50 protein-coding genes and 1 tRNA gene (1 of these 51 only partly in view) are annotated in these 57,671 nt (G+C 73.5%); 39 read left to right on the top strand and 12 right to left on the bottom strand.

Going from position 1 to position 57,671, the window contains the following annotated elements:
• The 3 genes in view from cydD to OEB99_RS06605 are tightly spaced (at most 14 nt apart) and all read right to left on the bottom strand, a layout consistent with a single transcriptional unit that may run on beyond the window.
• On the bottom strand, positions 1 to 1,412 hold the 5' portion of the coding sequence (gene cydD, locus OEB99_RS06615; RefSeq protein ID WP_263509159.1) for a thiol reductant ABC exporter subunit CydD. It extends 259 nt beyond the left edge of the window; 1,412 of the gene's 1,671 nt are visible here — the first part of the coding sequence; it begins with the start codon at positions 1,410 to 1,412; its stop codon lies off the left edge, out of view.
• Positions 1,409 to 2,428, bottom strand: a complete 1,020-nt coding sequence (gene cydB / locus OEB99_RS06610; RefSeq protein ID WP_263509158.1) for a cytochrome d ubiquinol oxidase subunit II — start codon at positions 2,426 to 2,428, stop codon at positions 1,409 to 1,411. Before cydB ends, cydD begins: the two co-directional genes overlap by 4 nt.
• 14 nt (positions 2,429 to 2,442) lie before the next feature.
• A complete protein-coding gene (locus tag OEB99_RS06605; RefSeq protein ID WP_263509157.1) occupies positions 2,443 to 3,948 on the bottom strand; it encodes a cytochrome ubiquinol oxidase subunit I in 1,506 nt (501 codons plus the stop codon).
• Positions 3,949 to 4,515: 567 nt separating this feature from the next.
• Between OEB99_RS06605 and OEB99_RS06600 the strand changes: the two genes are divergently transcribed.
• The 6 genes from OEB99_RS06600 (at position 4,516) to OEB99_RS06575 (ending at position 13,396) form a co-directional block, all read left to right on the top strand.
• Positions 4,516 to 7,359 (top strand): Rne/Rng family ribonuclease, encoded by a 2,844-nt coding sequence (locus OEB99_RS06600; protein WP_263509156.1) that lies wholly within the window; start codon positions 4,516 to 4,518, stop codon positions 7,357 to 7,359.
• A gap of 180 nt (positions 7,360 to 7,539) precedes the next feature.
• Positions 7,540 to 7,848, top strand: a complete 309-nt coding sequence (rplU, locus tag OEB99_RS06595; RefSeq protein WP_263509155.1) for a 50S ribosomal protein L21 — start codon at positions 7,540 to 7,542, stop codon at positions 7,846 to 7,848.
• Between the two features lie 55 nt (positions 7,849 to 7,903).
• On the top strand, positions 7,904 to 8,158 hold the full coding sequence (rpmA, locus tag OEB99_RS06590; protein ID WP_263509154.1) for a 50S ribosomal protein L27: 255 nt from the start codon (positions 7,904 to 7,906) through the stop codon (positions 8,156 to 8,158).
• 118 nt (positions 8,159 to 8,276) lie between these two features.
• Complete coding sequence (gene obgE, locus OEB99_RS06585) at positions 8,277 to 9,791, top strand: GTPase ObgE (RefSeq protein ID WP_263509153.1); 1,515 nt, start codon at positions 8,277 to 8,279, stop codon at positions 9,789 to 9,791.
• Between the two features lie 51 nt (positions 9,792 to 9,842).
• Complete coding sequence (locus tag OEB99_RS06580) at positions 9,843 to 11,837, top strand: hydantoinase/oxoprolinase family protein (RefSeq protein ID WP_263509151.1); 1,995 nt, start codon at positions 9,843 to 9,845, stop codon at positions 11,835 to 11,837.
• Positions 11,834 to 13,396: a hydantoinase B/oxoprolinase family protein gene (locus tag OEB99_RS06575; protein ID WP_263509150.1), complete on the top strand. Its 1,563-nt coding sequence runs from the start codon at positions 11,834 to 11,836 to the stop codon at positions 13,394 to 13,396. Before OEB99_RS06580 ends, OEB99_RS06575 begins: the two co-directional genes overlap by 4 nt.
• Here OEB99_RS06575 and OEB99_RS06570 read toward each other — a convergent pair.
• On the bottom strand, positions 13,393 to 14,526 hold the full coding sequence (locus OEB99_RS06570; protein ID WP_263509149.1) for a glycerate kinase: 1,134 nt from the start codon (positions 14,524 to 14,526) through the stop codon (positions 13,393 to 13,395). The two genes, OEB99_RS06575 and OEB99_RS06570, sit on opposite strands and share 4 nt — an antisense overlap.
• A gap of 136 nt (positions 14,527 to 14,662) precedes the next feature.
• Between OEB99_RS06570 and proB the strand changes: the two genes are divergently transcribed.
• From proB to OEB99_RS06530, 8 genes are all read left to right on the top strand, one after another.
• Positions 14,663 to 15,790: a glutamate 5-kinase gene (gene proB / locus OEB99_RS06565; protein ID WP_263509148.1), complete on the top strand. Its 1,128-nt coding sequence runs from the start codon at positions 14,663 to 14,665 to the stop codon at positions 15,788 to 15,790.
• Between the two features lie 43 nt (positions 15,791 to 15,833).
• Positions 15,834 to 17,135, top strand: a complete 1,302-nt coding sequence (locus OEB99_RS06560) for a glutamate-5-semialdehyde dehydrogenase (RefSeq protein WP_411910665.1) — start codon at positions 15,834 to 15,836, stop codon at positions 17,133 to 17,135.
• A gap of 81 nt (positions 17,136 to 17,216) precedes the next feature.
• Positions 17,217 to 17,408, top strand: coding sequence for a hypothetical protein (locus OEB99_RS06555; RefSeq protein ID WP_263509147.1), 192 nt, complete (start codon positions 17,217 to 17,219; stop codon positions 17,406 to 17,408).
• A 45-nt stretch (positions 17,409 to 17,453) separates the two neighbouring features.
• Entirely contained in the window at positions 17,454 to 18,056 is a 603-nt protein-coding gene (gene nadD / locus OEB99_RS06550) for a nicotinate-nucleotide adenylyltransferase (protein ID WP_263509146.1), read from the top strand.
• Between the two features lie 214 nt (positions 18,057 to 18,270).
• A complete protein-coding gene (locus tag OEB99_RS06545) occupies positions 18,271 to 19,878 on the top strand; it encodes a hypothetical protein (protein ID WP_263509144.1) in 1,608 nt (535 codons plus the stop codon).
• On the top strand, positions 19,875 to 20,258 hold the full coding sequence (rsfS, locus tag OEB99_RS06540; RefSeq protein ID WP_263509142.1) for a ribosome silencing factor: 384 nt from the start codon (positions 19,875 to 19,877) through the stop codon (positions 20,256 to 20,258). Before OEB99_RS06545 ends, rsfS begins: the two co-directional genes overlap by 4 nt.
• The gene (locus OEB99_RS06535; protein WP_263509141.1) at positions 20,255 to 20,947 is read left to right on the top strand and encodes a histidine phosphatase family protein; all 693 of its coding nucleotides are present in this window, start codon (positions 20,255 to 20,257) and stop codon (positions 20,945 to 20,947) included. Before rsfS ends, OEB99_RS06535 begins: the two co-directional genes overlap by 4 nt.
• Positions 20,948 to 21,007: 60 nt before the next feature.
• Positions 21,008 to 21,080: transfer RNA gene (locus OEB99_RS06530), tRNA-Ala, on the top strand.
• Positions 21,081 to 21,260: 180 nt separating this feature from the next.
• Here the strand turns inward: OEB99_RS06530 and OEB99_RS06525 are convergent.
• The gene (locus OEB99_RS06525; protein WP_263509140.1) at positions 21,261 to 22,136 is read right to left on the bottom strand and encodes a hypothetical protein; all 876 of its coding nucleotides are present in this window, start codon (positions 22,134 to 22,136) and stop codon (positions 21,261 to 21,263) included.
• Between the two features lie 200 nt (positions 22,137 to 22,336).
• On the opposite strand from OEB99_RS06525, the gene OEB99_RS06520 reads away from it, so the two are divergent.
• The 3 genes from OEB99_RS06520 (at position 22,337) to OEB99_RS06510 (ending at position 25,171) form a co-directional block, all read left to right on the top strand.
• A complete protein-coding gene (locus tag OEB99_RS06520) occupies positions 22,337 to 22,573 on the top strand; it encodes a hypothetical protein (RefSeq protein WP_263509139.1) in 237 nt (78 codons plus the stop codon).
• A 107-nt stretch (positions 22,574 to 22,680) separates the two neighbouring features.
• Positions 22,681 to 24,300, top strand: a complete 1,620-nt coding sequence (locus OEB99_RS06515) for a metallophosphoesterase family protein (RefSeq protein WP_263509138.1) — start codon at positions 22,681 to 22,683, stop codon at positions 24,298 to 24,300.
• A 133-nt stretch (positions 24,301 to 24,433) separates the two neighbouring features.
• Positions 24,434 to 25,171 (top strand): YceI family protein, encoded by a 738-nt coding sequence (locus OEB99_RS06510; RefSeq protein ID WP_263509435.1) that lies wholly within the window; start codon positions 24,434 to 24,436, stop codon positions 25,169 to 25,171.
• A gap of 123 nt (positions 25,172 to 25,294) precedes the next feature.
• Here the strand turns inward: OEB99_RS06510 and OEB99_RS06505 are convergent, their stop codons facing one another.
• Entirely contained in the window at positions 25,295 to 27,148 is a 1,854-nt protein-coding gene (locus tag OEB99_RS06505) for a helicase HerA-like domain-containing protein (RefSeq protein WP_263509137.1), read from the bottom strand.
• A gap of 120 nt (positions 27,149 to 27,268) precedes the next feature.
• On the opposite strand from OEB99_RS06505, the gene leuS reads away from it, so the two are divergent.
• The 5 genes from leuS (at position 27,269) to OEB99_RS06480 (ending at position 35,597) form a co-directional block, all read left to right on the top strand.
• A complete protein-coding gene (leuS, locus tag OEB99_RS06500) occupies positions 27,269 to 30,190 on the top strand; it encodes a leucine--tRNA ligase (protein ID WP_263509136.1) in 2,922 nt (973 codons plus the stop codon).
• Between the two features lie 107 nt (positions 30,191 to 30,297).
• Positions 30,298 to 31,047, top strand: coding sequence for a ComEA family DNA-binding protein (locus OEB99_RS06495; RefSeq protein WP_263509134.1), 750 nt, complete (start codon positions 30,298 to 30,300; stop codon positions 31,045 to 31,047).
• On the top strand, positions 31,040 to 32,677 hold the full coding sequence (locus OEB99_RS06490) for a ComEC/Rec2 family competence protein (protein ID WP_263509133.1): 1,638 nt from the start codon (positions 31,040 to 31,042) through the stop codon (positions 32,675 to 32,677). Before OEB99_RS06495 ends, OEB99_RS06490 begins: the two co-directional genes overlap by 8 nt.
• A gap of 25 nt (positions 32,678 to 32,702) precedes the next feature.
• Positions 32,703 to 33,680 carry a DNA polymerase III subunit delta gene (holA, locus tag OEB99_RS06485; protein WP_263509131.1) on the top strand — a complete coding sequence of 326 codons (978 nt, stop codon included), beginning with the start codon at positions 32,703 to 32,705 and terminating at the stop codon, positions 33,678 to 33,680.
• A gap of 570 nt (positions 33,681 to 34,250) precedes the next feature.
• Positions 34,251 to 35,597: a helix-turn-helix domain-containing protein gene (locus OEB99_RS06480; RefSeq protein WP_263509129.1), complete on the top strand. Its 1,347-nt coding sequence runs from the start codon at positions 34,251 to 34,253 to the stop codon at positions 35,595 to 35,597.
• 124 nt (positions 35,598 to 35,721) lie between these two features.
• Here OEB99_RS06480 and rpsT read toward each other — a convergent pair whose 3' ends face one another.
• Complete coding sequence (gene rpsT, locus OEB99_RS06475) at positions 35,722 to 35,982, bottom strand: 30S ribosomal protein S20 (protein ID WP_263509127.1); 261 nt, start codon at positions 35,980 to 35,982, stop codon at positions 35,722 to 35,724.
• Between the two features lie 144 nt (positions 35,983 to 36,126).
• Positions 36,127 to 36,669, bottom strand: a complete 543-nt coding sequence (locus OEB99_RS06470) for a type II toxin-antitoxin system PemK/MazF family toxin (RefSeq protein ID WP_263509125.1) — start codon at positions 36,667 to 36,669, stop codon at positions 36,127 to 36,129.
• A gap of 174 nt (positions 36,670 to 36,843) precedes the next feature.
• On the opposite strand from OEB99_RS06470, the gene OEB99_RS06465 reads away from it, so the two are divergent.
• The 3 genes from OEB99_RS06465 to OEB99_RS06455 are packed head-to-tail and all read left to right on the top strand — an operon-like array spanning position 36,844 to position 40,195.
• Complete coding sequence (locus OEB99_RS06465) at positions 36,844 to 38,433, top strand: circularly permuted type 2 ATP-grasp protein (RefSeq protein ID WP_263509124.1); 1,590 nt, start codon at positions 36,844 to 36,846, stop codon at positions 38,431 to 38,433.
• Positions 38,427 to 39,356, top strand: coding sequence for an alpha-E domain-containing protein (locus OEB99_RS06460; protein ID WP_263509123.1), 930 nt, complete (start codon positions 38,427 to 38,429; stop codon positions 39,354 to 39,356). Before OEB99_RS06465 ends, OEB99_RS06460 begins: the two co-directional genes overlap by 7 nt.
• Positions 39,353 to 40,195: a transglutaminase family protein gene (locus OEB99_RS06455; protein ID WP_263509122.1), complete on the top strand. Its 843-nt coding sequence runs from the start codon at positions 39,353 to 39,355 to the stop codon at positions 40,193 to 40,195. Before OEB99_RS06460 ends, OEB99_RS06455 begins: the two co-directional genes overlap by 4 nt.
• A gap of 58 nt (positions 40,196 to 40,253) precedes the next feature.
• Here OEB99_RS06455 and OEB99_RS06450 read toward each other — a convergent pair whose 3' ends face one another.
• The gene (locus tag OEB99_RS06450) at positions 40,254 to 40,967 is read right to left on the bottom strand and encodes a maleylpyruvate isomerase family mycothiol-dependent enzyme (protein ID WP_263509120.1); all 714 of its coding nucleotides are present in this window, start codon (positions 40,965 to 40,967) and stop codon (positions 40,254 to 40,256) included.
• 224 nt (positions 40,968 to 41,191) lie between these two features.
• Here OEB99_RS06450 and lepA point away from each other — a divergent pair, with 224 nt between their 5' ends.
• The 4 genes from lepA to OEB99_RS06430 are packed head-to-tail and all read left to right on the top strand — an operon-like array spanning position 41,192 to position 45,429.
• Complete coding sequence (lepA, locus tag OEB99_RS06445; protein WP_318011392.1) at positions 41,192 to 43,069, top strand: translation elongation factor 4; 1,878 nt, start codon at positions 41,192 to 41,194, stop codon at positions 43,067 to 43,069.
• 2 nt (positions 43,070 to 43,071) lie between these two features.
• On the top strand, positions 43,072 to 43,725 hold the full coding sequence (locus OEB99_RS06440) for an MOSC domain-containing protein (RefSeq protein WP_263509119.1): 654 nt from the start codon (positions 43,072 to 43,074) through the stop codon (positions 43,723 to 43,725).
• Positions 43,725 to 44,957 (top strand): radical SAM family heme chaperone HemW, encoded by a 1,233-nt coding sequence (gene hemW, locus OEB99_RS06435; RefSeq protein WP_263509117.1) that lies wholly within the window; start codon positions 43,725 to 43,727, stop codon positions 44,955 to 44,957. The genes OEB99_RS06440 and hemW overlap by 1 nt, the downstream gene beginning before the upstream one ends.
• Before the next feature lie 13 nt (positions 44,958 to 44,970).
• Complete coding sequence (locus OEB99_RS06430) at positions 44,971 to 45,429, top strand: GNAT family N-acetyltransferase (RefSeq protein WP_263509116.1); 459 nt, start codon at positions 44,971 to 44,973, stop codon at positions 45,427 to 45,429.
• 118 nt (positions 45,430 to 45,547) lie between these two features.
• Here OEB99_RS06430 and OEB99_RS06425 read toward each other — a convergent pair whose 3' ends face one another.
• From OEB99_RS06425 to OEB99_RS06415, 3 genes are all read right to left on the bottom strand, one after another.
• Positions 45,548 to 45,877, bottom strand: a complete 330-nt coding sequence (locus tag OEB99_RS06425) for a DUF4870 domain-containing protein (protein WP_263509115.1) — start codon at positions 45,875 to 45,877, stop codon at positions 45,548 to 45,550.
• 355 nt (positions 45,878 to 46,232) lie between these two features.
• A complete protein-coding gene (locus OEB99_RS06420) occupies positions 46,233 to 47,075 on the bottom strand; it encodes a DUF3097 domain-containing protein (protein WP_263509113.1) in 843 nt (280 codons plus the stop codon).
• A 66-nt stretch (positions 47,076 to 47,141) separates the two neighbouring features.
• Complete coding sequence (locus OEB99_RS06415) at positions 47,142 to 48,023, bottom strand: bifunctional helix-turn-helix transcriptional regulator/GNAT family N-acetyltransferase (RefSeq protein ID WP_263509112.1); 882 nt, start codon at positions 48,021 to 48,023, stop codon at positions 47,142 to 47,144.
• 109 nt (positions 48,024 to 48,132) lie between these two features.
• Between OEB99_RS06415 and hrcA the strand changes: the two genes are divergently transcribed.
• The 10 genes from hrcA (at position 48,133) to OEB99_RS06365 (ending at position 57,591) form a co-directional block, all read left to right on the top strand.
• Complete coding sequence (gene hrcA, locus OEB99_RS06410) at positions 48,133 to 49,152, top strand: heat-inducible transcriptional repressor HrcA (RefSeq protein ID WP_263509110.1); 1,020 nt, start codon at positions 48,133 to 48,135, stop codon at positions 49,150 to 49,152.
• A 52-nt stretch (positions 49,153 to 49,204) separates the two neighbouring features.
• Positions 49,205 to 50,341 (top strand): molecular chaperone DnaJ, encoded by a 1,137-nt coding sequence (gene dnaJ, locus OEB99_RS06405; RefSeq protein ID WP_263509108.1) that lies wholly within the window; start codon positions 49,205 to 49,207, stop codon positions 50,339 to 50,341.
• A 31-nt stretch (positions 50,342 to 50,372) separates the two neighbouring features.
• Entirely contained in the window at positions 50,373 to 51,155 is a 783-nt protein-coding gene (locus tag OEB99_RS06400; RefSeq protein ID WP_263509107.1) for a 16S rRNA (uracil(1498)-N(3))-methyltransferase, read from the top strand.
• A 9-nt stretch (positions 51,156 to 51,164) separates the two neighbouring features.
• The gene (locus OEB99_RS06395) at positions 51,165 to 51,518 is read left to right on the top strand and encodes a histidine triad nucleotide-binding protein (RefSeq protein WP_263509105.1); all 354 of its coding nucleotides are present in this window, start codon (positions 51,165 to 51,167) and stop codon (positions 51,516 to 51,518) included.
• Positions 51,519 to 51,604: 86 nt separating this feature from the next.
• On the top strand, positions 51,605 to 52,603 hold the full coding sequence (locus OEB99_RS06390) for a PhoH family protein (RefSeq protein WP_263509104.1): 999 nt from the start codon (positions 51,605 to 51,607) through the stop codon (positions 52,601 to 52,603).
• Positions 52,604 to 52,605: 2 nt separating this feature from the next.
• Entirely contained in the window at positions 52,606 to 53,058 is a 453-nt protein-coding gene (gene ybeY / locus OEB99_RS06385) for an rRNA maturation RNase YbeY (RefSeq protein WP_263509433.1), read from the top strand.
• Positions 53,055 to 54,284, top strand: coding sequence for a hemolysin family protein (locus OEB99_RS06380; protein WP_263509102.1), 1,230 nt, complete (start codon positions 53,055 to 53,057; stop codon positions 54,282 to 54,284). Before ybeY ends, OEB99_RS06380 begins: the two co-directional genes overlap by 4 nt.
• Positions 54,284 to 55,201, top strand: a complete 918-nt coding sequence (gene era / locus OEB99_RS06375) for a GTPase Era (RefSeq protein WP_263509101.1) — start codon at positions 54,284 to 54,286, stop codon at positions 55,199 to 55,201. Before OEB99_RS06380 ends, era begins: the two co-directional genes overlap by 1 nt.
• Before the next feature lie 52 nt (positions 55,202 to 55,253).
• Positions 55,254 to 56,747 carry an alpha/beta hydrolase family protein gene (locus tag OEB99_RS06370; protein ID WP_263509099.1) on the top strand — a complete coding sequence of 498 codons (1,494 nt, stop codon included), beginning with the start codon at positions 55,254 to 55,256 and terminating at the stop codon, positions 56,745 to 56,747.
• A gap of 88 nt (positions 56,748 to 56,835) precedes the next feature.
• Positions 56,836 to 57,591 (top strand): variant leucine-rich repeat-containing protein, encoded by a 756-nt coding sequence (locus OEB99_RS06365; protein WP_263509097.1) that lies wholly within the window; start codon positions 56,836 to 56,838, stop codon positions 57,589 to 57,591.
• Positions 57,592 to 57,671: the final 80 nt, after the last annotated feature.

Raw genomic sequence — 57,671 nt, 5'->3', positions numbered from 1 at the left:
CCGACCCGGGTGCGCCAGCCGTCCGGCAGCGCGGCCACGACGGCGTCGAGGCCGGTGAGCGCGGCGGCCTGGGTCAGCTGCGCGTCGTCGACGGCCGCACCCCGACCGACCGCGTCGCGGACCGTACCCGGCTCGATCACGGGTCGTTGCGGCACCCACGAGATCTGGGACCACCACCCCGACGGGTCGACCTCGGACACCGGCACGGACGCCCGTGCGGATCCGTCGCCCTGCAGCGTGACCTCGCCCCGGTCGGGGGAGAGCAGCCCGAGCAGCACCGCGACGGCGGTGGACTTGCCCGCGCCGTTCGGACCCGCGAGCGCGACGACCTCGCCCGGCGCCAGGTCGAGGTCGAGGTCCGCGGGGGCGAGGTGCGCTCGGTCCGGTGCGGCGACCGTGACGCCACGCAGCCGGACGGTGGTGCCGGTCAGGTCTGGCGCCGGGACGTTCCCGCGCTCGGGGGCGGCGGCCTCGAGCACCTCGAACGCGCGTTCCGCGGCGGCGACCCCGTCGGCCGAGGCGTGGAAGTGCGCGCCGACCTGGCGCAGCGGCAGGTACACCTCGGGAGCGAGCACCAGCACGGTGAGCCCGGTGACCAGGTCGAGGTCGCCGAACACGAGCCGGAACCCCACGCCGACGGCGACCAGCGCGACCGAGAGCGTGGTCAGCAGCTCGAGGGTCATCCCGGACAGGAACGCGACGCGCAGGGTTCCCATGGTGGCCTTGCGGTGCGCGTCGCCGAGCTCGGCGACCCGGCGCTCGGGCCCCCGCTCCCGGCCGAGGGCGCGCAGCGTCGGCAGACCGGCGAGCAGGTCCAGCACCTGGTGGCCGAGCCTGGTCATCGCGGTGAGGCGGGCGTCGGCGTACCCCTGGGTCATCCGGCCGATCAGCACCATGAAGACCGGGATGAGCGGCAGGGTGACGGCGATCGTCACGGCGGCGATGAGGTCCTGGGTGAGCACCACGGCGAGCGTTGCCGGTGTCACCGTGACCGCGAGCAGCAGCTGGGGCAGGTACCGCACGAAGTAGGGCTCGAGGGCGTCGAGGCCCCGGGTGGCGAGCGTGGTGACGCCGGGGTTCGCGGCGAGCCAGCGCGGCCCGAGGGCGACGGCGTGGGCGACGACCTGCTCGCGCAGCTCGGCGACGGCGCGGGTGGCCGAGCGGTGCGCGAAGCGCTCCTGGGCCAGGACCAGCGCCGCGCGGGCGACGACGACCACGGCGAGCCAGCCGACGGTCGGGGCGACGTCCGGCCAGTCCGCCGTCCGCAGCACCACGGGGGACAGCGCCCTCGCGAGCAGCACGGCTTGCGCGACCACCACGGCGGCCGTCAGCCCGCCGAGCCCTGCGGTGAGCAGGACGTACCGGCGGGCTGACTGGGCCCTGCGCAGGAGGCGCGGGTCGAGCGGCCTCACACCTTCGCGTAGGGCAGGCCGGTGTGCTCCGGGATCTGCTCGACGGTGATCCGCTTGCGGAACACCCAGTACGTCCAGGCCTGGTACGCGAGCACGACCGGGGTCAGCAGCACAGCCACCCAGGTCATCACGGTGAGCGTGTAGTCCGTGGACGACGCGTTGTGGACCGTGAGCGAGTTGACGCCGTTGATGTCCGGCAGGACGTCGGGATAGAGCGAGCCGAAGATCAGCACCACGGCGAACACGATCGCGACCGCGGAGGCGATGAACGCGAAGCCCTCCTTGCGCTGCCGGGTGAACAGCGCGACGCCGATCAGGGCGACCGCGGCGATCCCGGTGGCGACCCACGTCCAGCCCACGGAGTAGGCGAGCTGGAGCCAGACGGCCCAGGCACCGGCGACCACGAGCGTCGCCAGTGCGAGCTTCTCGGCGAGGGCGCCGGCGCGCTGCCGGATCTCACCGTCGGTCTTCATCGTGAGGTAGATCGCACCGTGGGTGAGGAAGATCAGCGTCGTGACGGCGCCGCCGACCAGGGCGAACGGGTTCAGCAGGTCGAAGAAGGACCCGACGTACTGGAAGCCCTCGTCGAGGGCCACACCGCGCACGATGTTGCCGAACGCGACCCCCCAGAGCACCGACGGCACCCAGGAGCCGATGACCAGGCCTCGGTCGAACCAGGCGCGCCACCGGTCGTCGTTGATCTTCCCGCGCCACTCGAAGGCGACGATCCGGGCGATCAGCGCGAGCAGGATCAGCAGCAGTGCGAGGTAGAAGCCGGAGAACAGGGTCGCGTACCACTCGGGGAACGCCGCGAAGGTGGCGCCGCCCGCGGTGAGCAGCCACACCTCGTTGCCGTCCCAGACCGGGCCGATTGTGTTGATCATCACCCGGCGCTCCTTGTCGTTGCGCCCGAGCACGGGCAGGAGCATGCCGACGCCGAAGTCGAAGCCCTCGAGGACGAGGTAGCCGGTCCACAGGACCGCGATGAGCAGGAACCAGACGGTCGAGAGTTCCACGATGACTCCAGCTCTCAGTAGGCGAAGGACATCGGACGCGAGGCGTCGGAGTCCGGGTTGGCATCGGGGGAGACGTCCGGCTCGGTGTCAGCCACGCCGTTGAGCACGTAGCGGTAGAGCAGCTTGAACCAGATCACCGCGCAGACCGCGTACAGCAGCGTGAACGAGACGAGCGAGATGATCACCGACGTCGGGCTGACGACCTGCGAGACGCCCATCACGGTGGCGAGCCAGACGCCGTCCACGCCGGCCGGGTTCGGGTTCGGCGCCACGATCCACGGCTGGCGCCCCATCTCGGTGAAGATCCAGCCGAACGAGGCTGCGAGGAACGGCATGGGCAGCGCCAGGAGGCCGAGCTTGCCGAACCACGGCTTGTCGACGATCTGGCCGCGTCGGGTGTACCAGAGGGACGCGAGGGCCAGCAGCGCGGAGAACACCGCGAAGCCGATCATCAGCCGGAACGACCAGTAGGTGACCGCCAGGTTCGGCACGAAGTCCTGGCCTTCGGGCAGTGCGGTGCCCTCGGGCAGGTCCGGGTTGGTCACGTAGTTGTCGGTGTAGGTCTGCTGCAGTGTGTTGATGCCGTCCAGCGGGGCCGAGAAGTCGCCCTTGGCGAGGAACGACGTCAGGCCGGGGATCGCGAGCAGGTGCCGGACCGAGTCGGGGTCGTTGTTCAGGTCGCCGATCGCCAGCAGCGAGAAGTCGGCCCCGTTGGGGGAGTCCTCGGTGAGCGCCTCGGCAGCGGCCATCTTCATCGGCTGCTGGTCGAACATCATCTTGGCCTGCCAGTCACCGGTCGCACCGATCCCGATGCCCGCGATGACCAGGACGATCGTCGCGAACACGAGTGCGGGGCGCCAGATGTCCTTGGCCCGGTCGGGACGTTCCTTGGCGTCCTTCACCATCCACCACGCGGCGATGCCGGCGATGAAGGTGCCCGCGGTGATCAGCGAGGTCATGATCACGTGCGGGAAGGTGGCCAGGGCCGTCGGGTTGAACAGCACGTCGCCGATGGACACCATCTCGGCGCGGCCGGTCTCCGGGTTGTAGATGGCGCCGGTCGGGTGCTGCATCCACGAGTTGGCCGCGAGGATGAAGTACGCGGACAGGTTCGTCCCGAACGCGACCAGCCAGATCATCGCGAGGTGCAGCTTCTTCGGCAGCTTGTCCCAGCCGAAGATCCACAGGCCGAGGAACGTGGACTCGATGAAGAACGCGGCGAGCGCCTCCATCGCGAGCGGCGCGCCGAAGATGTCGCCCACGAACCGGCTGTACTCCGACCAGTTCATGCCGAACTGGAACTCCTGGACGATGCCGGTCGCGACGCCGATCGCGAAGTTGATCAGCAGGAGCTTGCCGAAGAACTTCGTCAGCCGGAGCCAGCGCTGGTTGCCCGTGCGGTACCAGAACGTCTGCATGAGGGCGACGAGCGGGGACAGCCCGATCGTCAGGGGGACGAAGATGAAGTGGTAGACCGTGGTGATGCCGAACTGCCATCGGGCCAGGTCAAGTGCGTCCACGGTGTCTCCTCGGTGGGGCGCGCGGATGGAACGACGACGGGGCCGTCGGGACGACCGTAGGGAAGAGGCGCTGGCGGCCGGTTAGGACTTTCGTCCCTCTTTCCTGACGCCGCGTCATTTCCCTGCGCAAGCATGCGCGCGCTTCGGTGATGATCGATCATCTGGCCCCGGCGTGTCGGGCTGCACTCGCGTCCGATCCGCGGAACCTGCGCGTCCGCTGGGAGGGACGGGGTCGCTGTGCGATACTGACGGCGGTCACAGCTTCTGCCACACCGGAGGCTGGATCGAGGACTTCCCGCCGGGCCGGGTTCGCGACCCGCCGTGCGCCGCCTCCCGTAGCTGGGACGGCAGGCGCCGGCCGGTACCGACACGGACCTCCGACCGGTAGGCACAGACGACTTCCGTCGCGGCACCCCAGGTGCAGGCGACGACCGGACCGCCCGGCGCCGGCGAGTGTGGACGGCACCGGGCCTGGAGCACGTCGTGAGCGACGAGACCGTTGAGACCACCCCCACTCCTACCCGACGTCGCCGTCGCGCGACCGCACCGGCCGGCAGCCCTGCGCCGGTGACGCCACCTCAGGACGCCGTCCCGAGCGAGCCGGTCGACGAGCCGTCGGCCGCGGCCGACGCGAGCGCTGACGGCTCTCCGGTCGAGGCGCAGGCCGCCGATCAGCTGCAGGGCGAGGAGTCGGACGCCCAGGTCGAGGCGGACTCCGCCGCCGAGGAGGAGCCGACCGCCGACGAGGTCCCCGCTGTCGAGGAACCCGCAGAGGAACCGGCTGTCGAGGAACCCGCGGCAGACGCTGTCGCCGCCGAGGAGCCGGCGCCCCGCTCGCGTCGCCGGCGCAAGCCGTCCGCCGCGGCGGAGGAGGCGCCCGTCGCGCCCGAGGAGCCGGCCGCGGCGGAGCCCGCCGAGGCCGAGCCCGAAGCGGAGGCGGCGAAGCCCGCGAAGAAGGGCGCCAAGTCCACCAGGACGACCAAGAGCAGGAAGAAGAAGGAGGCGCCGGCTCCCGAGCCGGAGGCGGCCGGTGATGCGGAGCAGGGCGGCGAGCCCGAGCCCGAGGCGGCACCCGAGACCCCTGCGCCGCGGCGCAAGCGCAGCCGTTCCAAGGCGGCGACCGACGAGGCGGGCTCCGGGGACGCCACCGAGCTCGACGTGCTCGCGGAGCTCGGTGCCCGCTCGGCGACAGCGCTCCTGTTCCAGGCGCCCGAGCCGACCCGCTCGCGCCGTGCACAGGCCCCCGCGGGTGCGCCGACGAGTGGCGAACCGGACGACGAGGCGGCCGAGGGCGACGCGCCCGAGACCCAGGCGGACGACGAGATCGAGACCGAGGGCACCGAGGGCCAGGGCGACGAGGAGCAGACCGAGGACGGTCGCGAGGGCAGCCGCCGTCGGCGCCGCCGGCGCGGTGGTCGCGGTCGACGCCGCTCGGGTGCCGCCGACCAGGACGACCAGGGCGGGTCGGAGCCGGCCGACGAGTCGGGCGAGGCAGGCGACGACGACCAGCCCGAGTCCGACGACGAGCAGGGCGAGGAGTCGAAGGACGGCAGCCGTCGGCGTCGGCGTCGGCGTCGGTCCTCCGGCCGAGGTGAGCCGGAGCGGCGCTCGGACGAGGTCACGGCGCTCAAGGGCTCGACCCGTCTGGAGGCCAAGCGCCAGCGTCGCCGGGAGGGTCGTGACGCGGGTCGGCGTCGGGCGGTCATCACCGAGGCGGAGTTCCTCGCGCGCCGCGAGTCGGTCGAGCGGACCATGATCGTCCGCGAGGCCGGTGGCCGGGTGCAGATCGCCGTCCTCGAGGACGGGGTCCTGGTCGAGCACTTCGTGTCGAGGGCCGGTGACGGCCACAGCTCGCCGACGATGATCGGCAACGTCTACCTCGGTCGCGTGCAGAACGTGCTGCCGAGCATGGAGGCGGCCTTCGTCGACATCGGCAAGGGCCGCAACGCGGTGCTGTACGCGGGTGAGGTCAACTGGGACGCGGCGGGCCTCGAGGGGCAGCCGCGCCGGATCGAGCAGGCCCTCAAGTCCGGTGACAGCGTGCTGGTGCAGGTCACCAAGGACCCGATCGGCCACAAGGGCGCGCGGCTGACCTCGCAGGTCACGCTCGCCGGCCGCTACCTCGTGTACGTCCCGGCCGGCGGCATGACCGGGATCTCGCGCAAGCTGCCCGAGAACGAGCGTGCCCGGCTGAAGAAGCTGCTCCGCGAGATCGTCCCGGACGGCGCCGGTGTGATCGTGCGGACCGCCGCGGAAGGTGCCTCCGAGGACGAGCTGCGCCGAGACGTGAAGCGGCTCCAGGACCAGTGGGCCGCGATCGAGAAGAAGCAGGCCACGGCCTCGGCCCCGGCGCTCCTGCAGGGCGAGCCGGACCTCGCGATCCGGGTGGTCCGGGACATCTTCAACGACGACTTCAGCTCGCTCGTGGTCCAGGGCGACGGGGTCTGGCGCCTGATCCGGGAGTACGTCGACGCGATGGCGCCGGACCTGGCCGACCGGGTCAGCCGGTGGACCGCCGACGGCGACGCCTTCGCCGAGCACCGCATCGACGAGCAGCTCTCGAAGGCGATGGACCGGAAGGTCTGGCTGCCCTCCGGCGGGTCGCTGGTGATCGACCGCACCGAGGCGATGACCGTGATCGACGTCAACACGGGCAAGTTCACCGGCACCGGTGGCACGCTCGAGGAGACGGTCACCCGCAACAACCTCGAGGCCGCCGAGGAGATCGTCCGCCAGCTCCGGCTGCGCGACATCGGCGGGATCATCGTCATCGACTTCATCGACATGGTCCTGGAGTCGAACCGTGACCTGGTGCTGCGACGGCTGGTCGAGTGCCTCGGCCGGGACCGCACCAAGCACCAGGTCGCCGAGGTCACCTCGCTCGGCCTGGTGCAGATGACCCGCAAGCGGGTCGGCCAGGGCCTCGTGGAGGCCTTCAGCGAGACCTGCCAGCACTGCTCGGGCCGCGGGTACCTGATCCGCTCCGAGCCCGTCGACGGGCGCGGTGGCGAGCAGCCGGACGCCGGCGCCGAGCCCAAGCGGTCTCGTCGCGGCAAGCGGCAGCCGGCAGCGCCCAGCCCGGCCGTGCCCGTGCTCCCCGAGGCGCGCGAGGCGGTCAAGGCGACCCTCGCGACCATCGCGGCAGCGGCGGCGCACGCGCACGAGCACGATCACGAGCCCGGTGCGGACGCCGAGCCGCTCGACGTCGAGGCGCTGGAGGCGGCCGGTCTGGACGCCGAGACCCTGGACGTGGTCGAGCCGGCCGTCGACGTCGAGACCGAGGTCGTCGAGGTCGTCGAGGTCGTCGAGATCGAGCTCGACGCGGTCGACCCCGATCCGGCTCTCGCCGACGAGGCGACCCCGAGCGAGGCAGGGGAGGCCGAGGAGGTGCCCGAGCCGAGCGAGGGCTGAGACCGGGCCGGCGGGCGGCCGGTCACGCGGCACACCGCGTGGACCTCCGCGTTTGACCCGCCGCGTCTGGCTCCGTACCCTAGAACGTCGGTGCGCCGTGCGAGCGCGCCGTTCTCACGTGTCCATGGCCCCCGAGCAACGAGCGGGCTGGAGACGTCCCGAACGAGAGAGAGCAACAACGTGGTGTACGCGATCGTCAAGGCCGGTGGCCGCCAGGAGAAGGTCTCCGTGGGCGACATCGTCGTCGTGGACCGGATGCAGGCCGAGGCCGGCGAGACCGTCCAGCTGCCCGCTCTGCTCCTCGTCGACGGCTCGACCGTCACGTCCGACGCCGACGCCCTCGCGAAGGTCACTGTGACCGCCGAGGTCGTGCGTGACGAGAAGGGCCCGAAGATCACCATCCTCCGGTACAAGAACAAGACCGGCTACCGCAAGCGTCAGGGTCACCGTCAGAAGCTGACCCGCCTCAAGGTCACCGGCATCAAGTGACCAGCGCGGCCTCGGCCGCACCAGACATCCACCAGCAGTGATCAGGGAGTAAGCGATGGCTCACAAGAAGGGCGCGAGCTCCTCGCGCAACGGGCGGGACTCGAACGCCCAGCGCCTGGGCGTCAAGCGCTTCGGCGGCCAGCAGGTCAACGCCGGCGAGATCATCGTCCGCCAGCGCGGCACCCACTTCCACCCGGGCGTCAACGTCGGCCGCGGTAGCGACGACACGCTGTTCGCCCTGGAGGCCGGCGCCGTCCAGTTCGGCGTGCGGCGGGGCCGCAAGGTCGTCGACGTCGTGGCGGCCGGCTGACCGACATGCTGCGAAGGGGCGCACCGTGCGGTGCGCCCCTTCGGCATTTCCGGGCTCGACCCGCCGGCAGCGGCTCCGCCGCCCGCCCGCGTCCCACCCACCACCTCCGGAGGATCTGATGGCCAGCTTCGTCGACCGCGTCGTGCTGCACGCGCACGGCGGTGACGGCGGGCACGGCTGCGCCTCGATCCGCCGCGAGAAGTTCAAGCCGCTCGCCGGCCCGGACGGCGGCAACGGCGGGCACGGCGGCGACGTCGTCCTCGTCGTGGACCCGCAGGTCACCACGCTGCTCGATCTGCACCATGCGCCGCACCGTCGTGCCGTGTCGGGCACCGCGGGGATGGGCGACGACCGGCAGGGTGCCAACGGTGGCGACCTCGAGATCGGCGTCCCCGACGGCACCGTCGTCAAGACGCCCGACGGGGAGGTGGTCGCGGACCTCGTCGGCATCGGTACCCGGTTCGTGGTCGCGGCCGGCGGTCGCGGTGGGCTCGGGAACGCGGCGCTCGCCTCGACCAAGCGCAAGGCCCCGGGCTTCGCGCTGCTCGGCGAGCCCGGCGAGGAGGCCGACGTCGTCCTCGAGCTGAAGTCGATCGCCGACGTCGCGCTCGTCGGGTTCCCGAGCGCCGGCAAGTCGAGCCTGGTCTCGGCGATCTCCGCGGCGCGGCCCAAGGTCGCCGACTACCCCTTCACCACCCTGGTCCCGCACCTCGGCGTGGTCCAGGCGGGCGAGGCTCGCTACACGGTCGCGGACGTCCCCGGCCTGATCCCCGGTGCGAGCGAGGGCAAGGGGCTCGGCCTGGAGTTCCTCCGTCACATCGAGCGGTGCGCGGTGATCGTGCACGTGCTGGACTGCGCGACGCTCGAGCCCAACCGTGACCCGGTGACCGATCTCGACGTGCTGCTGGCCGAGCTCGCGGCCTACTCCGAGGACCTCGTCTCCGGCGGCGAGACGCCGCTCACCGAGCGCCCCGCCGTGGTCGTGCTGAACAAGATCGACGTGCCCGAGGCGCGCGAGCTCGCCGAGCTCGTGCGGCCCGATCTCGAGGCCCGCGGCTACCGGGTGTTCGAGATCTCCACCGCGAGCCACGAGGGGTTGCGTCCCTTGACGTTCGCGTTGGCCGAGCTGGTCTCCAAGGCCCGCGCCGCCGCGCCGCCGCCGCCCGAGCGGATCGTGCTGCGCCCTGCTGCGGTCGACGAGCAGACGTTCACGGTGAGCCGTCGCGAGGACGCCGGCCACGTGTGGTTCCAGGTGCGTGGCCGCAAGCCCGAGCGCTGGGTCCGCCAGACCGACTTCAGCAACGACGAGGCCGTGGGCTACCTCGCCGACCGGCTCGCGCGGCTCGGTGTCGAGGAGGAGCTGTTCACCGCAGGTGCCACGCCGGGTGCCGAGGTGGTCATCGGCGACGGCGACTCCGCGGTGGTGTTCGACTGGGAGCCGACCCTGATGACCGGGCCCGAGCTGCTCGGCGCGCGGGGCACGGACCTGCGCCTGGAGGACCACCACCGGCCGAGCCGCGCCGACAAGCGGCGCGAGCACCACGATCGGATGGACGCGAAGGCCGAGGCCCGCGCCGAGCTGTGGACCGAGCGTGAGCAGGGCCACTGGTCGGACCCCGCCGGCGAGGACTGAGCCGGTCCGCGCCGCCTAGCATGGCCCGGTGATCACGGTGCGGGAGGTCCGGTGAGCGCAGCCGGGGGACCCGACGGGCTGCGCCTCGGCGTCGACGTCGGGGGCACCTTCACCGACGTGGTCGCGGTCGCCGCGGACGGCACCGTGCGGATCGCCAAGGTGCCCTCGACCCCGCGGGACCAGTCCGAAGGGGTCCTGTCGGGGTGGGCGGCACTCGGCGCCGATCCCGCCGACGTCCTGGCCTTCGCGCACGGCACCACGGTCGCGACGAACGCCCTGCTCGAACGGCGCGGCGGCCGCACCGCGCTGGTCACGACCGAGGGCTTCCGGGACCTGATCGAGATCGGCAGGCAGGACCGCGTCGCGTTGTACGACCTGACCCGGGCGCGTCCTGCCCCGCTCGTGCCGCGCGAGCTGCGGTTCGTGGTGCGCGAGCGGATGGGGCCGGACGGGGTCGTCACACCGCTCGACCTCACCGGGCTCGACGCGGTGGTCGACGCGATCGCCGCGGCGAAGGTCGACGCGGTGGCGGTGTGCCTGCTCTTCGGCTTCCTGCACCCCGAGCACGAGCAGGCGGTCGGCGCGGCCCTGCGGGCCCGGCTCGGCATCCCGGTCTCGATGTCCCACGAGGTCCTGCCCGAGTTCCGGGAGTACGAGCGGACCTCGACCACGGTGGCCGACGCGTACCTGCGCCCACGGATGGCCGACTACCTCGAGCACCTCGAGGGCCGCGCGTCGCGCGCCGGGCTGCCCGAACCAGCCGTGATGCAGTCCTCCGGCGGCGTGCTGGACGTGTCGGTCGCCGCCCGCCATCCCGCACGATTCGTGCTGTCCGGGCCGGCCGGCGGGGTCGTCGGGGCCTCGCACGTGGCCGGGCTGTCGGGTTTCCCGGACGTGCTGACGTTCGACATGGGCGGCACGAGCACCGACGTGGCTCCGGTGGTCGCGGGCGAGGCCCAGCTCACCACCGAGTCCGTGGTCGCTGGGGTGCCGCTGCGTCTGCCGATGGTCGACGTGCACACCGTCAGCGCCGGCGGCGGCTCGGTCGCGTGGGTCGACGAGGGCGGGGCGCTGCGGGTCGGTCCGCACTCGGCGGGCGCCGACCCGGGGCCGGCGTGCTACGGGCTCGGCGGGGTCGAGGCCACCGTGACCGACGCGAACCTCGTCCTGGGCGCGCTGCCCGACGGAGCGCGGCTGGGCGGTGACGTGGTCCTTCGGCGTGATCTCGCCGAGGCGGCGCTCGCCCGTGTGGGCGCGCGGCTGAGCCTCGATGCCCGCGCCTCCGCGCTCGGGGTGGTCCGCGTCGCCGACACCGAGATGGTCCGTGCGCTGCGCCTGATCAGCGTCGAGCGCGGCCTGGACCCGCGGGACTTCGCCCTCGTCGCGTTCGGCGGGGCCGGCGGGCTGCACGCGTGCTCCCTCGCCGAGGAGCTGGGCTGCCGCACCGTCCTGGTGCCTCGGGCGGCCGGCGTGCTCTCCGCGCTCGGCCTGGCGATCTCCGACGTCCGGCACGACCACGTGCGCACGTTCGCCGCGCGCGGGGACGGCGAGCTCGAGGCGGCGTTCGCAGACCTGGCCGCCGTCGCGCTCGCGGCGCTGCCCGGAGCCACGCTCAGCAGGCAGGCCGACCTGCGCTACGCCGGGCAGTCCTTCGAGCTGACGGTCCCCGGCGAGACGCGCGGCGAGCTCGAGGCGGCGTTCGGCGAGGCGCACGAGCGCCGGTACGGCCACCGGATCGACGACGAGCCGATCGAGATCGTCAACGTCAGGGTCGTCGCGACCCGGGCCGGCGCGGTGCCCGACCTGCGGGGTGCGGAGCACGCCCTGACCGCCCCCGCCCAGCTGCCGGTGCGACGGCTGCTGCTCGACGTCGGCGAGGTCGACGCCCAGGTGCACGACCGGACGGCGATGGGCCCGGGCAGCGTCGTGACCGGGCCGGCCGTGGTGGAGATGCCCGAGGCGACCTGCCTGGTCCGCCCCGGCTGGCGGGGCGTCGTCGACGACGTGGGCACGCTGGTGCTGAGCCGAGCGGAGGAGGTGTCGTGAGCCTCGACCCGATCACCCTGTCGGTGCTGCGCAGCGCGCTCGCCGGGATCGCCGAGGAGATGGGGACCGTCCTGGTGCGGTCGGCGTACTCGTCGAACATCAAGGAGCGACGGGACTGCTCGGCAGCGGTCTTCGACGCACAGGCGCGCCTCGTGGCCCAGGCCGAGCACATCCCGGTGCACCTCGGCGCCATGCCCGAGTCCGTGGCGGCGGTGCGCGAGCGGGGCGCCCGGCCGGGGGAGACCTGGATCCTCAACGACCCGTACACCGGCGGCACCCACCTGCCCGACGTGACGCTCGTGACGCCCGTGGGCGTCGACGGTGAGGTCGTCGCCTACGCGGTGACCCGCGCGCACCACTCCGACGTCGGCGGGATGTCCCCGGGATCGATGCCTGCCGCGTCACGCGACCTGTGGCAGGAGGGCCTGGTCATCCCGCCGGTCAGGCTGACCGACGAGGTGCTCGAGCTGGTCTGCGCCAACTCCCGTACGCCGCGGCTGCGGCGGGGCGACTTCCGGGCTCAGGCCGCGGCGAACCGGACCGGTGCCCGCCGGGTCGTGCAGCTGGTCGACCGGTTCGGCCTGCCGACGTTGCTGGCCGGGTTCGACGAGGTCCTGGCGTACGCCGAGCGGCGCACCCGCGAGGCGCTGCGCGCCCTGCCGGACGGCGTCTACCGGGCCGAGACCGAGCTCGAGGGCGACGGCGTGACCGACGCCGACATCCCGATCCGGGTGGCCGTGACGATCGACGGCGACGCGGCGACGATCGACCTCGCCGGCACGTCGGACGCGGTCGAGGGCAACGTCAACTGCCCGCTCGCGGTGACCAGGTCGGCCTGCTTCTTCGCGCTGCGCGTCCTCCTGCCCGACGACGTGCCGGCCTGCGCCGGGACGTACGTGCCGCTGGAGATCCGGGCGCCCGAGGGGTCGCTGGTCAACGCGCGTCCGCCGCACGCCGTGGTGGCGGGGAACGTCGAGACCAGCCAGCGCGTGGCCGACGCGGTCCTCGCCGCGCTCGCGCAGGTCGCCGACGTCCCGGCGGGCGGCGCCGGGACGATGAACAACACGGTCATCGGCGGGCGCGGCTGGACGTACTACGAGACCGTCGCCGGGGGGCAGGGAGCCTCGAGCTCGGCGGACGGCCCGTCCGGTGTGCACGTGGGCATGACGAACACGCTGAACACGCCGATCGAGGCCCTCGAGCTCGAGTACCCGATGCGGGTGGAGCGCTACGAGCTGGCCGACGGCTCGGGAGGTCCCGGTGCGCACCGCGGCGGCGACGGTGTGATCCGGGCGATCCGGGTGCTGGAGGAGGCGAACCTGAACCTGCTCACCGACCGGCGTCGACACGCCCCGGCCGGGCTCGCGGGGGGAGCGGACGGCGCGATGGGCCGCAACCTGGTGGACGACGGCACCGGTGCGGTCGACCTGCCGCCGAAGGTGGCCACGCACCTGGGTGCCGGTGACGTGGTGACGGTGGTCACGCCGGGCGGGGGTGGTTGGGGACCGTCGTCAGGTGGCGTGACGGACGGGAGCGAGCCGGGGGAGAGCCCCGCCTAACCGGTCACGACGGCCGCCGCGGCATCGGCGAGGTCGTCCGGCCCGGTCGCGAGGGCCTCGGCGAGCGGGCGGTCGGGCCGGCCGATCGCGACCACGTCGTCGACCAGCGAGGTGACGGCCTCCCAGCCCGGCCCGAGACTGCCGGCCAGGACGACCACCCGGGCACCCGCCTCGCGGGCCCGTCGGGCCACCCCGGAGACCACCTTGCCGTGCGGCGTCTGCGCGTCCACCCGGCCCTCCCCGGTGAGCACGAGATCGGCCCCCCGCAGCGCCGCGGTGAGCCCGACCGCGTCCGCGACGAGGTCCACGCCCGGAGCGGTCGGCGCGCCCGCGGCGAGGAAGGCGGCGCCGAGGCCACCTGCGGCGCCGGCCCCGGGCCGGCCCGCGACGTCGTGCCCCGCGGCGCGCAGAGCCTCCTCGACGCGGGCCAACCGGCGCTCGAGCAGCGCCACCTGACCGGCGTCGGCACCCTTCTGCGGGGCGAACACCGCGGCCGCGCCCCGAGGGCCCAGCAGCGGGTTCGTGACGTCCACGGCCACCCGGACCCGCCCGAGCCGTTCGTCCAGGCCGGTCAGGTCGAGCCCGCCGAGCTCCGACCAGTCCTCGACCAGGACCTCCGGGCCGGGCAGCACCCGCGCACCGAGCTCGGCGAGCATCCCGACGCCTGCGTCCGTCGTCGCCGACCCGCCGAGCCCGACCAGCACGCGGTCGGCGCCCGCCCGCCAGGCCGCGTGCAACAGGTCCGCCAGACCGACGCTCGACGCGGCGACCGGGTCCCGTTCGGACGGCGCGAGCAGAGCGAGGCCGATCGCCTCCGCGCTCTCCACCACGGCCAGCCCGGTGCGCGTCAGGCCGATCCGGGCGAGGCGGGGTCGGCCGAGGGCGTCCCTCGCCCCGGTCTCGAGCATCCGGCCGCCCAGCGCGTCGACCAGGGTCGCGGCGGTGCCCTCGCCGCCGTCGGCCATCGGCGCGGCGACCACCGTGGCGTCCGGCCGGCCCCGAGCTACCCCACGGGCCATCGCGGCGACCGCCTCCGCGGCCGTCATCGACTCCTTGAAGGAGTCCGGCGCCAGCACGACCCGCACGGGGGTCAGCCTGGCACGCTCCGCGGTCGCGGCGACGACCGGCACGGCTGGAGCGTCGACCGAGCGTCGACCGAGCCTCGATCGAGCCTCGATCGAGCGAGGGCTGGGCGACGACCGATCGGGGACCGGGCGGCGACCGAGCGACGGACGCCTCGGCGCGCCGGTGCCGTGACGCGGCAGAATGCGGCGCGTGACTCGTGAGACCCTCGCCGGCGCGCACCGCGTCGTGGTGAAGGTCGGCTCGTCCTCGCTCACCGGTGCGGATGGGCGGCTCGACGTCGCCGCGGTCGAGGCGCTGTCCGACGTGCTCGCCGAGCACCGGGCGAGCGGCCAGCAGCTGGTCCTGGTCTCGTCCGGTGCGATCGCGGCGGGCCTCGGGCCGCTCGGCATGAACGGCCGCCCGCGGGACCTCGCCACCGCGCAGGCGGCCGCGAGCGTCGGCCAGGGGCTCCTGATGGCGCACTACACCGAGGCGTTCGCGCACCACGGGCAGCAGGTCGGCCAGGTGCTGCTCACCGTCGAGGACGTCGTGAGCCGAGCCCACTACCGCAACGCGCTGCGCACGCTCGACCGTCTGCTCGACCTCGGCGTGCTGCCGATCGTCAACGAGAACGACACCGTGGCCACGCACGAGATCCGGTTCGGCGACAACGACCGGCTCGCCGCGCTGGTCTCGCACCTGACCAGGGCAGATGCGCTCGTGCTGCTGTCCGACGTCGACGCCCTCTACGACGCGCCGCCGGACCACGAGGGCGCCCGCCGGATCGAGACGGTCACCGGGCCGGAGGACCTCGCCGAGGTCGAGATCGGCGGGAGCGGGAGCGACGTCGGCACCGGCGGCATGGTCACCAAGCTCGACGCCGCGTCGATCGCCACCGGTTCGGGCATCCCGGTGCTGCTCACCTCGGCGGCCAACGTCGGCGCCGCGCTCGCCGGCGAGCAGGTGGGCACCTGGTTCGCGGCGACCGGCTCGCGCAAGAACGCGCGGCGGCTGTGGGTCGCGCACGCAGCGCGGGCCGCGGGCCGCGTGGTCCTGGACGACGGGGCGGTGCGGGCCATCACGGTCGGCAAGAAGTCGCTGCTCGCGGCCGGCATCGTGGGGGTGGACGGCGACTTCGACGCCGGTGACGTGGTCGAGCTCACGGACGTCGACGGCGTGGTGGTCGCGCGTGGCGTCGTCGGGTACGCCTCGGCGGAGCTGCCGCGAGTGCTCGGGAAGTCGTCGGCGACGCTGCGCGACGAGCTCGGCCACGACCGGGAGGTCGTGCACCGCGATCACCTGGCCGTCGTCCGGCACCACCGTCGGTGAACGGTCCGGACCGCCCTCGGCCCGTGCTGTCTACCCTGGGGCCATGACCACCACGGCCGAGCCGCAGAAGACCGACGTCGAGCAGGCGGTGCGCGACGTCGCGCGGCGCGCCAAGGTGGCCGGCCGGGTGCTCGGCCGTGCGACGCGGGCCACCAAGGACGCGGCCCTGCACACGATGGCCGACGCTCTGGTCGCCGCGGCGGACGAGATCGTCGCGGCCAACGCGCTCGACCTCGAGGCCGGCCGTGCGGGCGGGATGTCCCCGGGTCTGCTGGACCGGCTCGCGCTGACCACGGCACGGGTCGGGGCCATCGCCGACGCACTGCGCGAGCTCGCGGGGCTCCCGGACCCCGTGGGAGAGGTGGTGCGCGGCTCCACGCTGCCGAACGGGATCCGCCTGCGGCAGGTGCGGGTGCCGATGGGCGTGGTCGGGATGATCTACGAGGCGCGCCCGAACGTCACCGTGGACGCCGCCGGGCTCGCGCTCAAGAGCGGCAACGCGGCGATCCTGCGCGGCGGGTCGGCCGCGCTGCACTCGAACACGGTGATCGTCGAGGTGCTCCGCGGCGCGCTGGAGAAGGTCGGGCTGCCGGCCGACGCCGTCCAGTCGATCGACGCCTTCGGCCGCCCGGGCGCCGTCGCCCTGATGCACGCCCGGGGCCTGGTGGACCTGCTGGTGCCCCGCGGCGGCGCCGACCTGATCCAGACGGTCGTGCGCGAGTCCAGCGTCCCGGTGGTCGAGACCGGCGTCGGCAACTGCCACGTGTACGTCGATGCCGGCGCGGACCCGGCGATGGCCCTGCCGATCGTGCTGAACTCCAAGACCCAGCGCGTCGGCGTGTGCAACGCTGCCGAGACGCTGCTGGTGCACGGCGACGCGGTGGACGCCTTCCTGCCCGCGGCGCTGCGCGCGCTGCACGACGCCGGCGTCACGCTGCACGTCGACGACCGCACTGCCGCCGTGGCGCGGGAGGCGGCCGGTGGCGTGCCGACGGTGCCCGCGACCGAGGAGGACTGGGCGACCGAGTACCTCTCCCTGGACCTCGCGGTGCGTGTGGTGGACAGCCTGGACGACGCGATCGAGCACATCCTGCGGTGGTCCTCGGGTCACACCGAGGCGATCGTGACGGCGGATCTCGCCTCGGCCGAGCGGTTCACGACCGAGCTCGACTCCGCCGTCGTGGCGGTGAACGCCTCGACGCGGTTCACCGACGGGGGGCAGTTCGGGCTCGGGGCGGAGATCGGCATCTCCACCCAGAAGATGCACGCCCGCGGTCCGATGGGCCTCGCGGAGCTCACCACGACGGTCTGGCACGTGCTGGGCGACGGTCACGTCCGGCCCTGACCCAGTTCGTCTCGTGTCACCCGACTGACCGAGTCGGGTGCGGTCGTCCTCGGCCCGGTCGTGAGAGACTTTCGTCTTGTCGTGCCCGCATCTGCGGGCGAGCCCCCCGACCTGGAGGTCGATGTGACGATCGCCCTGTTCGCCGCCGTCGAGTCGGAGGCCGCCGGCACAGCGGTCCTGTCGCCGGTCGGGTTCGGCCTGGTCGCCGGGGGGATCCTGCTGGGTCTGCTCGCCCTGACCTACGCGTTCCGCAACGCGGGCAACAAGCACTGAGGACACAAGCACCGACGACCACGAGAGCGGGGCAGGCGCAATCGGATGACCGAGCGACGACCCAGGGTGGGGGTGATGGGGGGCACCTTCGACCCCATTCACCACGGACACCTGGTGGCCGCGAGCGAGGTCGCCCATCGCCTCGACCTCGACGAGGTCGTGTTCGTCCCGACCGGCCGGCCGACGATGAAGGACCACCCGGTGGTCACCGAGCCGGAGCACCGCTACCTCATGGCGGTGATCGCCACCGCAGCGAACCCACGCTTCACGGTGAGCCGCGTCGACCTCGATCGTCCAGGGATCACCTACACGATCGACACACTTTCTGACCTCAGGTCGCAGCGCCCGGATGCCGACATCTACTTCATCACCGGTGCGGACGCAGTCGCGCAGATCCTTGCGTGGCGTGACGTCGAGCGCCTGTGGTCCATGGCCCACTTCGTCGCGGTCACGCGACCAGGTCACGCTCTGACGCTCGACGGCGTCCCCCCTGATGCTGTGACCGAGGTCGAGATCCCGGCGCTTGCGATCTCGTCGACGGACTGCCGTCGACGTGCGCGCGCCGGGGAACCGGTCTGGTACCTCGTGCCCGACGGTGTGGTCCAGTACATCGCGAAGCACGGTCTTTATCGAGGTCAGAATGGTTGAGGAGTTCCCCAGCGACTGGGGTGAGCGCCGACGGCGGCGTGAGGAGGAGCGGCGGCGCCTCGCGGCGCAGACAGCCGCGAGCCCCGGCACGCCCACGCCGCCGGCGAACGGCCGCACGGGCACCCACGCAGTCGAGACGGACGCGGTCCGGCCGCGTCCGCGGACGGATGACGCACGCCCGAACCCGGGCCCCCCGAGCGCGAGCCCGGCGCCGGTGAGTCGTCCGGCATCGCGACGCGAGCTTCGTCAGAAGCCCGAGCCGGACACCGGGGCGCAGCCGACGTCGCGTGCCGAGGGCACCGGCGGCCTGATCTGGTCGCAGCCCCCGCCGACCCCGCACCTGCCCACCACGCCGACCCCTCGGGTGTCGGTGAGGCCGAGCGCCGAGCTCGCACGCCCCGGCGTGCAGCAGGCACCCGCGCGTCAGCAGGCTCCCGCACCTCAGCAGACGACGGGCAACGGCCATCGCGCCGACGCCTCGCCGTCCCGGCGCGATCGTCGCACGGCGACACCGGCCATCCCGGGCAGCGCCGTCACCCCGCCGGGGGTGAGCGGCGGCGTCCGCCGGGTCGGCGCCGACGGGCGGCTCTCGGGTGTCGAGGCGCCGCCGTCCGGCGAGCTGCCGAGCGCCGAGGAGCGCGCCGCGGCCCTCCGGGCCCAGGCCGCGCGGGCCCAGGCCGAGCGCGAGCAGGTCGCGCTGGAGCGGGTCCGTGCCGCGCAGGAGCGCGCCGCGCGGGAGCGCTCCGAGCGAGAGCGGGCCGAGGTCGAGCGGCAGGAACGAGCCGCACGGGTGGCCCGCCAGGGCTCCGGCATCGGGAGTGCCCAGACCGGGCAGGGGCGTCCCGGCCAGCCTCGTCCGGGCGAGCGCGCGGCCGCGCCGGGTGGCAGCTCCGAGGCCGCCGGTGGGACGCAGCCAGGCACGGACGGCACGGCCACCGACGAGGAGCGCGCGCGGATCGCCCGGGAGCGGGCCGCCCAGATCATGCGCGAGCGCGCCGAACGCGAGCGGGTGCTCGCGGCCGAGCGTGAGCGGATCGCAGCCGAGAAGGGGCGGCCGAACCGGGGTCACCGCGTGACTCCGGGCGGGTCCGCCGACGACGGCGCCGGATCAGGCTCGTCGGAGTCCGGCGCACCGGGCGCGTCCCCGACGGCGCCTTCGGTCCGGCGGACCCCGGCCAACGCCGCCACGGCGACCACCGCGTTCGCGGCCGGTGCCGCGGCGGCTGCCGCGTCGGCGGCACGAGCGCCGGCGGCGTCTCCGCGTGCCGGTGCGGGTCCCGGGTTCGTGGCGACCATCACGCCGGAGCCGATCGCAGCGGTGCCGGCGGCCACGCCCTCGCGGCAGGCACCTCCCGTCGACACGCCCTCACGGGACGTCCCGTCCCGCGGCGCGCCCGCGAACGGTTTCGGACGTGGCGGTGCGGCGACCGATCGCGCCCGGACGGATGTCGGCTCGACCGAGCTGGGTGAGACGGAGTCGGCCGAGGAGATCGGGGTGCCGCAGTGGCCCACGCTCGACTCGGGCCGGGTCGACGAGGTCCCGGCGGCGAGGAACGGTCAGCGCCGCGACGTCGGGGGTGCGCCGCACGGCACGGTCGGCGTCGCGGGCGCGGACCCCGACCCGATGGACGACGAGGCCGACGAGGACCTCCCGCCGTCGCGGCCGTACTCGTGGCTGCACTGGGTCGCGCTCGCACTCGTGGCGTTCGTGCTCGGCGTGCTCATCGCCATGGTGGTCGACCGTGGTGGCGACGACGGCACCGACGGCAGCGTCGCCGGGGCCGGGCCGGTCGCGACGAGCGCCTGGACACCCACCTCATGACGGCATCCGGCCACGCGCTGGAGGTCGCCCATGCCGCCGCGCGAGCTGCGTCCTCGCGCAAGGCCGAGGAGATCATCGCGCTCGACGTGAGCGAACGCCTGGTGCTGACCGACGTGTTCCTGATCGCGTCCGGGACGAACGAGCGTCAGGTCGTCGCGATCGTCGACGCGGTCGAGGAGGCGCTGCACGCGATCGGCGTCAAGGCGATCCGCCGCGAGGGCGTGCGCGAGGGCCGCTGGGCGCTGCTCGACTTCGGTGACGTCGTGGTGCACGTGCAGCACGCGGAGGACCGCGTCTACTACGCGCTCGAGCGGCTGTGGGCCGACTGCCCACTCGTCACGCTCCCGGAGGACGTGCACGTCGGGGACGGGCCCGAGTGACGGCTCGGGCGGTGGTGCTCTGGCGGCACGGCAGGACCGCATACAACGCCGAGGGCCGGATGCAGGGCCAGATCGACATCCCCCTGGACGACGTGGGGCGGTGGCAGGCCGCTCAGGGCGCGCAGCACATCGCCCAGCGCCACCGCCCGGCGACGATCGTGGCGTCCGACCTCGGCAGAGCCTTCGCGACCGCCTCGGCCCTCGCCGACCTGACCGGTGCCGCCCTGCACGTCGACGCCCGCCTGCGTGAGCGGTCCTTCGGCGCCTGGGAGGGATGCACCCTCGCCGAGATCCGCGAGCGGTGGCCCGAGGACTACGCCCTCTGGCGCGGCCGTGAGGAGCCGTTGCGAACCGGGGCGGAGACCCGCACGGAGGTGGCCGACCGCGTCTCGGCGGCAGTCCGCGAGCACGCCGAGGCGCTCGGCGACGACGAGACGATCGTCGCCGTCTCGCACGGCGCTGCGATCACCCTCGGGATCGCCGGGCTGCTTGGCCTCGACGCGTCCTGGCGCGGCATGGGTGGCCTGCACAACGCGCACTGGTCGCTGCTCCGGCCGAGTGGCCGGCACCCGGGCACGTGGTACCTCGAGTCGCACAACCTCGGCCCGGCGGTCGCGGTGGACGACTGGAACTCGGGACTGCCCGGCGAGGCGTTGCCGTCGAGCACCGCCGACGCCTGGCGGGCCTGAGCGGATTGGCCCTGAGGGCCACGCGTGGCCTAGACTGGCCGCCGCCCTCCGGGGCGGAACGGGGCTGTGGCGCAGCTGGTAGCGCACCTGCATGGCATGCAGGGGGTCAGGGGTTCGAGTCCCCTCAGCTCCACCGAGAGGTCCTGAGGACTGCCCGCCTCGGGCGGGGCCAGGACTCGAAGGGCATGTGAACGGACCCGACACCGCTGAGGTGCCGGGTCCTTCGTCGTTCGGGCGGGTTTGCGCCTGTGAGATGTCGCGCTCACCTGAGCGGCGTCACCCGTGGGGCGCGGCGGCGCCCCATGGAGGTGGGTCAGCGCACCGGCCCGTGGCCGCCGCCACCGCCGCCGCCATGTCCGCCGGTGACGGTGATCTGCAGGGCGACCGAGTGCGCGAGGAAGGTCCCCGCGTCGGTCCCCGTGACGGTCACCGTGGGGATCACGAACGTGATCGTGTACGAGCCGGCGCTCGTGACCCGCAGGTTGTAGCCGTACACGACCTTGCCGGTGGCGTTGATCTCGGCGGTCGCCGCGGTGCCTTCGTGCACCACGAAGGCACCGGTCGTGTCGTTCCGGACACTGAACGTCACGCCGCCGTCGTAGACCCGCTGCTCGGTGGCCGCGAACGTGGTCGGCGTCGCCGAGAACCCGTCCTCGACGGATCCCGTCGCAAGGGTCCCGTAGTCCGACTCGCGGTCGAGTGCGCTGGGGCTCAGCTTGTCCACCGTGTAGCCGGTCATCGACGGTGCCTCACCGTCGGAGTTGAGTAGGCCCAGCTCGACGCGGATCGGGCTGTTGACCGTCAGCGCTGCGGCGCCCGTGAGGTTGTCGCCCCAGGCTGCGTCCGCCGTCGCGGTCGGCGCCGTGTAGCACTGCGCCTGCCAGCGGTTGAGCCCCTGCACGTAGAAGTACGCGGTGGGGTCGATGAGGTAGCCGGTGGACGGCTCGCCGGTCGGTGTCTCCAGGGCACCGGGTGCTGCGTCCGGGCAGCTCACGTCGGCGAACCCGCCGTCGACCATGACCGTCGGGACCGAGAGGCTGTTGGCCGCGGAGGCATCATCGCCACCGCGGCCCGACCCCGACGGCGGGCCGTTGTCTCCTTGGGCCGCACCTGCGCCCGTCATGGTTGCCGCGAGCACCAGCGTTGCGCCCGCGAGCACCCCCACCCCTCGCCACAGTGACGTCCTCATGCCGTCCTCCCCAGGACACGATCGGAGCCGATCCGCCCCCGGGAAGGTCCGCGGGGATCCCACGGCTCCTCTTTGTGGTGCACCTTCAGGCCTACGCCTGGAGGTCCGGGGACGCCAGGGTCGTTGGGCCTCGTGAGGTCCTCACGGCCGCCCGGCGTGTCCTGGTGTGTCCGGTCCGGACGCACGCCTACCGTCGGGGCATGAGCTTGCCGCACCGCCACGTGTTCTTCGCCGACGACGCCGACGGGGACGAGTGGAGCTGTGCGTGCGGGTTGGTCGCCGTGCGACAGGACGGCGAGGCCGACGGCCAGTTCGTGGTGATCGGCGCTCCCGCCTTCGCCGACCCGCTGAGCGACGCGGACGACGTGCTGCTCGCCCGGGCGCTCGAAGGGCTGGAGGCGATCGAGGAGAGCGCGGCCGGGCGCCGAAGCGCGTGACCCGTCCGGTCCGCGACCCGGCCGGGGCGGCCCGGCTTCACTGACGGCGTAACTCCTGTCCCTCGTGTGTGGCCGTCGGCGTCCCGATGCATGAGGCTGGAGGGGCGATGCACGACGACCACGACGGCGCGCCCTCGGCGCCGGTTCCCGAGGTGCGGCAGGCCAGGCCGCGCCGCGTCGTCGTCCGCCTTCTCGCCGTCGTGCTCCTGGTGGTCGCGTCGGTGACCTTCGGCGTGACCACCGCCGAGGCGCCCGGGACGCTCGGTCCGCACCTCGCTCGCTACCAGATGACGGTCGACCACGAGGTCACGATCGACCTGGGACCGCTCGGCACGCTCGTGATCGACTCGCCGTTGCCGTTCGTGCTGGGCGCGCGGGTGACCGTCGAGGAGATCCCCGCCGAGCTGAGTGCCCTCGACCAGTCCGCGACGATCGCAGCGATCTCGGGCGACCTGCAGAAGTACCTGCAGTTCTTCGGCTCGCCGCAGGTGACGCTCGAGGCGGCGGCCCGCGCGCTGCTGCTCGACGCGCTGCGGCGCACGCTCACCGCCATGGTCGTGCTGGTGGGCGCGTGGTACCTCCTGCGCCGCCTGCTCGGCCCGGTACGGCGCCACGAGCTGGCCGGGTCGGCCCGGGCACACCAGGGGGTGATCGCGGCCGGGACCGCCGCCGCGCTCCTGGTGGTGGGCACCGTGTCTGCGAGCGAGCGACGAGCGAGCGTCGCCGTCGGTGAACGGCACGCCTCGGCGGTCTTCGACGGCACACCGCTCGAAGGTGCCCGGATCACGGGCCGGCTGGCCGGCCTGATCGACACCTACGGCGGGTACGCGCTGGACCTATATCGCGAGAACGAGCAGTTCTACACCAACGCGGCCGACGCGGTGAGCCTTGCGTGGGCCGACCAGAGCCTGCGGGACGAGGCCGACGTCCTGCTGAACGGGCCGCACGCGCCGACCGCGGACACGATCGACGCGCTCGTGATCAGCGACCTGCACTGCAACGTCGGCATGGCGCGAGTGATCACCCGGGTGGCGGAGCTCGCCGAGCTGGACCTCGTGCTGAACGCGGGTGACTCCACGATCGACGGCACCGCCGTCGAGTCGTACTGCGTGCAGAGCTTCGCCCAGGCCGTGCCCGACGGCGTCGGGTACGTCGTCGCCGACGGCAACCACGACAGCGCGCTGACCTCGCAGCAGGAGGCCGCCGCCGGCGCCGTGGTGCTGTCCGGTCAGGTCGTCGAGGTCGAGGGGCTACGGATCCTGGGGGACAGCGACCCGAACGAGACGCGGATCGGCGAGGGAACGCACCCCGTCGGTGAGGAGAGTGCCGCGGACGAGAGCGCCCGGCTCGCGGACGTGGCGTGCGAGGACGGCGACGTGGACCTGCTGCTGATCCACACGCCGGTGGTCGGGACCGACGCGCTCGAACGCGGCTGCGTGCCCGCGCAGGTCTCCGGTCACCTGCACAGCCGGCAGGGGCCGTTCCCGTTCGGTGAGGGGGTGCGCTACATCTCCTCGTCGACCGCCGGAGCGCGGCTGTACGAGCCGACCGTCGGTCCGTTGGTCGGCACCGCCGAGATGACGATCCTCAGGTTCGACGCCGAGACGCACCGGATCCGGGACTACCGGCTGATCCAGGTGTTCCCGTCGGGCGAGGCGGTCGTCGGCCCTGCCCTGCGCTGGCCGTCCTCGCCCGTGGTCATGCCGCCGCTGGACGCGCCGGTCTGATCCGGCCGCGGTGACGTTCGTCACGCGACGCGCGCCACCGGGGTTCGGGAGCCCGGTCGAGGGCCGGGGCACCACGGAGTGCGGGCTACCCTTTCTCCGGCGCCGAGGACGAGGAGGTGAGGTCGTGGAAGGGATGCGGCACGGACGCGAGCAGCGTCACCCGCACCACTACCAGATCCCACCCGAGCACCGGCGGCGCTGGCTGATCACCACGATCGTCGGGCTCCTGCTCGCCGTCCTGGCGGTCACCGGTGGGCCCTGGCTGTACGCGCGGATGACCACCGGTGAACCTGCCGAGCCGCTCGAGCTGTCCACGCCCACCCCGGAGCAGACGTTCGACCCGGACGCCCCGATCGACCCGAACGGGACCTGGCAGGTCGCCGAGGGGTCGCAGGCGGGGTACCGGATCGGTGAGGTGCTCAACGGTGCGGAGGTCGAGGTCGTCGGCCGCACCGACCAGGTGACCGGCACGGTGACCATCGCCGACGGGATGCTCTCGGCGGCGGACATCACGGTGGACACCGCGTCGATCGCCACCGACCAGTCCGCGCGGGACCTGTACTTCCGGCGGGCGATCAACACGTCGGAGCACCCCGACGCGTACTTCGAGCTCGGGGCACCGGTCGACGTGTCGGCCGTCGGCACCGAGCCGGGCCCGGTCGAGCTGTCCGTGCCGGGGCGCCTGACGATCGGCGAGTCGACCGTGGACGTCACGGCTGCGCTGAGCGTGCAGCGCACGGCCGACGGTCTGGAGGTCGCGGGCACCATCCCGGTCGCGCTGTCCGACCTCGGCCTGCCCGCGCCGTCGCTCGGCTTCGTGACGGTCGACCCGGAAGGCTCGGTCGAGACGCTCCTGCTGCTGTCGCGCTGACGCAACGCACCTCCGCCGACGCAACGCACTGCTGACGCAACGCACCGCTGACGCAACGCACCGCGTACGCAAGGCACCTCCGCCGACGCAGCGCAGACAAGAGGACCGCGCGCCGAAGTCCCGTCAGCGCCGACGGGTCCCGAAGATCGTCCGCGTGATCTCGCGGCCGAGCTGCGTGCCCGCGGAGCGCAGGAACGAGTCCAGCGGGTCCGACGTGCGTGAGGACCGCGTCGTGCGCGTCGTCGAGCCCTTGCGCATCTCGCGCTCGATCCGTTCGAGCTCCTTGGCCCGGGCGGCCGCCTCCTTCTCGGCGGCCTTGGCGGCGGCTTCGGCCTCCTTGCGGGCCTGCTCGGCGGCGGCCGCGGCCTTCGCGTCGGCCTCGACCCGCGCGGCGCGCGCCGTGAGCAGCTCGTACGCGGACTCCCGGTCCACGGCGGTCGCGTACCGCGGCCGCAACGGTGACGCGGCGACCTGGGCGTTCATCGCGGCATGGTCCATCGGGTCCATCGAGGACTGCGGCGCCCGCAGCCGGGTCCAGGCGACCGGCGTCGGCGCACCCTTCTCGGACAGGACGGTCACGACCGCCTCGCCGGTGCCGAGGGTGGTCAGGAGCTCCTCGAGGTCGTAGTCGGTGTTCGGGAACGTCCGGGCGGTGGCACGCAGGGCCTTGGCGTCGTCCGGGGTGTAGGCGCGCAGGGCGTGCTGGACGCGGTTGCCGAGCTGGGCGAGCACGTCCTCGGGGACGTCCTTCGGGGTCTGGGTGACGAAGAAGACGCCGACGCCCTTGGACCGGATGAGCCGCACGGTCTGGGTGACCTGGGTCAGGAAGTCCTTGCTCGCGTCGGTGAACAGCAGGTGCGCCTCGTCGAAGAAGAACACCAGCCGGGGCTTGTCGACGTCACCGACCTCCGGAAGCTCGGAGAAGAGGTCGGCGAGCAGCCACATGAGGAACGTCGAGAAGAGCGCCGGGCGGTCCTGCACGCTCGGCAGCTCCAGCGCGGAGATGACACCTCGGCCGTCGGCCGCGGTGCGCAGCAGGTCGGCGGTCTCGAAGGCAGGTTCGCCGAAGAACACGTCCGCGCCCTGGGCCTGGAGCCCGACGATCTCGCGCAGGATCACCCCGGCGGTCGCCGCCGACAGGCCGCCGATGCCCTTGAGCTCCGCCTTGCCGTCGTCGGACACGAGGTAGGCGATCACCGCCTGGAGGTCCTTGAGGTCGAGCAGCGCGAGCCCCTGCTGGTCCGCCCAGTGGAAGATCAGTCCGAGGCTGGACTCCTGGGTGTCGTTCAGGCCGAGCACCTTCGACAGCAGCAGCGGGCCGAAGTCGGTCACGGTGGTCCGGATCGGGGTGCCGGTGCCCAGGCCGCCGAGCGTGTAGAACTCCACCGGGAACGCGGTGGCACGCCACGACTGCCCGATGCTCGTGCAGCGCGCCGCGAGCTTGGGGGAGTCGGTGCCGGGCACGGCCAGGCCGGAGAGGTCGCCCTTGACGTCCGCGACGAACACCGGCACACCGGTGGCGGACAGGCCTTCGGCCATGCCCTGGAGGGTCTTGGTCTTGCCGGTTCCGGTGGCGCCTGCGATGAGTCCGTGCCGGTTCATCATGCCCAGCGGGAGGCCGACCTGGGCCGTGGGGGACGCAGTGCCGTCCTCGACCAGTGCGCCGAGCGGGAGCGTGTGGTCGAAGGTGTAGGCCTCGGCCACCTCGCGGGCCCACCCGGAGACCTCCGTGGCGGGTGCGGCCGGCGCGTCGCTCACGGGGTCGGGGGCGGCGGCGTCCGCGGGCGTGGGGGGTGCGGCCGGGGCATCGGCGACGTCGCCGGACCCGTCGGTGGCCGCGCCGGCCGCGGCGGCGACCCGAAGGGCGTTGAGCTTCGCCTCCGCGGCCTCGGCCGCTGCCTGGGCGGCTGCGGCGCGCGCGGCTGCGGCCTCGGCCTCGGCCTGGGCGAGTGCGACGGCGGGGTCCTCGGGGCTCATGCGCCGAGAGTAGTGCGGCGCCCGCGGACCGATCATGGAGTCGGGCCGGCCGGAACGGCCGGGCGTCCGCGCGAGGGAGGGTCGGCGCGGGTGCCCGGCGTGCGCGGGTAGCCTGTGCGGGTGCCTACGCCGACGTCTCCCGAGCCAGCCTCCGACGCCGCCGCCGAGGGCGGCAACGAGGTTCCGTTCCGCTACACCGCAGCCCTGGCCGAGCAGATCGAGCTGCGCTGGCAGGACCGGTGGGACGAGCTCGGGACGTTCCACACGCCGAACCCGAGCGGCCCGCTGACCGATGGGAACGGCGCGAACGCCGACCCGGCGAAGCGTTCCTTCTTCCTCATGGACATGTTCCCGTACCCCTCGGGCGCGGGCCTGCACGTCGGTCACCCGCTGGGCTACATCGGCACCGACGTCGTGGGTCGGTACCGCCGGATGTGCGGCGACAACGTGCTGCACGCGCTGGGCTACGACGCCTTCGGCCTGCCGGCCGAGCAGTACGCGGTGCAGACCGGTCAGCACCCGCGGGTGACGACCGAGGCGAACATCGAGATCATGCGCCGCCAGCTTCGTCGGCTCGGCCTGGCGCACGACCCGCGGCGCTCGTTCGCGACGATCGACGCGGACTACGTCCGCTGGACCCAGTGGATCTTCCTGCAGATCTTCGACTCCTGGTACGACGAGGACGCGGTGCGGCCGGACGGCGGTCGCGGCCGGGCCCGCCGGATCGGTGAGCTGGTCGAGCAGTACGAGGCGGGCACCCGGTCGCTGCCGGCGGATGCGCCGGCGACCTCCTGGGCCGAGCTGGACTCGGTCGGGCGTCGTCGGGTGCTGGACGCCCACCGCCTGGCCTACGTGTCGGAGACCCCGGTCAACTGGTGCCCCGGCCTGGGCACGGTGCTGGCCAACGAGGAGGTCACCGTCGACGGCCGCTCCGAGCGCGGGAACTTCCCGGTGTTCAAGCGGAACCTGCGGCAGTGGCAGATGCGGATCACGGCGTACGCCGACCGGCTCGCGGACGACCTGGACCTGATCGACTGGCCCGAGAAGGTGCGCCTGATGCAGCGCAACTGGATCGGCCGGTCCGAGGGCGCCGAGGTGCGCTTCGAGATCATCGGCGGTGACGAGGTCACGGTCTTCACGACCCGGCCCGACACGCTGTTCGGCGCCACGTTCATGGTCGTCGCGCCCGAGCACCCGCTGCTCGACGAGGTGCCCGCGCAGTGGCCGGACGGGACGCACGGGGCATGGACCGGCGGACACGACTCGCCGCTGGCGGCCGTCGCCGCGTACCGCGCCCAGACCGCCGCGAAGTCCGCCGTCGAGCGCCAGGCCGACGCCGGTCGCAAGACCGGTGTCTTCACCGGGCACGTGGCGATCAACCCGACGAACCACGAGCTGATCCCGGTGTTCACCGCGGACTACGTGCTGATGGGCTACGGGACCGGCGCGATCATGGCGGTCCCGGCCCACGACCAGCGCGACTGGGACTTCGCGCGGGACTTCGAGCTCCCCGTCGTCCGGGTGATCGACGGACCCGGCGACATCGAGGTCGAGGCGTACACCGGCGACGGAGTCGCGATGAGCTCGTCGCACGACGACCTGTCGCTGGACGGCCTGGCGGTGACCGAGGCGAAGCGGACGATCATCGCGTGGCTCGAGGAGCACGGCATCGGCCGGGGGACCGTCACCTACCGGCTGCGGGACTGGCTGTTCAGCCGGCAGCGCTACTGGGGCGAGCCGTTCCCGGTGGTGTACGACGAGCACGACCTGCCGATCGCGCTGCCGGACGAGCTGCTCCCGGTCGAGCTGCCGGAGGTCCCGGACTACTCGCCGCGCACCTATGAGGCGGACGACGTGCACTCCGAGCCGGAGCCGCCGCTCGGGCGCAACGAGGAGTGGGTCAACGTCACGCTGGACCTGGGCGACGGCCCGAAGACCTACCGGCGCGACACGAACACGATGCCCAACTGGGCCGGCTCGTGCTGGTACTACCTGAACTACCTGGACCCGGGCCGGCGCGACGTGGTCGTCGACCCGGAGCTGGAGCGGTACTGGATGGGCGCCGGCCACGACGACCTCGCGGGCGTCTCGGGCGGCGTGGACCTGTACGTCGGCGGTGTCGAGCACGCGGTGCTCCACCTGCTGTACTCGAGGTTCTGGCACAAGGTGCTCTACGACCTGGGACGCGTCTCCGCCGTGGAGCCGTTCCGCACGTTGTTCAACCAGGGCTACATCCAGGCGTTCGCGTACCGCGACGACCGCGGGCAGCCGGTCCCGGCCGCCGAGGTGGTCGAGGACGCCGAGGCGTCGACCGGCTTCACCTGGCAGGGGCAACCGGTCACGCAGGAGTACGGCAAGATCGGCAAGTCGCTGAAGAACATGGTGACCCCGGACGAGATGTACGCCGCCTACGGCGCGGACACCTTCCGGCTCTACGAGATGTCGATGGGCCCGCTGGACCTGTCACGGCCGTGGGACACGCGTGCCGTGGTCGGGTCGCAGCGGTTCCTGCAGCGGCTGTGGCGCAACGTCGTGGACGAGACGACCGGCGAGGTGACCGTCGTCGACGTCGAGCCGGACCAGGAGACGCTCCGGGCGCTGCACCGCGCGATCGACGAGGTGCGCACCGAGATGGACGGCATGCGGTTCAACACCGCGATCGCGCGCCTCATCGTGCTCAACAACCACCTGACCGGGCTCGCCGAGGTCCCGCGGTCGGTCGCGGCGACCGCGGTGCTGCTCGCGGCACCGTTCGCGCCGCACATCGCCGAGGAGCTGTGGTCGCGCCTGGGGCACGAGCAGAGCCTCGCGTACGAGTCGTACCCGGTGGCCGACCCCGCGTACCTGGTCGAGGAGACCGTGACCTGCGTCGTGCAGGTGCAGGGCAAGGTCCGCGACCGGATCGAGGTGGCGCCGGGGATCGCCGAGGACGAGCTGGTGGCCCTCGCGCTGGCCAGCGCCGGTGCCCAGCGCGCGATGGACGGCAAGCCGGCCCGGCGGGTGATCGCCCGGCCGCCCGGTCTGGTGAACATCGTCGTCTGAGCGCTCCCGCGGCGTACGGGACGTCCACAAGGCCGCCACCCGCGGAACCGTGCACAGCGGGTGCGGGCGGACGGGTCGCTCGGTGCCCGCGCGCCTAGCGTCGCGGCGTGACACCCGAGGCGACGGACCGGCTCGCGTCCCTCGCGGTGCGCGACGGTACCGGGGCGGACCCCGTGGGCGAGCCGGAGCTCCTGACCGGCGCACGGCTGCGCACCCAGGAGGCGCTGGCGGCGGCGGCACGGCGGTCCTCGGTGCCCGCCGCCAGGCGTCGTCGCTCGCTGCGGTGGTCCGTGCGTCCGAGGGCCGCCGGCGCGGCCGCCGCGCTGCTCGCGGTCGCCGCGTTGGTCCTGTGGTGGCAGCTCCGCCCGGCCGGGCAACCCGTCGTCGTGTCACTCGCCTCGTCGAGCTCGTCGGCCGCGGCGGGCGGCGGCCCGGCAGATCCCGCTGCTGACGCCGGCAGCGAGCTCGTGGTGCACGTGGTGGGCGAGGTGCGCGAGCCCGGAGTCGTCCGGCTGGCGACGGGTGCGCGGGTCACGGACGCGATCGATGCCGCCGGGGGCCCGACCGAGGAGGCCGACCTCGCCGCGGTGAACCTCGCCCGCGTGCTGAGCGACGGTGAGCAGATCGTCGTGCCGGGGCCGCAGACCGCCGACGACGTCGGGCCGTCGACACTCGACCTCAACTCGGCGACCGCCGAGGAGCTCGACGCGCTGCCTGGGATCGGCCCGGTCCTCGCGGCGCGGATCGTCGCCTGGCGTGACGAGCACGGCAGGTTCAGCACCGTCGACGAGCTCGCCGAGGTCAGTGGCATCGGCCCGTCGCTGCTGTCCGGGCTCCGTGAGCTGGTCCGTGTCTGAGCGTCCCGTCGACCTGCGGCTGCTGCCCGCCGCCGTCGGCTCCTGGTGCGCGGCAGGGCTCGGGGTTCACGCTCAGGGCGCGGCCGGGCCGACACCGGCTCTGCTCGCGGTGATCGTCGTCCTCGGGATGATCGCCCTGGCGCTCGTCGTGGTCTGCGCACGTCGCCCGTCGGCGGGCGGCGTCGGTCGCGGTGCTCGGCGCGCTGCCGGTTCCCGGGACGAGCTCCGGCGGAGCCGTCGGCCGCGTCCGCGCCACCGTAGGCCCGCACCGGTCAGGGATGTCGCGGGGGCCACGCTGGTGGCCGTGGCGGCGGTGACGGCCGTCCTGGTGTCCTGCGCCGCGCACCTCGAGGCCCGTGCCGACGGGCCCCTGCTGGAGGCCGCCGAGCAGCGGGCCACCGCGGTCGTGGAGGGCGTCGTCGTCGGCGAGGCGGCTCCCGCCCCGGTGGCGTGGGACCGCGAACGGGTCAGTGCCGTGGTCCTGGTCGACCAGGTCGCCGCTCGGGGGCGCACGGGACGCGCCGCGGCCGAGGTCCTCGTCACGGGGGACGCCGCGTGGCTGGACGTCCCGCTCGGCGCTCGGGTCAGCGTCCTCGGACGGCTCGCACCGCTCGACGGACGGCGGCCCGCGGTGCTCGCGACCGGTGCGTTCGAGGTGCTCGCCGCGCCGGGTGCCGCGCTCGGTGCCGTGGCCCGGCTGCGCTCCGGGCTGCGCACCGCGACGGCGTCGCTCGATGGTGACGCGGCCGCGCTCGTGCCCGGCGTCGCGATCGGCGACGTCTCCCGCGTGACCCCCGAGCTCACCCAGGCCATGCGGGTCGCGGGTCTGAGCCACCTGGTGGCGGTGTCCGGTCAGCATGTCGCGATCGTGCTGCTCGCGGTGATGGCGCTGGCCGGCGCGGCGCGCGCGCCGCGGTGGCTGCGGGCGGTCCTCGCAGGCGCCGCCGTGATCTCCTTCGCGCTCCTCGTCGGGCCGGGCGCGAGCGTGCTCCGGGCGGCCGTCATGGGTGGCGTCGGCGCTCTCGCGCTGGCGCTCGGACGGCCGTCCTGGCCGCTACCGGCGCTGGGCGTCGCCGTGGTCGGCCTCCTGGTGGCCGACCCGTGGGCGGCGGGCTCCCTGGGCTTTCAGCTCTCGGTGCTGGCCACCGTGGCCATCGTCCTCCTCGCCGGTCCGAGCGCCCGCGCCGTGCACGAGCGGTGGCCGCCGCAGCTTCGCACGAGGCCGTCGGTGGGGGCGCTCGCGGTGCTCACCGTGCCGCTCGCGGCGCAGAGCGCGGTGGCGCCCGTGCTGGTCCTCGTGGACCCGGTCGTCTCGCCGTGGGCCGTCCCGGCGAACGTGGTCGCGGCACCGGCCGTGGTCCCGGCGACCCTTCTCGGGCTCACCGCGACGGTCCTTGAGCCGGTCTGGTCCGGCGGCGCCGTGATGGTCGCCCGCGTCGCGGCGTACCCGGCGGCGTGGCTCGGGACCGTCGCGCGGGCGACCGCCGGACTGCCCGGCGCGGCGACCCCGTGGCGTGAGGGCGCTCTCGGAGCGCTCGGTCTCGCGGCGCTGCTCGCCGCGGCGTGGCTGGCGGGGCGGGTGCTGCTGGTCCCGGCGACCGCGCGGGCGTCGCGCCACGGGGCGGCGTGACGGCGGTCCGTGGCAGGCTGTCCCCGTGCCGGCACCGACCATCACCTGGGACCAGGTGACACCAGCTCCCGTGGTGCTCGTCTCGGGTCCGGAGGGTCTGCTCGGCGAGCGGGCCGTCGATCGCGTGATCGCTCTGGCCCGCGAGGCCGATCCCGAGGTCGAGGTGACCCGTCTCGAGGCCGCGGGTTACGAGTCGGGGCAGCTGGCGGTCGCGACCAGCCCGTCGCTCTTCGGCGAGGCCAGGGTCGTCGTCCTGGCCGGCCTCGAGTCCGGTACCGACGCCGCCTTCGCCGATGTGCGCGCCTATCTCGAGGCGCCGGAGGCCGACGCGGTGCTCCTGCTGGTCCATGCCGGCGGCAACCGCGGCAAGCCCGTGCTCGACGCCGTACGGGCGGCCGGTGCGACGCAGGTCGTCTGCGCCCCGGTCAAGCGCGACGCGGACAAGGTGGCGTTCGTCTCGGCAGAGCTCTCCCGCGGTCGCCGGCGTGCGGAGCCCGCTGCGGTGCACGCCCTCGTCGAGGCGTGCGGCGCGGACCTGCGTGAGCTGGCCGCGGCCTGCCAGCAGCTGCTTGCGGACACCACGGGTCTGATCTCGGCGGACGTCGTCGGCCGCTACTACGGCGGACGTGTCGAGGCCACCGGGTTCCGGGTGGCCGATGCTGCCGTCGAGGGCAACGCGGGGGAGGCGGTGGCGATGCTCCGCCACGCTCTCGCCACGGGCACCGACCCGGTGCCCCTGGTCGCCGCACTCGCCGCACGACTGCGCACCTTGGCCAAGGTGGCTGCGGCCCGTGGGCGCGGCCTGACCGCCCAGGATCTCGGCATGGCCCCCTGGCAGCTCGACCGGGCGCGCCGCGAGCTCGTCGGCTGGCGCCCGGAGACGCTCGCGGCGGCGATCACCGCTGTCGCCCAGGCGGACGCCGAGGTCAAGGGCGCGGGGCGCGACCCGGTGTTCGCGGTCGAGCGCGCGGTGCTCCGGGTCTCGCAGGCGGCCCAGGGCTGAGCCGCTCGGCAATCGGTCGGAGTCCCAGGAGTCATAGCCCTTGTGACTCATCCGATCGGATGACGAGTCAAACGGTCCGATGTGACACATCTCACAGTCGCGGTTGGTGCGATTTGGGGCGATTCGTCCCGATTCGCCACGGGAATGGGGGTGGTCAGAGATGATCGGCTCTGTCATAGTGGTCATGACAAGCCCGATCCGAGGAGTATTACAATGACCCGCATCGTCAAGGCTGCTGCGATCGCCCTCGTCTCTGCTTCGCTCGCCATCATCGGTCTTCCGCTCACCGGCGACGCCGTCGCGCCGGCGAGCACCGGCTGCTGCCGGATGTGACAACGCGCCCGCCGGGCTCGCCCCGGCTCCCGAGGGTCGTCGGCTGCCGACGACCCTCGCGGGGCGTCGGCAGTGCGGTGGCGCGACCGCGTCCCTCCGCGGTCGCGCTTCGGCCCGCGCCGTCGCGAGCTCGTTGGGCCGAACGGGGGATGCGCGTCCGATTCGTCCGTTGTCGCGTGGTCCCAGGTCTGTGCACGTTCTGTCAATACCGGTAAGTCATGGGTATGGTGATGAGTTGTGACTGAACTCTCCGATCGCCTTCGCGCCGAGCGCGTGCGTGCTGGGCTGTCCCAGACAGCCCTCGCGGGCGACGACTTCTCGCCGTCGTACGTCTCCCTGATCGAGGCCGGGCGGCGTACGCCGACCGACAAGGCGCTCGCCGTCCTTGCGGAACGGCTCGGTACCACGGCCGACTACCTGCGCTACGGCGACAAGGCGCCGAGCGAGGAGCGTGCGCGCCTCGAGCTCGGCTACGCGCGCATCGCGTTGGCGAACGGAGAAGCGGCGGAGGCTCGCAACCGTCTGCTCGCGCTCGACCTCAGCTCGATCGCGCCACGGCACCAGGCCGAGGCGCTCCTCGCCCTGGCCCACGCGCACGAGGCACTGGGCGACCTCGACGCTGCCGTCGCGGTCCTCGAGCCGCTGCTGGCGGAGGCGCGTGAGCACGCACGGTGGCTGCAGGCCGCCGTGGTCGCCGCGCTGCTGTGCGGCATCTACGTCGAGGCCGGTGACCTGAGCCACTCGATCGAGCTCGGTGAGGAAGTGCTGACCGAGCTCGACGAGGCCGGCCTCTCGGCGACCGACGAGCACCTGCGCCTCGCGTCGTCGATCCTCTGGTCGTACTACCAGCGTGGCGACCTGCTGTTCGCGGCGCACCGTGCCTCGGGGCTGATCGAGCTCGCGGAGCGGGACGGCACCCGGCGTGGCCGGGGCAGCGTCTACTGGAACGCCTCGCTCGTCGCCGAGGGCCGCGGTGAGTACGCCGAGGCCCGACGGCTCACCGAGCGGGCGATCGCCTACCTGAGCGAGGAGACCCCGAACCGTGACGTGCCGCGGCTGCGGCTGCACTACGGCTGGCTCCTGCTGCGGTCGAACCCGCCGGAGCCCGTCGCGGCGCTCGAGCAGCTGGGCCTTGCCATGGAAGGCCTCGCGAACGTCGGGACCGAGCTCGAGATCGGGCGTTGCCTCTTCGAGACGGGCCGGGCCCACCTGCTGCTCGGTGACGCCGCTCGCGCCGAGGAGCTGACCCGGGCGAGCCTCGAGCGCATCGGCGACAGCGGCGACTTCGACGCCTGTGACGCCCACATCGTGCTCGGCGACGCGCTGGCCGCGACGGGTCGGCTCGACGAAGCCCTCGACGAGTACCGCTGGGCGGCCGACCGGCTCGCCATGCTCTCGGCCGGTCGTCAGTCGGCGTCGGTGTGGCGCTCCCTCGGCGACCGCCTCGTCACGATGGGCGACCAGGCCGCTGCGGCCCGCGCGTATGCGACAGGCCTGGACGAAGCAGGCATCCGGCCGACGACTTTCTCGATGACCACGCGGCATCCGCTCACAGTCGGGTTCAGCGAGCCGAACGAGAGCTGACGGCCGCGAACACTGCGGCCCAGCCCTCCCGGCTTGCTGGGGGAGTCGGGGCGGTCACGTCGCGAACGAGAGAGGGCGCCTCCCGTCGGGGGAGGCGCCCTCTGTCGTAGTCAGGGTGCGTCGCTCAGAGTGCGGCGACCTGCTTGGCCAGGCTCGACTTGCGGTTGGCAGCCTGGTTGGCGTGGATGACGCCCTTGCTGACCGCCTTGTCGAGCTTCGTCGACGCGCTGCGGAGCGCAGCGTCGGCCGCCTCCTTGTCGCCGGCGGCGACGGCCTCGCGCACCCGGCGCACGTGCGTCTTGAGCTCGGACTTGACTGCCTTGTTGCGCAGGCGGGCCGCCTCGTTGGTGCGGATCCGCTTGATCTGGGACTTGATGTTGGCCACGTTTGACTCTCTTTGTGTTCGCCGAAGCGATCTGACAGGTCGTAGAGGGCGAGCTCGGGACCGGGACTGGGGCGTGGGGACACCCGCGGAGAGGTTCCGAGCCTGTGCCCGCCGACCTGGGCGGACACGCGGTCGACGATGATATCAGGCGCGTGGCCCGCCCAGCGAACCGACCACGGCGTCGAACCTCGTGCGGTCCAGCACCGCGCCCTCGCGCCGAACCGACTGCGGATCGATCCTGATCACGCGGTCCAGGCGCACCTCGCTCGGCCGGCGCCGTGCGTCCCAGCTGCCGGTGCCGATGTCGAGCCAGGCCTGACCGTTCGGGCCCGGTCTGGTGTCGTGGTCCCGGCTGGACAGCATGAGTCCGAGCAGCCACGGCCCGTCGTGCCCGACCAGCAGGACCGGGCGGTCCTTGCCCTGGCTGTGATCCTCCTCGTAGGGCACCCAGGTCCAGACGATCTCGCCGGGGTCCGGTGCCCCGTCCAGGTCCGGTGCGTACCTCGGCGTCACGACGCCGGCGAAGTCCCCCGGGTAGGCGCTGCCCGGCCGCCTGGTGTCGGCCGGCCGCGCACGGCCCGCCCCGGTACGGCCGGCGCGGCCTGCCGCGCGGATGCCGTCCCGCGTGCCGCGCGCCACCGCGCGCAGTGCCGAGCCCAGCAGCCGCCCGACCGTCGCCCTCGCCATGCGGTCACGCTAGCGGGCTCCGACGGGTCGCCCGAACCGGTCCCAGCCGCCGGGACTCGGTCTGCGGAACGGGGCAGGTGGTGGCGCCAGGGCGCCGGCGGTGCTCGGACCGGGCGCGACCGCCGGGTGCCCGTTCGAAACGCGCGCGTAGCACCCGGTCGCTACGGTGCGGTCATGAGCGACCTGTTCACCGGCTACCCACGCGGGCAGGCGTGGGACGAAGTGATCGACGACGCGGGTGCCGTGCGTCCGTCGTACCGGCACGTCCAGGAAGCGCTCGCGGAGATGTCCGAGCAGGAGCTCCGGGCTCGTGCCGAGACCCTCGCGCGGTCGTACCTCACCCAGGGGGTGACGTTCGACATCGGGGGCGAGGAGCGGCCCTTCCCGATCGACGTCGCGCCGCGCGTCCTGACCGAGGCGGAGTGGGACGGGGTCGCGCCGGGGGTCGCTCAGCGGGTCCGGGCGCTCGAGGCGTTCCTCGACGACGTGTACGGCGCTCAGCGAGCCGTGTCCGACGGCGTCATTCCCCGTCGGCTGGTGACGTCCTCGACGCACTTCCATCGGGCCGCGCAGGGCATCAACCCGCCGAACGGTGTGCGCATCCACGTCGCCGGCATCGACCTGATCCGGGACGCCGACGGGACCTTCCGGGTGCTCGAGGACAACGTCCGGGTCCCCAGCGGCGTGAGCTACGTCCTGTCGAACCGTCGGGCCATGGCCCAGGTGTTCCCCGAGCTGTTCGCCGCCCTGCGGATCCGGCCGGTCGCGGACTACCCGCGGCGGCTGCTCGGTGCGCTCCGCGCGGCCGCGCCGGCCGGGGTCGACGACCCGACGGTCGTGGTGCTCACCCCGGGCGTCTACAACTCGGCGTACTTCGAGCACTCGCTGCTCGCCCGCACGATGGGTGTCGAGCTCGTCGAGGGCCGCGACCTGTTCTGCTCGGGTGGCCGGGTCTGGATGCGCACCACCGACGGCCGGCGCCGGGTGGACGTGATCTATCGCCGGGTGGACGACGACTTCCTCGACCCGGTCGTCTTCCGTGAGGACTCGCTGCTCGGCAGCCCGGGCGTGATCGCGTGCGCGCGCAACGGTGCGGTGACGATCGCCAACGCGGTCGGCAACGGGGTGGCCGACGACAAGCTCGTCTACTCCTACGTGCCCGACCTGATCCGCTACTACCTCGGTGAGGAACCGCTCCTGGCGAGCGTGGACACCTGGCGGCTCGAGGAGCCCGAGGCGCTCACCGAGGTGCTCGACCGGCTCGAGGAGCTCGTGGTCAAGCCCGTCGACGGCTCCGGCGGCAAGGGCATCGTGATCGGCCCACGCGCGAGCCGCAGCGAGCTCGCGACACTGCGCGACCGGCTCCGGGCGGACCCGCGCGGCTGGATCGCGCAGCCGGTGATCCAGCTGTCGACGGTGCCCACGCTCGTCGACGACGGGTTGCGCCCGCGACACGTCGACCTGCGCCCGTTCGCGGTCAACGACGGCGACCAGGTCTACGTGCTGCCCGGTGGGCTGACCCGGGTCGCGCTGCCGGAGGGGCAGCTGGTCGTGAACAGCTCGCAGGGCGGCGGGTCGAAGGACACCTGGGTGCTCGGGCGCGCCCGGCGCGCCCCGAACACCTCGGCGATCGCGCCGGTGCGCCGGACGATCAGCGGAGAGTCGGTGCCCGTGTCGTCGAGCCCGCTCGACGAGGCAGGGACCCAGCAGCAACAGCAGCAACAGCAGCAGGCTCGGTGCGCGCGGGGAGCCGGCCCATGCTGAGCCGGATCGCGGAGTCCCTGTTCTGGATCGGCCGCTACGTCGAGCGCGCCGACGACACGGCGCGCATGCTCGACGTCCACGTCCAGATGCTCCTCGAGGACCCGTGGGCCGAGGAGGACCTGGTCTGCCGCACGCTGCTGCTCGTGATGGACCGTGGCACACCGGACCCCGAGGTCATGGTGGGCCGCGACCAGGTGCTCGGCGCTCTCGCGTGGGACCAGAGCACGCCGTCGGCCATCGCGGGCGCCTGGGTGGCGGCCCGGGAGAACGCCCGCCGGGCCCGGGAGGTCATCTCGACCGAGCTCTGGGAGTCGATCAACGCGACCTGGAACCAGCTTCCCGGGCAGGTCCGTACCCGCCGGCCGCACGCCTTCTTCGCGTGGGCGATCGAACGCTCGGCGCTCGTCACCGGGGTCGCCGCGGGGTCGCTGTCCCGGGACGACTCGTGGAACTTCCTGATCCTGGGGCGTTCGCTCGAACGGGCCGACATGACCGCACGGCTGCTGGCGACCCGCGCGCTCGCGGGCTCGACCGGGCCGGACTGGAGCACGCTGCTGCGCTCGTGCGGCGCGCACGAGGCCTACCTGCGCCGGTACCGCTCGATCGGTTCCGACGAGAGCGCCGCCGAGTTCCTGCTCAGCGACCGGCTGTTCCCGCGTTCGGTCGTGCACGCGCTGGGTCAGGCGCAGGCCTGCCTCGACGCGCTGGACCCGGCCGCCGCGCAGGCCCCGCTGGACGACGTGCGCCGCACGCTGGGTCATGCCCGCACGATCCTGGAGTACGGCGTGCTGCCCGACCTGATGGACAACCTGCCCGAGGTGATGCTCACCGTGCAGCGCGCCTGTGCCACTGCGAGCTCCTTGATCCGGGAGCGCTACTTCCCGTCCGGCGCGCTGACCCACTGGGCCGGAGGTGTGCTGTGAGTCGGCTCCACGTGGTGCACACGACGACCTTCGGCTACGACGGGCTGGTCGGCGCGTCCTACAACGAGGTCCGGATGCTGCCGCGCTCCGAACCCCGCCAGACGGTGCTGTCCGCGACGCTGGAGATCGACCCGAGCACATGGCGGCACGACTTCCTCGACTACTGGAACACCGCCACCACGGCGTTCGAGTGCGGCACGCCCCACCGGTCGCTGACCCTCTCCGCGGTGTCGCGGGTGGAGGTCCGCCAGCCCGCCCTGCCGGCCCCGCTCGGCTGGGACGTCGTGCGGTCGGACATGGCGGTCGACGCGATGGCCGAGTTCCTCGAGCTGTCCCCGACCACCGAGGTGCCGGACGAGCTCGCGGAGCTGGCGCGCGAGTCGGCCGGCCGGCCGGACTCCACCCCCGACGACGTCGCGCGTGCCATCTGCGCGGCCGTGCACGGGGGCATGGAGTACGTCCCCGGCGTCACCGCCGTCCACTCGACCGCGGCCCACGCCTGGACCGAGCGGAAGGGGGTGTGCCAGGACATGGCACACCTCAGCGTCGGTGCGCTGCGCAGCATCGGGATCCCGGCCCGCTACGTGTCGGGCTACCTGCACCCGGCCGGCGAAGGTGAGGTCGGGCGCACCGTCGTGGGTGAGTCGCACGCGTGGGTCGAGTGGTGGGTCGGCCACTGGGTGGGCCACGACCCGACCAACGACATCGACGTCGGCGAGCACCACGTGGTCGTCGGACGGGGCCGCGAGTACTCGGACGTGCCTCCGGTGCGGGGCATCTTCGCGGGGGGCGGCACGCAGGCGATGGACGTCCAGGTCCGGATCACCCGCGAGGCCTGAGCGCCCGGTCGCTCCGACGGGACCGCCGGGCGCCCCGCGGGCCTGACCGCGGGGCGCCTCAGGGCGTCAGGCGGAGCGCCAGGAGACGGTCCAGTGCCGCCCGGTCCCCGGAGACCGCGAGCGAGGCGTCGTCCGGGCCCGTCCGGTGCCAGAGCAGCAGCGCGAGGCTCCGCGCGGGACCCACGACCCGGACGACCGGTTCGCCGTCACCGAGTCGCAGGACGTCGGCGTCCTCCGTGACGAGCTCTGCGGTGTCGGCCGGTGGCTCGATCCGGCCGAGGCGGACCTGGCGCGGGGTCATGGTGTCGAGGAGCTCGGCGACGGTGTCCGTCCAGTCCGATGCCGTGAGGCCGTACCGGTCGTCGATCGCACGCAGGTCGGTGCCGGTCGCCAGCGCCAGGTCGGCGAGGTGGACGAGCGTCTCGTGCAGCTGGCGCCGACGCCAGAAACCCGCCGTGCCCGGGCCGTCGAGGGTGAGCGCCGGCGCGTCGGTGGGCCGCGCCGCGAGGGTCTCGCGCAGGTGCGCGGCGGACCAGGTGTAGAACGCCAGCAGCGTGGGCGTGTCGCGCGGACCGGGCGGCTCGTGCGGGTCGAGGTCGACGCCGAGGCTCATCGCGGACGCCCACCAGTGCACGCCGCCGAGGTGCAGCGCGAGGTCCGCGACCCGCCACGGGTCGCACGAGACCACCGGCGCCTCGGGGTCGGCGGCAGCGAGCAGGTCGGCGAAGGCGGACTGGGCCGCGGCGAGGCGGTCGAGGTGATCAAGGCTCACCGCGACATCCTGGCAGGCGCCGAGGACACGCGTGCGGCCGATGCTCGCCGGCCTCGAGCCGGCTGTGCGGCAGGTTCGCGGCCGGCCGAGCGACCGGCCGTGCGGCTGATGCTGCCGGGTCGTGGGACCATATGGGACGCCCGCCGTGCGTTCCGTCGCGGGCGGAGCCCGACCGGCGCGCCGACGGGCAGACCGACGAGCAGACCGATCCGACCAGGAGCACGGTGTCCCCGATCCCGACCCCTGCGCAGGCCGCGAGCATCGCCCCCGCGGCGACCTCGCCGGACCTCCTGCGCAACTTCTGCATCATCGCGCACATCGACCACGGCAAGTCGACCCTGGCCGACCGCATGCTCCAGCTCACCGGCGTCGTCGACGAGCGTGCGATGCGCGCGCAGTACCTGGACCGGATGGAGATCGAGCGCGAGCGGGGCATCACGATCAAGTCCCAGGCCGTGCGGATGCCCTGGGTCGCCGAGGTCGACGGGGCACAGCGGGCGTTCGCGCTCAACATGATCGACACCCCGGGCCACGTGGACTTCACCTACGAGGTCTCGCGCTCGCTCGCCGCCTGCGAGGGCGCCGTGCTGCTGGTGGACGCCGCGCAGGGCATCGAGGCGCAGACCCTGGCGAACCTGTACCTCGCCATGGAGCAGGACCTGCACATCATCCCGGTGCTGAACAAGATCGACCTGCCGGCCGCGCAGCCCGAGCGCTACGCGGAGGAGATCGCCGGTCTGGTGGGCGGCGACCCGGGCGACGTCCTGCGCGTGTCCGGCAAGACCGGCGAGGGCGTCACCGAGCTCCTGGACCGGATCGTGCACGAGGTGCCCGCCCCGGTGGGCGACGCGGACTCCGCGGCGCGCGCGATGATCTTCGACTCGGTGTACGACACGTACCGCGGCGTGGTGACCTACGTGCGGGTCGTGGACGGGCACCTGTCGCCGCGCGAGCGGATCCTGATGATGTCGACGCGGGCGACCCACGAGCTCCTCGAGATCGGGGTCATCTCACCCGAGCCGGTGCCAACCAAGGGCCTCGGGGTCGGCGAGGTCGGTTACCTCATCACCGGGGTGAAGGACGTGCGGCACTCCAAGGTCGGCGACACGGTGACCAACCAGTCGCGGCCCGCGCCGCACGCGCTCGCGGAGTATCACGACCCCAAGCCCATGGTGTTCTCCGGGCTGTACCCCATCGACGGGTCGGACTACCCGGACCTGCGCGACGCGCTCGACAAGCTCAAGCTCAACGACGCGGCGCTCGCCTACGAGCCCGAGACGTCGGTCGCGCTGGGCTTCGGGTTCCGGGTCGGCTTCCTGGGCCTGCTGCACCTGGAGATCGTGCGGGAACGCCTCGAGCGCGAGTTCGACCTCGACCTGATCTCGACCGCACCGAACGTGGTCTACACGGTGACCATGGAGGACCGGTCGGTGATCACGGTCACCAACCCGAGCGAGTTCCCCGGCGGCAAGATCCACGAGGTCCGCGAGCCCGTGGTCCGCGCGACGATCCTCGCGCCGAGCGAGTACATCGGCGCGATCATGGAGCTGTGCCAGACCCGGCGTGGCGAGCTGCTCGGGATGGACTACCTCTCGCCGGAGCGGGTCGAGATGCGCTACACGCTGCCGCTCGCGGAGATCGTCTTCGACTTCTTCGACCAGCTAAAGTCGAAGACCAAGGGCTACGCCTCGCTGGACTACGAGCAGGCCGGTGACCAGGTGTCCGACCTGGTGAAGGTCGACATCCTGCTGCAGGGCGAGCAGGTCGACGCGTTCAGCGCGATCGTGCACAAGGACAAGGCGTACGGGTACGGCGTGATGATGGCCGCCAAGCTCAAGGAGCTGATTCCTCGCCAGCAGTTCGAGGTGCCGATCCAGGCCGCGGTCGGGTCGCGGGTGATCGCCCGCGAGACCGTGCGCGCACTGCGCAAGGACGTGCTCGCCAAGTGCTACGGCGGTGACATCACGCGCAAGCGCAAGCTGCTCGAGAAGCAGAAGGAGGGCAAGAAGCGGATGAAGACCATCGGGCGGGTCGACGTGCCGCAGGAGGCCTTCATCGCGGCGCTGTCCACCGACTCGGGCAAGGAGCAGGCGAAGAAGTGACCATGGAGCCGAGTGTCGTCGGGACGGTGACCGCGGTCTGCGCGGTCCAAGCGCTGCACGCGGATGACGGCATCTTCGGGGTCACGGCGATCGACAAGCGACCGGTGACCCGGCCGGTGCGCGTCGGCCCGTACGGCCTGCGCGGGGACGTGCAGGCGGACCGCAAGCACCACGGCGGTCACGACAAGGCGCTGTACGTCGTCGACGACGCCGAGGGCGAGTACTGGAGCGCGGAGCTCGGCCGTGACGTCCCGCCGGGACTCTTCGGGGAGAACCTGAGGATGTCCGGGCTGGCCGTCGACGACGCCGTGATCGGCGAGCGGTGGCTGATCGGCGCGGAGGTCGAGGTCGAGGTGACCGGTCCGCGCACGCCGTGCGCCACGTTCGCGCGGTGGCTGGGCCAGGACGGCTGGGTCCGGCGGTACACCGAGCGTGGGCGGCCCGGCGTGTACCTGCGCGTGCGGCGCGGGGGGACGCTCGCCGCCGGCGACGACGTGACCCGCGTGAGCCGGCCGGGTCACGGCGTGACGGTCGCCGAGGTGTTCGCCGGGCTCGGCCCCGGTCCGGCGTCCGCGGTGCTCGCCGACGACGGCTTCGACCTCGCCGACTACCTGCGCAGGCCGCTCGAGAGCGCCGCCGCCCGGGACGGGCGGTAGTGGCGCGACTGCCCGACGGCGAGCCCGTCCCGTCCGACGGCGCCCTGCCGCCGTGGCTGGCCGACGTCCCGCCGGCGGCGGCCGGGCTCGGGCTGTACCTGCACGTCCCGTTCTGCCGGGTGCGGTGCGGGTACTGCGACTTCACCACCTACACCGCAGCGGAGCTCGGCGGCGGCGGCGACCAGGCCCGCTACGCGCAGACCGCGGCGCGCGAGGTGGCGCTCGCAGCCGGGGTGCTCGGTGCTGTCGGCCGCGCTCGGCCGGTGACCTCGGTCTTCTTCGGCGGTGGCACGCCGACCCTCCTGCCGCCGGGCGGCCTCGCCGTGCTGCTCGGCGCGGTGCGCGACGAGCTGGGCGTCGAGCCGGACGCGGAGGTCACGACCGAGGCGAACCCCGACTCGGTCGGCGCGGCCGATCTCGAGGCGCTCGCCGAGGCCGGGTTCACGCGGGTCTCGTTCGGCATGCAGTCCGCGGTCACGCACGTGCTCGGTGTGCTCGACCGCACGCACGACCCGGCCCGTGTGCCCGAGGTGGTCCGCTGGGCGCGCGACGCCGGGCTCGCCGTGTCGCTGGACCTGATCTACGGCACCCCCGGTGAGTCGGTGGACGACTGGCGGACCAGCGTCGAGGCCGCGCTCGAGACCGGTGTGGACCACGTCTCCGCCTACGCGCTCGTGATCGAGGAGGGCACCCGGATGGGTGCCCTGGTGCGGCGCGGGGTGCTCGCGGCGCCCGACCCGGACGACCAGGCCGCGAAGTACGAGCTCGCCGACGACCTGCTGACCGCAGCGGGGCTCGACTGGTACGAGGTCAGCAACTGGGCCCGCCCGGGTGCGGCGTGCCGGCACAACGAGGCGTACTGGCGAGGCGCCGACTGGTGGGGCGTGGGGCCGGGCGCGCACTCGCACGTCGGCGGTCCGGACGCCTCGGTCCGGTGGTGGAACGTCAAGCACCCGCGCCCGTACGCCGAGGCGCTGGCCGACGGGCGCACGCCCGCGGCGGGGCGCGAGGTCCTCGGGGCGGACGAGGTCGCGCTGGAGCGTGTGCTGCTCGGTGTCCGGATGAGCGGCGGGCTGGCGCTCGACGAGCTCTCCGCTGCGGGCCGGCACGCGGTGGCGGGTCTGGTGGCCGACGGCCTGCTCGAGGGTGTCGCTGCGGTGCGCGGGCGGGCCGTGCTGACCCGGCGTGGCCGGCTGCTCGCCGACGCTGTGGTGCGTTCGTTGACCGACTGAGGAAGGGGCCGTGATGCGGGTCGAGATCGACGACCTGTCCGGTGACGACGTGCGCGCGCTGCTCGCCGGGCACCTGGCCGAGATGCGTGCGACGACGCCGGCGTGCAGCGTGCACGCGCTGGACCTGGACGGGCTGAGCGCGCCGCACGTGACCGTGTGGGCCGCGCGCGACGGGGTGGAGCTGCTCGGTGCCGGGGCGCTCAGCGAGCTGGACGCGACGCACGGTGAGCTCAAGTCGATGCGCACCGCGGCGCACGCCCGCGGGCGTGGTGTGGCGGCTGCGGTGCTCGGCACGATCATGGCGGCCGCGCGGGCCAGGGGGTATCGACGGCTGAGCCTGGAGACCGGGTCGTACGAGTTCTTCGCGCCGGCCCGGCGGCTCTACGCGAGGCACGGGTTCGTCGAGTGCGGTCCGTTCGCCGGCTACCGGGACGACCCGAACAGCGTCTTCATGACGCTCGCCCTGGACTGACAGTCGATGCCTCGCGGCCGGGTGCGGGCGCGGTGGGACCGGGCGGGGCGCCCGGTGGCGAGAACACCGAGGGCCGGCCACCCGACGGTGACCGGCCCCCAGGAACGTGCTCAGCGGCTCACTTGATGATCCGCCAGTTGATCGGGTAGCGGTACGCCTCGCCCTTGTTCGACGCGACCGCGGCCATGATGCAGAACACCAGGTTCCCGATCCACACCACGAAGGTGAGGATGACGCCGATCCCGATGAAGCTCAGGATGAACGAGACGATGTAGAGGATCGTCACGAGGATCTGGAAGTTCAGGGCCTCCTTGGCCTGCTCCTCGACGAACTGGCCCTTGCCCTTCTGGACCAGCCACACGACGAGTGGGGCGATGAAGCTGAGGAAGATGGCGCCGGCGTGGGCGAGTGTCGCCCACAGCCGCTGGTCGGAGTCGCTCAGCGGCATCGGGGCACCGTAGCCCGGTGCCGACGCGTATCCGCCTGCGGGCGGCGGCGCGTATCCACCAGCCGGCGGCGGGGCGTACCCACCGGCGGGCGGCGGGGCGTAGCCGGGCGGCGGCGTCTGGGCGGCGGGTGCCGGGGGAGTGGTCTGCTCAGGGGCGGGCGCCGGGGGCGTGGGCGGCTCGGGCGTGGGCTCGGGGGTGGGCTGCTGGGGTTCCTCGGGAGGGGTCGTGGTCATCGGGTTCACCACCATGTGTCGCAGGGACGGGCGGCCGGGGTCGGTGCCGACCGGGGCCGCAGGACGGCCGCTGGGCTGACCCTAGCGAAAGCCCTCCTGCTCACGTGGGAGCATCGCGGGATCAGGTTGTGACGAAGTCGATGAGCTCTTCCATCCGTCCGAGCAGGCTGGGCTCGAGATCCCGGTAGTCCCGCACCGCGCCGCGGATCCGGCGCCAGCCCGCCGCGACGTCGGCCTGGTCGGCGTGCGGCCAGCCGAGCGCGGCGAGGATCCCGTGCTTCCACGACGTGCCTCGGGGGATGTCGGGCCAGTGCTCGAGCCCGAGGCGTTCGGGTCGCACTGCCTGCCACACGTCCACGTACGGGTGGCCGAGCACGAGCACCGAGCCGACCGGCGCGGCGCGCACGGCGTCTGCGGCGATCCGGGACTCCTTGGACCCGGGGACCAGGTGGTCGACCAGCACCCCGAGCCGGCGGCCCGGGCCGGGTCCGAACGCGGCGACCTCGCGCACCAGGTCGTCCACGCCGTCGAGCATCTCGACGACCACGCCCTCGACGCGCAGGTCGTCGCCCCAGACCTGCTCGACGAGCTCGGCGTCGTGGCGGCCCTCGACCCAGATCCGGCTCGCCCGAGCCACGCGGGCCGGGGCGTCCGGCACGGCACGCGACCCGGAGGCCGTGCGCGCCGGGGCGGTGGGCGCCGTGCGTCCCACCGGCGGGACCAGCACGACGGGTTCGCCGTCGACCCAGAACCCGGGACCGAGCGGGAAGGTCCGGACCGCACCGCGGCGGTCCTCGAGGACGACCACACGCATCCCGCCGGACCGTTCGACGCGCAGCACCGCGCCGACCCAGCCGGTGGTGACCTCCTCGACGACGAGTCCGAGCTCGGCGGGCACGGGCCGCGAGCGCGGCGCGCGTGGTGCGGCGGCCGCGGCGAGCACGTCGGGTCCGTAGCGGTCCATCGGCACCTCCGGTCGGGGCCTCGATGATCCCCCGAGGGTGACCGGGCGCGGACGGCGGCGCGCCGGTCAGGCGTCGAGCGGCTTGGTGAAGAACAGCTCGGCGTAGGGGTTGTCGTTGTAGCGCCCGACCTCGGTGTAGCCCGCGCGCCGGTACATCGCGATCGCCTCGGTCAATGTGGCGTTGGTGTCCAGGACGACCCGGTGGTGGCCCTGCCGTGCGGCGAGCTGCTCGAGGTGGCGCAGCAGGCGGGAGCCCAGGCCGGCGCCGCGCCACGCGTCGTGCACCCACATGCGCTTGACCTCCGCGGTGCCGTCACCGAGGTCGAGGACCCCGCCGCAGGCCACCGGCTCGCCGTCGGACACCGCGACCACGTAGATGCCCTCGGTGTCCGGGGCCTCGACGTCGAACCCGTGCGGGAAGCGGCGGTCCAGCTCGGCGAAGTACTGCGCGGTGGCGGCGCGCACGCGAGGGTCGCCGGGCGGGGCCTCGTGCAGGTGCACGGTCGCGGCGCGGACCAGCAGGTCGGCCGTCGCGAGCGCGTCAGCGAGCCGATCGCGCTGGCGGTCGGTGAGGGGGGCCACGAGGCGCTCGGCGAGCAGCTGGGAGCGCTGCTCGAGCTCGTGCCAGGCGGCGGTCCCGGCCGCGGTGAGCGTGACCCTGCGCCGGCGGCGGTCGGCGGGGTCCGGCCGCACCTCGACCAGCCCGTCCTCGGTGAGGCGGGCGAGGAGCCGCGACAGGTAGCCGGAGTCGAGGTCCAGCCGGTCCCGGAGCTCGCGGACCGTGGCGCCCTCCGGGCCGGTCTCGAAGAGCAGGCGCGAGACGGCGAGGGGCCGGCCGGTGCCGAGGAACGACTCGTCGAGCACCCCGATGCGCTGGGTGTAGGTGCGGTTGAAGCGGCGCAGGGTCGATGCAGCTGCCGCGGAGGTCGTCCCGAGGTCTCCAGCCATTGTCTGACCATAGTCAGAGATCGGCGGCACGTCACGGCTGCCGCCCGGGCCGGGGCGTCGTACGATTAGCACTCAGGACCCGCGAGTGCCATCGATCGGAGGAGGCGCCATGAGTGACGAACGCCGCCTCGCGGTGCTGCGCGCGATCGTCGAGGACTACGTGGTCACCCAGGAGCCGGTCGGCTCCCGTTCGCTCGTCGAGCGGCACGCTCTCGGGGTGTCGCCGGCGACGATCCGCAACGACATGGCCGTGCTCGAGGAGTCCGGGTACATCGCACAGCCGCACACCTCGGCCGGGCGGGTCCCGACCGACAAGGGCTATCGGCTGTTCGTCGACCGGCTGTCCTCGGTCAAGCCGCTGTCGGTCGCCGAGCGCAAGGCGATCGCCACGTTCCTCGAGGACGCGGTGGACCTGGACGACGTGGTCGACCGTTCGGTCCGGCTGCTGTCCCAGCTGACCCACCAGGTCGCCGTCGTGCAGTACCCCTCGCTGAGCAGGTCGGCGCTGCGGCACGTCGAGCTGGTCCCGGTGAGCGACCGGCGGCTGCTCGTGGTGATCATCACCGAGACCGGCCGGGTCGAGCAGCGCGTGCTCGAGCTGGAGGCGCCGTTCGGCGACCACCTCGTGCCCGAGCTGCGCGCGCGCCTGAACGTCACGGCCGCGGGACGGCGGCTCAGCCAGCTCGCGCGCCCGCTCGGCGAGCTCATCGACGCGTTCCAGCCCGCCGACCAGGAGGCCGTCCGCGCCGTGGCGTCCGCGGTCGCCGACACCCTGGCCGAGTCGACCGAGGAGCGGATCGTCATGGCCGGGGCGTCGAACCTCGTCCGGGCCGAGCCGGACTTCCCGGGCACGGTCCGCCCGGTGCTCGAGGCGCTCGAGGAGCAGGTGGTGCTGCTCAGGCTGCTGACCGAGATGGCCGAGGACTCGGCCGACGTCGCGGTGCGGATCGGCCACGAGAACACCCACGTCGGCCTTGCGGAGGCCAGCGTGGTCGCCGCGGGGTACGGTGCCGACGGCCAGACCGTCGCCCGGATCGGCGCGCTCGGTCCGACCCGGATGGACTACGCCGGGACCATCGCCGCGGTGCGAGCCGTGGCGCGCTACCTGTCGAGGATCCTCGCCGGATGACCCCGGCGCACGACCGGGCGCGCGCGGCGCGCGCGACCCACGAGAGGCACGAGTGAGCAGCGACTACTACTCGATCCTGGGTGTGCCGAGGGACGCCACCCAGGACCAGATCAAGAAGGCCTACCGCAAGCTGGCCCGCGAGCTGCACCCCGACGTGGCCGAGGGCGACGGTGCGGCCGAGCGGTTCAAGGACGTCTCGCGCGCCTACGAGGTGCTGTCCAACCCCGAGAAGCGCCAGATGTACGACGCCGGCGTCGACCCGACCGCTCCGGGCGGGGGCAACGCCGGCTTCGGGGCCGGGTTCGGCTTCCAGGACATCTTCGAGACGTTCTTCGGTGCGGCGGCCGGCGGCTCGGCCCAGCGCGGCCCCGTGCCGCGCGCCCGTCGCGGCCAGGACGCGCTGGTCCGGCTCGACCTCGACCTCGCCGAGGCCGTGTTCGGCGTGCAGCGCGAGATCCAGGTGGACACCGCCGTCGTCTGTACGACCTGCCAGGGCACCTGCTGCCGGCCGGGCACCAGCCCGCGCACCTGCGACGTGTGCGGCGGGCGCGGCGTGGTGCAGCGGGTCGCGCGGTCGTTCCTCGGCCAGGTGATGACGACCAGCCCGTGCGCGGCCTGCCACGGCTTCGGCACCGTCATCCCCGAGCCGTGCCCGGAGTGCTCGGGCGAGGGTCGGGTCCGCAGCCGCCGCACGCTCACGGTGGACGTTCCGGCCGGGGTCGAGACCGGCACGCGCATCCGGCTCACCGGTCAGGGCGAGGTCGGCCCGGCCGGCGGCCCGCCCGGCGACGTCTTCCTCGAGGTGCGCGAGCGCCAGCACGAGGTCTTCGTCCGGGACGGCGACGACCTGCACTGCACGCTCCCGCTGCCGATGACCGCCGCAGCCCTGGGCACCACGGTCGAGCTGGAGACCCTGGACGGCGCGCGCTCGATCGACGTGCGACCCGGCACGCAGCCCGGCGACGTCCTGACCCAGAAGGGCCTCGGGGTCGGCCGCCTGCACGTGGGCGGGCGGGGCGACCTGCACATCCACGTCGAGGTGCAGGTGCCGACGGCGCTCGACGAGGACCAGGAGCGCCTGCTGCGCGAGCTGGCCGCGGCGCGCGGCGAGGAGCGCCCCGCCTCCCGCCTCGCCCCGGTGCACGCCGGGGTGTTCTCGCGCTTGCGCGACAAGCTCTCTGGGCGATGAGCCGACGCCGGACCGCCGGCCGGGAGACGTGGTGACCGCCCCGGTGTTCCTGGCCGAGCCCGGCGTTCTCGACGGGCTCGAGCCGGGTGCGCGCTACGTCCTCGAGGGCGCCGAGGCGCGGCACGCGGGCGTGGTGCAGCGCCGCCGGCCGGGCGAGGCCGTGGACGTCGTCGACGGCGCCGGTGTCCGGCTGTGCTGCACGATCGCCGACGTCGAGCCGGGGCGGCTCGTCCTGCAGGTCGCCGAGCGCGTGGTCGAGGCACGACCCGCCGTGCGGGTCGTGCTCGTGCAGGCGCTGGCCAAGGGCGACCGCGACGAGCTCGCGATCGAGGCGGCCACCGAGGTCGGCGTCGACGGGATCGTGCCGTGGCAGGCGCAGCGATCCATCGTCGTGTGGCGCGGCGACCGAGCGGCGCGGAGCCGTGCGAAGTGGCTGGCCACGGTGCGTTCGGCGACGAAGCAGTCCCGGCGGGCCGCGGTGCCGGAGGTCGCCGAGGCGGTGACCACGGCAGGCCTCGCCGCGCTGACCGCACAGGTCGTCGGGGACGGTGGCGCGGTGCTCGTGCTGCACGAGTCCGCGACGACGCCGTTGCGCGACGCGGCGCTTCCGGACGCGGGCGACGTGCTGCTCGTCGTCGGTCCGGAGGGCGGGATCGACGACGACGAGCTCGCCGCGCTCACCGGTGCCGGCGCCGTCGCGGTGCGGCTCGGCCCGCACGTGCTGCGCACCTCGACCGCGGGGCCGGTCGCCGCGGCGCTGGTCGCCGAGCGCCTGGGGCGGTGGGGCGGAGCGCCGCGGGCCGGAGCGCACTAGCCTGGCGTCATGTCGCCGCTGACCGCACCCGACTGCCTGTTCTGCCGGATCGTCGCAGGGGAGGTGCCCGCCGAGGTCGTGATCAGCACGGACACGATGGTCGCGTTCCGCGACATCGCACCGCAGGCCCCCGTCCACGTGCTCGTCACCCCACGGGACCACCACGCGGACGTCGCCCAGCTCGCGGCCGCCGACCCCGAGCTCCTGGCGGACCTGGTGCGCACCGCCAACGAGGTGGCCGAGGACCTGGCCGACGGCCAGTTCCGGATGATCTTCAACACCGGGACCCGGTCCGGTCAGTCGGTCTTCCACGTCCACGCGCACGTGCTGGCGGGGGCGCAGCTGGGCTGGAGCCCGGCGTGACGGATTTCCCCGAGGACCAGCCGGGGCCGGCCGCATAGGATGAAGGCCCCGGAACCAGGAGGGCACAAGGCCGCACGGCCGCACCCATGACAGCACCCACGCGCGGATCAGGCTCCACACCCACCGTGGCCGAGCACCGCATCGTCGTCCCGGCACACCTCGGTGTGGCCATCCTCGGCCCGCGGGACGAGGTGCTCCGTGCCGTCGAGGACGGCTTCCCCGCGGTCCGCATCCACGTTCGCGGCGACCAGGTCACGCTCCAGGGCCCGCACACCGACGTCGAGCTCGTCGGGCGCCTCGTCGACGAGCTCGTCGAGGTCGCCGAGTCGGGCGCGACGCTCGACCGCGACGTCGTGGGCCGCGCGGTGCAGATGCTGCGCAGCCAGAGCGCGCGGCCCTCGGAGGTGCTGACCCAGAACATCCTGTCCAGCCGGGGGCGCACCATCCGGCCCAAGACCGCGGGCCAGAAGACGTACGTCGACGCGATCGACCGGCACACGGTGACCTTCGGGATCGGCCCCGCCGGCACCGGCAAGACCTACCTGGCGATGGCCAAGGCGGTCCAGGCGCTGCAGTCGAAGCGGGTCAACCGGATCGTGCTGACGCGCCCGGCGGTCGAGGCCGGCGAGCGGCTCGGTTTCCTGCCCGGCACGCTCGCGGAGAAGATCGACCCGTACCTGCGCCCGCTGTACGACGCGCTGCACGACATGGTCGACCCGGACTCGATCCCGCGGCTGATCGAGTCCGGCACGGTCGAGGTCGCGCCGCTGGCCTACATGCGCGGCCGCACCCTCAACGACGCGTTCATCATCCTCGACGAGGCGCAGAACACCTCGACCGAGCAGATGAAGATGTTCCTGACGCGCCTGGGCTTCGGGTCGACCATGGTCGTCACCGGGGACGTCACGCAGGTCGACCTGCCCGGGGCCACCGTCTCCGGCCTGCGGGTCGTCGAGGACATCCTCTCCGGGGTGGATGACGTCATGTTCTGCCGGCTGACCTCGACCGACGTGGTCCGCCATCGACTCGTCAGCGACATCATCGACGCGTACGCCCACTGGGACGCGCGCAGCAACCGCGGGTGATCATGAGCATCGAGGTCAACAACGAGAGCGGCCACCCGGTCGACGAGGCCGAGTTCGCCGCGCTGGGTCGGCACGTGCTCGACGCCATGCGGGTGCACCCGCAGGCCGAGCTGTCCATCCTGCTCGTCGACGAGGACGTGATGTCCGAGCTGCACGAGCGCTGGATGGACGAGCCCGGCCCCACCGACGTGCTGTCCTTCCCGATGGACGAGCTGCGTCCGGGCGACGACGGCCAGGTCTCGGCCGCCGGACTGCTCGGTGACGTCGTGCTGTGCCCCGCGGTCGCGGCGCGACAGGCCGTCGCGGCGGGCCACTCGACCGCGGAGGAGCTCCTGCTCCTCACCACGCACGGGATCCTCCACCTGCTCGGCTACGACCACGCCGAGCCGGAGGAGGAGAAGGAGATGTTCGCGCTGCAGCGACGGCTCCTGCTCACCTTCCTCGCGGGCCGATGACGGCTGCCTGGCTCGCGGCGGGTGCGCTCGTCGCGGTCCTGCTCGCCGCGGGGCTCTCGGCCGGTGAGGCCGGCCTGCACCGGTTGAGCCGGTCCGCGATCGCCGCGCTCGCGACGCCGACGCCGTCCGGCCGGCGCGTCGCACGGTTCGCGCACGACCCGCAGAGCGCCGCGGCCGCTGCCGCGACCGTGCAGGTGCTGCTCGAGGTGGCGACCGCTGTACTGGTCACCCTCTCGCTCGCGATGCTCGGGTGGAGCTGGTGGCAGGTGCTCCTGCTCGCCCTGCCCCTGGTGTCGGCGCTCGCGCTGGTCGTGGTGCGCCACCTGCCGCGCCGCCTCGGGCGGACGCATCCCGCCGCGGTCGTGCTCGCGAGCTCCGGCCTGCTCACCGCCGCGCTGCTGGTGGCGAGCAGGGTGCGCTTGTCCGGCCGCACCGCGGCGGAGCAGCAGGAGCTCTCGGACGACGAGCTCCGGGACATGGTCGACCGGGTCTCGGAGTCGGAGGCGATCGAGGACGACGAACGCGAGCTGTTCCACGCCGTCCTCGAGCTCGGCGAGACCCTGACCCGCGCCGTCATGGTGCCGCGGACCGAGATGATCACGTTGCCGCGCGGCACCCCGGTGCGCAAGGCGCTGTCGCTCTTCCTGCGGTCCGGCTACTCGCGCGTGCCGTTGGTGGGTGACTCCGACGACGACGTGCTCGGCGTGCTGTACCTCAAGGACCTCGTCCGCCACCGTCACCTGGTCGAGCGCTCCGACAGCGCGCCGGTGGACAGCCTGGCCCGGCCGGCGGTGTTCGTCCCCGAGTCCAAGCCGGTCGACGAGCTGCTGCGCGAGATGCAGCGCGGGTCCAGCCACCTCGCGCTGGTCGTCGACGAGTTCGGTGGGATCGCCGGGCTGGTCACCATGGAGGACGCGCTCGAGGAGATCGTGGGCGAGTTGACCGACGAGCACGACCGCACCGGCCCCGAGGTCGAGGACCTCGGCGACGGCAGGTTCCGGGTGCCTGCCCGGCTACCGGTGGACGAGCTCGGCGAGCTGTTCGACCTCGATCTCGAGGACGAGGACGTCGACACGGCCGCGGGCCTGCTCGCCAAGGCGCTCGGCAAGGTTCCGCTCGCCGGGGCGCGCGCCGAGGTCTCGGGGCTCGAGCTCGTCGCGGACCGCGTCGAGGGGCGTCGCAAGCAGGTGTCCACGCTGCTGGTCTCCCGGGTGGAGGAGGAGTGATGTTCCGCTCAGGGTTCGTGTGCGTCGTCGGGCGCCCCAACGCGGGGAAGTCCACGCTGACCAACGCGCTGGTCGGGCAGAAGGTCGCCATCACCTCGGGACGGCCGCAGACCACCCGGCACGTGATCCGCGGCGTCGTGCACCGCCCCGACGCCCAGCTGGTGCTGGTGGACACCCCGGGGTTGCACCGCCCGCGCACGCTGCTCGGTGAGCGCCTCAACGACCTCGTGATGGCGACGCTCGGCGAGGTCGACGCGGTCGTGTTCTGCCTGCCCGCCGACCAGAAGGTCGGGCCGGGGGACCGGTACATCGCCTCGCAGCTCGCCGAGCTGTCCGCGGGCCGCCAGACGACGCCGGTGATCGCGGTGGCGACCAAGGCGGACCTGGTGAGCCCGGCGCGGATGGCCGAGCACCTGGTCGCGGTGGCCGAGCTCGGCGAGTGGGCGGACATCGTGCCGGTCAGTGCGTCGTCCGGGTTCCAGGTCGACACGCTCGTGGACGTCCTGGTGGGGCACGTGCCGCCCGGCCCGCCGCTGTACCCCGACGGGGAGCTCACCGACGAGCCCGAGGCCGTCATGGTCGCCGAACTCGTCCGCGAGGCGGCCCTGGAAGGCGTGCGCGACGAGCTGCCGCACTCGCTCGCCGTGGTGGTCGACGAGATCCTGCCGCGGGAGGGGCGTGACGGCTCCGACGGCCGTCCTGCGCTGCTGGACGTGCGGGTCAACCTGTTCGTCGAACGATCGAGCCAGAAGGCCATCGTGATCGGCCGTGGTGGGTCCCGGCTGCGCGAGGTCGGCACGCGGGCCAGGCGGGGCATCGAGGCGCTGCTCGGGTCCCAGGTGCACCTCGACCTGCACGTCAAGGTCGCGAAGGACTGGCAGCGTGACCCCAAGCAGCTGGGCCGGCTCGGCTTCTGAGGCGCGCCGCGGCCTGCGCGGCCCCGGGACCTCGCGGCACTAGAATCCCCGGGTGCGCTATCGGATCGCCCTGACCAGCGCACTCGTGGTCGTCGGGCTCGGGGTGCTCGGCGCGGTGTCGGGCCCGGGCTGGGACCCGGTGCCGATGACCGCGACCATCGACGTCGCGTCGCCGGACACTGCGATCGACGGTGCCGACGACATGGATCCGATCGGCACGTACGAGGTCGAGTCGACCGTCATCACGGTCGAGCTGGCCGGCACCAGTGTCGAGGCCCAGATCACTCAACCGATCGGCGCGCCCGGTGACCGCCCCGGGGTGGTGTTCGTGCACGGTGCCGGGACCGGGAAGTTCACCGACGCGTTCGTCGACCAGGCCCGGGCGCTCGCGTCCGCGGGGATCGTCACGCTCGTGCCGAACAAGCGTCTCGACACCTACAGCACCCGCAGCCGCGACTACGTGGCGATGGCGAACGACTACCTGCGCAGCGTCGACGCCCTGCGCGCCTGGCCGGGCGTCGACCCGTCGCGGGTCGGCGTCTACGGCGAGAGCGAGGGCTGCTGGATCGTGCCGGTGATGGCGGCCGACAACCCGTCGGTCGCCTTCACGGCGCTGGTCGCGGCCCCGGTGGTGCCACCGCGCGAGCAGGCGGCCTTCGCGGTCGACTCGTACCTGCGCAACACCGGTGTGCCCGAGGATGTCCTGCGGGCGATCCCTCGGTTCGTCGGGATGGAGTTCCCCGGCGGTGGGTTCAGCTACGCGGACTTCGACGTCGAGGCGTTCCAGCAGCGGATGCGCCAGCCCGTCATGATCGTCTACGGCACCGGGGACTCGGCGATGCCGACGGTCCAGGGCGCCCTGCAGGTCATCGACGACGTGACGACGGCGGGCAACCCGGACTGGACGGTGCGGTACTACGAGGGCGCCGACCACGGCATCCGGGTGGACGACGTCGTGGTGCACGACTTCCTGCGCGACCTCGCGGTGTGGGTGTCCGGCCTGCCGGAGACCGGCGACGTGGCGCCGCGGATCGCCGGCGCCGAGCCCTACCAGCGCTTCCTCGCCGCGCCGGTCGAACGTCCCCGGTGGTACGCCGAGGGCGACCTGCTGGTCGCCTATCTCGTCCTCGTGGTGGTCGCTCTGGTCACGGGGCCGGTGGTCTGGGTCGCCAGGCGGCTGCGCGGGCGCCGGACGAAGGCGCTGGCCGACGGCGTGGTGCTGCCGCTCGTGGTGATGGCGGTGTCCGCCGTGCTCTCGTTCCTCGGGTTCGTGGTGTACCTGCTGGTGGTGGCGAACCTCGCGCAGAACTACCGGACCAGCACGATCGTGGTGCAGGGCGGTTGGCTCGCCGTGCGGTTGCTCGCGCTCGCGAGCGTCATCGCCGGCGTGGTGCTCGCCTACCGGATCAAGGACGGTCGGCGCCGGTCCGGGAAGCCCGCGGCACGGACGGCCGGCGGGTACTGGTGCCTGTCCGGCTCGTTGGTCGGCAGCGGGATCCTGCTGGTGCTCCTCGCGTACTGGAACGTGTTCCCGGCACTGCTCTGACCGGGTGCGACACCCCTGGAACGGCCCCAGGTCCCGGGTGATGCGTGCCACACTACGAGCGACCCCCGCGCACCCGAAAGGCACACAGATGTCCGAGCCCCAGGAGTTCACCGCCCAGCAGGCCTCCGATCCGACGACCCCGGCGCAGACGCTGGCGGACATCGCGGCGCTGCGTCCCGACCTGAGGCCCGCGGTCGCGGCGAACCCCTCGGCCTACCCGGGTCTGCTCGAGTGGCTCGGCGGCCTCGGCGACCCGCAGGTCGACGCCGCGCTGGCCGCCCGGTCGGCCGCACCCGCCGCCCCGCCTGCCGAGCAGCCGCCGGCCGGGTGGCAGCAGTCGCCCGAGCAGGCGCCCCCTGGTATGCAGCCGCAGCCCTATGCGGGGCAGCCGTACCAGGGCGGCCAGCCTCCGGCCGGTCAGCCCTACCCGGGCCAGCCCTACCCCCAGCCGGGCCAGCCCTACGGCACCCAGCCGTATGCGGGCACGCCGCCCACGAAGTCCAACGGCAGCAAGATCGCGATCATCATCACCATCGTCGTGGTCGTCATCATCGGGCTCGGCCTCGGCGCGTTCTTCCTGCTCCGGAGCATCATCGGGAACGTCGCGGACGACATCTCGAACAACCTCCCGTCCAGCACCTCGACCACGTTCGGCAGCGACGCACCGGGCGACGACCCGTCGCTCGACGCGCTCTGGTACGCGTGCGACGGCGGCGACATGGCGGCGTGCGACCAGCTCTACAACGACTCCCCGTTCGGCTCGGAGTACGAGACCTTCGGCGACACGTGCGGCGGGCGCCAGGACGCCAACACGGGCAACTACTGCGTGGACCTGGACAGCTGAGCGCGCGGCGGGGGGGGGGGCGCGCGGGGGGGGCGGGGGGGGGGGGCCCGGGGGGCGCGGGGCGGGGGGGGGGGGGGGGG

This window comes from Actinotalea endophytica (assembly GCF_025717005.1).
GTDB lineage: Bacteria > Actinomycetota > Actinomycetes > Actinomycetales > Cellulomonadaceae > Actinotalea.
This window is presented reverse-complemented; position numbering and strand designations above follow the sequence as displayed.

What these genes read in the sequence shown, in the direction of transcription:
- rpmA (WP_263509154.1), top strand. Translation starts at nt 7,904, where the DNA reads ATGGCTCACAAGAAGGGCGCGAGCTCCTCGCGCAACGGGCGGGACTCG.
- obgE (WP_263509153.1), top strand. Translation starts at nt 8,277, where the DNA reads ATGGCCAGCTTCGTCGACCGCGTCGTGCTGCACGCGCACGGCGGTGAC.
- proB (WP_263509148.1), top strand. Translation starts at nt 14,663, where the DNA reads ATGCGGCGCGTGACTCGTGAGACCCTCGCCGGCGCGCACCGCGTCGTG.
- OEB99_RS06560 (WP_411910665.1), top strand. Translation starts at nt 15,834, where the DNA reads ATGACCACCACGGCCGAGCCGCAGAAGACCGACGTCGAGCAGGCGGTG.
- nadD (WP_263509146.1), top strand. Translation starts at nt 17,454, where the DNA reads ATGACCGAGCGACGACCCAGGGTGGGGGTGATGGGGGGCACCTTCGAC.
- rsfS (WP_263509142.1), top strand. Translation starts at nt 19,875, where the DNA reads ATGACGGCATCCGGCCACGCGCTGGAGGTCGCCCATGCCGCCGCGCGA.
- OEB99_RS06525 (WP_263509140.1), bottom strand. Translation starts at nt 22,136, where the DNA reads ATGAGGACGTCACTGTGGCGAGGGGTGGGGGTGCTCGCGGGCGCAACG.
- OEB99_RS06520 (WP_263509139.1), top strand. Translation starts at nt 22,337, where the DNA reads ATGAGCTTGCCGCACCGCCACGTGTTCTTCGCCGACGACGCCGACGGG.
- OEB99_RS06515 (WP_263509138.1), top strand. Translation starts at nt 22,681, where the DNA reads ATGCACGACGACCACGACGGCGCGCCCTCGGCGCCGGTTCCCGAGGTG.
- OEB99_RS06510 (WP_263509435.1), top strand. Translation starts at nt 24,434, where the DNA reads ATGCGGCACGGACGCGAGCAGCGTCACCCGCACCACTACCAGATCCCA.
- OEB99_RS06505 (WP_263509137.1), bottom strand. Translation starts at nt 27,148, where the DNA reads ATGAGCCCCGAGGACCCCGCCGTCGCACTCGCCCAGGCCGAGGCCGAG.
- OEB99_RS06470 (WP_263509125.1), bottom strand. Translation starts at nt 36,669, where the DNA reads ATGGCGAGGGCGACGGTCGGGCGGCTGCTGGGCTCGGCACTGCGCGCG.
- OEB99_RS06465 (WP_263509124.1), top strand. Translation starts at nt 36,844, where the DNA reads ATGAGCGACCTGTTCACCGGCTACCCACGCGGGCAGGCGTGGGACGAA.
- OEB99_RS06460 (WP_263509123.1), top strand. Translation starts at nt 38,427, where the DNA reads ATGCTGAGCCGGATCGCGGAGTCCCTGTTCTGGATCGGCCGCTACGTC.
- OEB99_RS06440 (WP_263509119.1), top strand. Translation starts at nt 43,072, where the DNA reads ATGGAGCCGAGTGTCGTCGGGACGGTGACCGCGGTCTGCGCGGTCCAA.
- OEB99_RS06430 (WP_263509116.1), top strand. Translation starts at nt 44,971, where the DNA reads ATGCGGGTCGAGATCGACGACCTGTCCGGTGACGACGTGCGCGCGCTG.
- OEB99_RS06425 (WP_263509115.1), bottom strand. Translation starts at nt 45,877, where the DNA reads ATGCCGCTGAGCGACTCCGACCAGCGGCTGTGGGCGACACTCGCCCAC.
- OEB99_RS06420 (WP_263509113.1), bottom strand. Translation starts at nt 47,075, where the DNA reads ATGGACCGCTACGGACCCGACGTGCTCGCCGCGGCCGCCGCACCACGC.
- OEB99_RS06415 (WP_263509112.1), bottom strand. Translation starts at nt 48,023, where the DNA reads ATGGCTGGAGACCTCGGGACGACCTCCGCGGCAGCTGCATCGACCCTG.
- hrcA (WP_263509110.1), top strand. Translation starts at nt 48,133, where the DNA reads ATGAGTGACGAACGCCGCCTCGCGGTGCTGCGCGCGATCGTCGAGGAC.
- OEB99_RS06395 (WP_263509105.1), top strand. Translation starts at nt 51,165, where the DNA reads ATGTCGCCGCTGACCGCACCCGACTGCCTGTTCTGCCGGATCGTCGCA.
- OEB99_RS06390 (WP_263509104.1), top strand. Translation starts at nt 51,605, where the DNA reads ATGACAGCACCCACGCGCGGATCAGGCTCCACACCCACCGTGGCCGAG.
- ybeY (WP_263509433.1), top strand. Translation starts at nt 52,606, where the DNA reads ATGAGCATCGAGGTCAACAACGAGAGCGGCCACCCGGTCGACGAGGCC.
- OEB99_RS06380 (WP_263509102.1), top strand. Translation starts at nt 53,055, where the DNA reads ATGACGGCTGCCTGGCTCGCGGCGGGTGCGCTCGTCGCGGTCCTGCTC.
- era (WP_263509101.1), top strand. Translation starts at nt 54,284, where the DNA reads ATGTTCCGCTCAGGGTTCGTGTGCGTCGTCGGGCGCCCCAACGCGGGG.
- OEB99_RS06365 (WP_263509097.1), top strand. Translation starts at nt 56,836, where the DNA reads ATGTCCGAGCCCCAGGAGTTCACCGCCCAGCAGGCCTCCGATCCGACG.